This window comes from Streptomyces sp. NPDC030809, assembly GCF_055572195.1.
In genome coordinates this window covers 109130-166800 of sequence record NZ_JBVIDV010000017.1, presented here as the reverse complement: position 1 = coordinate 166800, position 57671 = coordinate 109130, and the positions used below count along the sequence as shown (strand labels likewise).

The 57671-nt window shown below is 74.1% G+C and carries 43 protein-coding genes, 1 pseudogene and 1 riboswitch (1 of these 45 cut by a window edge); of the genes and pseudogenes, 25 read left to right on the top strand and 19 right to left on the bottom strand.

The features are described 5' to 3' along the window. The 7 genes from ACZ407_RS22925 to ACZ407_RS22895 all read left to right on the top strand — a co-directional run. Window positions 1-203 carry the 3' portion of a (2Fe-2S)-binding protein gene (locus tag ACZ407_RS22925; protein ID WP_468131049.1) on the top strand. It extends 397 nt beyond the left edge of the window, so 203 of the gene's 600 nt are visible here — the last part of the coding sequence; the start codon falls outside the window, past its left edge; it ends in the stop codon at window positions 201-203. 2 nt (window positions 204-205) lie between these two features. Beyond that, window positions 206-2605 carry a xanthine dehydrogenase subunit D gene (gene pucD / locus ACZ407_RS22920; RefSeq protein ID WP_468131047.1) on the top strand — a complete coding sequence of 800 codons (2400 nt, stop codon included), beginning with the start codon at window positions 206-208 and terminating at the stop codon, window positions 2603-2605. A gap of 281 nt (window positions 2606-2886) precedes the next feature. Continuing rightward, entirely contained in the window at window positions 2887-4347 is a 1461-nt protein-coding gene (locus tag ACZ407_RS22915; protein ID WP_468131045.1) for an NCS2 family permease, read from the top strand. 91 nt (window positions 4348-4438) lie between these two features. Then, a complete protein-coding gene (locus tag ACZ407_RS22910; RefSeq protein WP_468131043.1) occupies window positions 4439-5590 on the top strand; it encodes an XdhC family protein in 1152 nt (383 codons plus the stop codon). Between the two features lie 164 nt (window positions 5591-5754). Then, window positions 5755-6963: a glycoside hydrolase family 6 protein gene (locus ACZ407_RS22905; RefSeq protein ID WP_468131041.1), complete on the top strand. Its 1209-nt coding sequence runs from the start codon at window positions 5755-5757 to the stop codon at window positions 6961-6963. Between the two features lie 31 nt (window positions 6964-6994). Further along, window positions 6995-8218: a GNAT family N-acetyltransferase gene (locus tag ACZ407_RS22900; protein WP_468131039.1), complete on the top strand. Its 1224-nt coding sequence runs from the start codon at window positions 6995-6997 to the stop codon at window positions 8216-8218. Between the two features lie 50 nt (window positions 8219-8268). Beyond that, complete coding sequence (locus ACZ407_RS22895) at window positions 8269-9177, top strand: oxidoreductase (RefSeq protein ID WP_468131037.1); 909 nt, start codon at window positions 8269-8271, stop codon at window positions 9175-9177. A gap of 52 nt (window positions 9178-9229) precedes the next feature. Here the strand turns inward: ACZ407_RS22895 and ACZ407_RS22890 are convergent, their stop codons facing one another. Continuing rightward, a complete protein-coding gene (locus tag ACZ407_RS22890; RefSeq protein ID WP_468131035.1) occupies window positions 9230-11500 on the bottom strand; it encodes a terpene synthase family protein in 2271 nt (756 codons plus the stop codon). A 222-nt stretch (window positions 11501-11722) separates the two neighbouring features. Between ACZ407_RS22890 and ACZ407_RS22885 the strand changes: the two genes are divergently transcribed. The 3 genes from ACZ407_RS22885 (at window position 11723) to ACZ407_RS22875 (ending at window position 14034) form a co-directional block, all read left to right on the top strand. Next, a complete protein-coding gene (locus ACZ407_RS22885) occupies window positions 11723-12025 on the top strand; it encodes a winged helix-turn-helix transcriptional regulator (RefSeq protein WP_468131033.1) in 303 nt (100 codons plus the stop codon). A 239-nt stretch (window positions 12026-12264) separates the two neighbouring features. Then, window positions 12265-13218, top strand: a complete 954-nt coding sequence (locus ACZ407_RS22880; protein ID WP_468131031.1) for a 2-dehydropantoate 2-reductase — start codon at window positions 12265-12267, stop codon at window positions 13216-13218. 9 nt (window positions 13219-13227) lie between these two features. Continuing rightward, window positions 13228-14034: a hypothetical protein gene (locus tag ACZ407_RS22875; RefSeq protein ID WP_468131029.1), complete on the top strand. Its 807-nt coding sequence runs from the start codon at window positions 13228-13230 to the stop codon at window positions 14032-14034. A 117-nt stretch (window positions 14035-14151) separates the two neighbouring features. Here ACZ407_RS22875 and cobN read toward each other — a convergent pair whose 3' ends face one another. After that, window positions 14152-17775 (bottom strand): cobaltochelatase subunit CobN, encoded by a 3624-nt coding sequence (gene cobN, locus ACZ407_RS22870; protein WP_468131027.1) that lies wholly within the window; start codon window positions 17773-17775, stop codon window positions 14152-14154. Window positions 17776-17828: 53 nt separating this feature from the next. Then, window positions 17829-17913, bottom strand: a riboswitch (cobalamin riboswitch). Window positions 17914-18076: 163 nt separating this feature from the next. Here cobN and ACZ407_RS22865 point away from each other — a divergent pair. The 3 genes from ACZ407_RS22865 (at window position 18077) to ACZ407_RS22855 (ending at window position 21866) form a co-directional block, all read left to right on the top strand. Beyond that, the gene (locus ACZ407_RS22865; protein ID WP_468131025.1) at window positions 18077-19633 is read left to right on the top strand and encodes a cobalamin biosynthesis protein CobG; all 1557 of its coding nucleotides are present in this window, start codon (window positions 18077-18079) and stop codon (window positions 19631-19633) included. An 11-nt stretch (window positions 19634-19644) separates the two neighbouring features. Beyond that, on the top strand, window positions 19645-20277 hold the full coding sequence (locus ACZ407_RS22860) for a precorrin-8X methylmutase (protein ID WP_468131117.1): 633 nt from the start codon (window positions 19645-19647) through the stop codon (window positions 20275-20277). Between the two features lie 116 nt (window positions 20278-20393). Continuing rightward, complete coding sequence (locus tag ACZ407_RS22855) at window positions 20394-21866, top strand: precorrin-2 C(20)-methyltransferase (protein WP_468131115.1); 1473 nt, start codon at window positions 20394-20396, stop codon at window positions 21864-21866. Between the two features lie 59 nt (window positions 21867-21925). On the opposite strand, the gene ACZ407_RS22850 is transcribed toward ACZ407_RS22855, so the two are convergent. The 9 genes from ACZ407_RS22850 to ACZ407_RS22810 form a co-directional block, all read right to left on the bottom strand. Further along, window positions 21926-22573, bottom strand: coding sequence for a YwqG family protein (locus ACZ407_RS22850; protein WP_468131023.1), 648 nt, complete (start codon window positions 22571-22573; stop codon window positions 21926-21928). Window positions 22574-22660: 87 nt separating this feature from the next. Next, entirely contained in the window at window positions 22661-23431 is a 771-nt protein-coding gene (locus ACZ407_RS22845) for a cobalt-precorrin-6A reductase (protein ID WP_468131113.1), read from the bottom strand. Between the two features lie 16 nt (window positions 23432-23447). Then, the gene (gene cobM / locus ACZ407_RS22840) at window positions 23448-24197 is read right to left on the bottom strand and encodes a precorrin-4 C(11)-methyltransferase (protein ID WP_468131022.1); all 750 of its coding nucleotides are present in this window, start codon (window positions 24195-24197) and stop codon (window positions 23448-23450) included. Beyond that, a complete protein-coding gene (gene cbiE, locus ACZ407_RS22835) occupies window positions 24194-25540 on the bottom strand; it encodes a precorrin-6y C5,15-methyltransferase (decarboxylating) subunit CbiE (RefSeq protein WP_468131020.1) in 1347 nt (448 codons plus the stop codon). Before cbiE ends, cobM begins: the two co-directional genes overlap by 4 nt. A gap of 80 nt (window positions 25541-25620) precedes the next feature. Next, window positions 25621-26055: a hypothetical protein gene (locus ACZ407_RS22830; RefSeq protein ID WP_468131018.1), complete on the bottom strand. Its 435-nt coding sequence runs from the start codon at window positions 26053-26055 to the stop codon at window positions 25621-25623. Next, window positions 26052-26516, bottom strand: a complete 465-nt coding sequence (locus tag ACZ407_RS22825; RefSeq protein ID WP_468131016.1) for a MarR family winged helix-turn-helix transcriptional regulator — start codon at window positions 26514-26516, stop codon at window positions 26052-26054. Before ACZ407_RS22825 ends, ACZ407_RS22830 begins: the two co-directional genes overlap by 4 nt. A gap of 51 nt (window positions 26517-26567) precedes the next feature. Continuing rightward, window positions 26568-27878: a M20 metallopeptidase family protein gene (locus ACZ407_RS22820; protein WP_468131014.1), complete on the bottom strand. Its 1311-nt coding sequence runs from the start codon at window positions 27876-27878 to the stop codon at window positions 26568-26570. A 121-nt stretch (window positions 27879-27999) separates the two neighbouring features. Next, on the bottom strand, window positions 28000-28938 hold the full coding sequence (locus ACZ407_RS22815) for an AEC family transporter (RefSeq protein WP_468131012.1): 939 nt from the start codon (window positions 28936-28938) through the stop codon (window positions 28000-28002). Between the two features lie 172 nt (window positions 28939-29110). After that, the gene (locus ACZ407_RS22810) at window positions 29111-29611 is read right to left on the bottom strand and encodes an NUDIX domain-containing protein (RefSeq protein WP_468131010.1); all 501 of its coding nucleotides are present in this window, start codon (window positions 29609-29611) and stop codon (window positions 29111-29113) included. A gap of 234 nt (window positions 29612-29845) precedes the next feature. Here ACZ407_RS22810 and ACZ407_RS22805 point away from each other — a divergent pair, with 234 nt between their 5' ends. Further along, a complete protein-coding gene (locus ACZ407_RS22805) occupies window positions 29846-30436 on the top strand; it encodes a DinB family protein (RefSeq protein WP_468131008.1) in 591 nt (196 codons plus the stop codon). 69 nt (window positions 30437-30505) lie between these two features. Here ACZ407_RS22805 and ACZ407_RS22800 read toward each other — a convergent pair whose 3' ends face one another. Continuing rightward, window positions 30506-31201: a GNAT family N-acetyltransferase gene (locus ACZ407_RS22800; RefSeq protein WP_468131006.1), complete on the bottom strand. Its 696-nt coding sequence runs from the start codon at window positions 31199-31201 to the stop codon at window positions 30506-30508. Window positions 31202-31480: 279 nt separating this feature from the next. On the opposite strand from ACZ407_RS22800, the gene nadE reads away from it, so the two are divergent. Continuing rightward, window positions 31481-32311: an ammonia-dependent NAD(+) synthetase gene (gene nadE, locus ACZ407_RS22795; RefSeq protein ID WP_468131004.1), complete on the top strand. Its 831-nt coding sequence runs from the start codon at window positions 31481-31483 to the stop codon at window positions 32309-32311. 124 nt (window positions 32312-32435) lie between these two features. On the opposite strand, the gene ACZ407_RS22790 is transcribed toward nadE, so the two are convergent. Beyond that, window positions 32436-32894, bottom strand: coding sequence for a universal stress protein (locus tag ACZ407_RS22790; RefSeq protein ID WP_468131002.1), 459 nt, complete (start codon window positions 32892-32894; stop codon window positions 32436-32438). 12 nt (window positions 32895-32906) lie between these two features. After that, window positions 32907-34403, bottom strand: a complete 1497-nt coding sequence (locus ACZ407_RS22785; protein WP_468131000.1) for an APC family permease — start codon at window positions 34401-34403, stop codon at window positions 32907-32909. Between the two features lie 201 nt (window positions 34404-34604). On the opposite strand from ACZ407_RS22785, the gene ACZ407_RS22780 reads away from it, so the two are divergent. Both ACZ407_RS22780 and ACZ407_RS22775 read left to right on the top strand, forming a co-directional pair. Then, window positions 34605-36086, top strand: coding sequence for a DEAD/DEAH box helicase (locus tag ACZ407_RS22780; protein WP_468130998.1), 1482 nt, complete (start codon window positions 34605-34607; stop codon window positions 36084-36086). 191 nt (window positions 36087-36277) lie between these two features. Beyond that, window positions 36278-36994 (top strand): beta-glucanase, encoded by a 717-nt coding sequence (locus tag ACZ407_RS22775; RefSeq protein ID WP_468131111.1) that lies wholly within the window; start codon window positions 36278-36280, stop codon window positions 36992-36994. 201 nt (window positions 36995-37195) lie between these two features. On the opposite strand, the pseudogene ACZ407_RS22770 reads toward ACZ407_RS22775, so the two are convergent. Continuing rightward, window positions 37196-37885: pseudogene (locus ACZ407_RS22770) on the bottom strand (VanW family protein); the annotation flags it as partial. 695 nt (window positions 37886-38580) lie between these two features. Between ACZ407_RS22770 and ACZ407_RS22765 the strand changes: the two are divergent. Beyond that, a complete protein-coding gene (locus tag ACZ407_RS22765; protein WP_468130996.1) occupies window positions 38581-39312 on the top strand; it encodes a DJ-1/PfpI family protein in 732 nt (243 codons plus the stop codon). 36 nt (window positions 39313-39348) lie between these two features. Here the strand turns inward: ACZ407_RS22765 and ACZ407_RS22760 are convergent, their stop codons facing one another. After that, entirely contained in the window at window positions 39349-40743 is a 1395-nt protein-coding gene (locus ACZ407_RS22760; protein WP_468130994.1) for an MFS transporter, read from the bottom strand. Window positions 40744-40873: 130 nt separating this feature from the next. Between ACZ407_RS22760 and ACZ407_RS22755 the strand changes: the two genes are divergently transcribed. Next, window positions 40874-41875, top strand: coding sequence for an ArsR/SmtB family transcription factor (locus ACZ407_RS22755; RefSeq protein WP_468130992.1), 1002 nt, complete (start codon window positions 40874-40876; stop codon window positions 41873-41875). 346 nt (window positions 41876-42221) lie between these two features. Next, window positions 42222-43559, top strand: coding sequence for an NAD(P)/FAD-dependent oxidoreductase (locus ACZ407_RS22750; RefSeq protein ID WP_468130990.1), 1338 nt, complete (start codon window positions 42222-42224; stop codon window positions 43557-43559). Between the two features lie 41 nt (window positions 43560-43600). Here the strand turns inward: ACZ407_RS22750 and ACZ407_RS22745 are convergent, their stop codons facing one another. Continuing rightward, window positions 43601-44671, bottom strand: coding sequence for a LysR family transcriptional regulator (locus ACZ407_RS22745; RefSeq protein WP_468130988.1), 1071 nt, complete (start codon window positions 44669-44671; stop codon window positions 43601-43603). A 233-nt stretch (window positions 44672-44904) separates the two neighbouring features. Then, complete coding sequence (locus ACZ407_RS22740) at window positions 44905-46659, bottom strand: ABC transporter substrate-binding protein (protein WP_468130986.1); 1755 nt, start codon at window positions 46657-46659, stop codon at window positions 44905-44907. A gap of 207 nt (window positions 46660-46866) precedes the next feature. On the opposite strand from ACZ407_RS22740, the gene ACZ407_RS22735 reads away from it, so the two are divergent. Both ACZ407_RS22735 and ACZ407_RS22730 read left to right on the top strand, forming a co-directional pair. Beyond that, the gene (locus tag ACZ407_RS22735) at window positions 46867-48132 is read left to right on the top strand and encodes an alpha/beta fold hydrolase (RefSeq protein WP_468130984.1); all 1266 of its coding nucleotides are present in this window, start codon (window positions 46867-46869) and stop codon (window positions 48130-48132) included. 38 nt (window positions 48133-48170) lie between these two features. Further along, window positions 48171-49349, top strand: a complete 1179-nt coding sequence (locus tag ACZ407_RS22730) for a M6 family metalloprotease domain-containing protein (RefSeq protein WP_468130982.1) — start codon at window positions 48171-48173, stop codon at window positions 49347-49349. A gap of 87 nt (window positions 49350-49436) precedes the next feature. Here ACZ407_RS22730 and ACZ407_RS22725 read toward each other — a convergent pair whose 3' ends face one another. Then, window positions 49437-50612 carry a magnesium and cobalt transport protein CorA gene (locus ACZ407_RS22725; protein WP_468130980.1) on the bottom strand — a complete coding sequence of 392 codons (1176 nt, stop codon included), beginning with the start codon at window positions 50610-50612 and terminating at the stop codon, window positions 49437-49439. 362 nt (window positions 50613-50974) lie between these two features. Here ACZ407_RS22725 and ACZ407_RS22720 point away from each other — a divergent pair, with 362 nt between their 5' ends. From ACZ407_RS22720 to ACZ407_RS22710, 3 genes are all read left to right on the top strand, one after another. Beyond that, on the top strand, window positions 50975-52204 hold the full coding sequence (locus ACZ407_RS22720) for a winged helix DNA-binding domain-containing protein (protein WP_468130978.1): 1230 nt from the start codon (window positions 50975-50977) through the stop codon (window positions 52202-52204). A gap of 248 nt (window positions 52205-52452) precedes the next feature. Further along, entirely contained in the window at window positions 52453-53994 is a 1542-nt protein-coding gene (locus tag ACZ407_RS22715) for an AMP-binding protein (protein WP_468130976.1), read from the top strand. A gap of 146 nt (window positions 53995-54140) precedes the next feature. Then, window positions 54141-57671: SpaA isopeptide-forming pilin-related protein (locus ACZ407_RS22710; RefSeq protein ID WP_468130974.1), on the top strand; the 3531-nt coding region annotated here is incomplete at its 3' end.

Sequence of the window (57671 nt, the reverse complement as noted above, 5' to 3'; positions counted from 1 at the left end):
TCATCGACGCTGGCGCCGTCCAGTGCGGTTTCTGCACCCCGGGTCTGCTGGTCCAGGCCGACGCGCTGCTGGAGAGCAACGCGTCCCCGTCCGACCAGGACATCCGCGAGGCCCTGTCCGGCAACCTCTGCCGCTGCACGGGCTACGAGAAGATCCTCGACGCGGTCCGCCTGGCGGCCGCCCGTCAGTCTGAGGCGGTCTGACCATGGCCAACACCCGTACGACGCCCGCCGGTACGCCGACGAACGTCACCCAGAACCACACCAAGGGCGGCATCGGCGAGTCCACGCTCCGCCCGGACGGCACCCTCAAGGTCACCGGCGAGTTCGCGTACTCCTCGGACATGTGGCACGAGGACATGCTGTGGGGCCAGACCCTGCGCAGCCCCGTCGCCCACGCCGAGATCGAGAGCATCGACATCTCCGAGGCGCTGGCCATGCCCGGCGTCTACTCCGTCCTCACCTACGCGGACCTGCCCGCGGAGATGAAGAACTACGGTCTGGAGATCCAGGACACCCCCGTCCTGGCCAACGGCCGGGTACGCCACCACGGCGAGCCGATCGCCCTCGTGGCGGCCGACCACCCGGAGACCGCCCGCCGCGCCGCCGCGAAGATCAAGATCGACTTCAAGGAGCTCCCGGTCGTCACGGACGAGGCCTCCGCCCTCGCCGAGGACGCGGTGCTGCTCCACCCGGGCCGCGACGACCACCACGCCGGCCACGTCCCGCACCCGAACATCGTGCACCGCCAGCCGATCATCCGCGGCGACGCCGACGAGGCGGCCAAGAAGGCCGACGTCATCGTCACCGGCGAGTACACCTTCGGCATGCAGGACCAGGCCTTCCTCGGCCCGGAGTCCGGCCTCGCGGTACCGGGCGAGGACGGCGGAGTCGACCTCTACGTCGCCACCCAGTGGCTGCACTCGGACCTCAAGCAGATCGCCCCCGTCCTCGGCCTGCCCGAGGAGAAGGTGCGCATGACGCTCTCCGGCGTCGGCGGTGCCTTCGGCGGCCGCGAGGACATCTCGATGCAGATCCACGCCTGCCTGCTGGCCCTCGCGACCAACAAGCCGGTCAAGATGGTCTACAACCGCTTCGAGTCCTTCTTCGGCCACGTGCACCGCCACCCGGCGAAGCTCTGGTACGAGCACGGCGCCACCAAGGACGGCAAGATCACGCACATGAAGTGCCGGATCGTGCTCGACGGCGGCGCCTACGCCTCGGCCTCCCCGGCCGTCGTCGGCAACGCGTCCTCCCTCTCGGTGGGCCCGTACGTCATCGACAACGTGAACATCGAGGCCGTCGCCCTCTACACGAACAACCCGCCCTGCGGCGCGATGCGCGGCTTCGGCGCCGTCCAGGCCTGCTTCGCGTACGAGGCCCAGATGGACAAGCTCGCGGCGAAGCTGGGCATGGACCCGGTCGAGTTCCGCCAGCTGAACGCCATGGAGCAGGGCACGATCATGCCCACCGGCCAGGTCGTGGACTCGCCCGCCCCGGTGGCCGAGCTGCTGCGCCGGGTCAAGGCCCGCCCGCTGCCGCCGGAGCGCCAGTGGGAGACCGCCGGCGAGGGCGCGGACGTCCGCGCGCTGCCCGGCGGCCTGTCCAACACCACCCACGGCGAGGGCGTCGTCCGCGGCGTCGGCTACGCGGTCGGCATCAAGAACGTCGGCTTCTCCGAGGGCTTCGACGACTACTCCACCGCCCGTGTGCGCCTGGAGGTCATCAACGGCGAGCCCGTCGCGATGGTCCACACGGCCATGGCGGAGGTCGGCCAGGGCGGTGTCACCGTGCACGCCCAGATCGCCCGCACGGAGCTCGGCGTCACCCAGGTGACCATCCACCCGGCCGACACCCAGGTCGGCTCCGCCGGTTCCACGTCCGCCTCCCGGCAGACGTACATGACCGGTGGCGCCGTGAAGAACACCTGCGAGGCCGTGCGCGAGAAGCTGCTGGAGATCGGCCGCCGCAAGAACGGCTCCTACCACCCGGCCTGGGCCCACGCCGAGCTCCTCCTGGAGGGCGGCAAGGTCGTCACCGACGGCGGGGAGGTGCTCGCGGACATCGCCGACATCCTGGAGGACGAGGCGATCGACCTGGAGCTGGAGTTCCGCCACCGGCCGACCGTCGCGTTCGACCTGGTCACCGGCCAGGGCGACGGCCACGTCCAGTACACCTTCGCCGCCCACCGCGCGGTGGTCGAGGTGGACACCGAGCTCGGCCTCGTCAAGGTCGTCGAGCTCGCCACCGCCCAGGACGTGGGCAAGGCCCTCAACATGCTCTCCGTCGTCGGCCAGATCCAGGGTGGCACCACCCAGGGTCTCGGTGTCGCGGTGATGGAGGAGATCATCGTGGACCCGAAGACCGCGAAGGTGCGCAACCCCTCCTTCACGGACTACCTGATCCCGACCATCCTCGACACCCCGACCATCCCGGTCGACGTCCTGGAGCTCGCCGACCCGAACGCGCCGTACGGTCTGCGCGGTCTCGGCGAGGCCCCGACCCTGTCGTCCACCCCGGCCGTCCTCGCGGCCATCCGGGCGGCGACGGGCCTGGAGCTCAACAAGACGCCCATCCGTCCCGAGGCCCTGACCGGCACCCTCTAGGACCCAAGGCTCTCCGGGCGGTGCGACAGGGAACGTCACACTTCACCGCCGCACCGCCCGGAGCACGAAGTACCGCACCGCTCGCGGTCCCTTCCCCCCTGCACCACCGCTTCACCCCCGCACCACCCCCGCAGGAAAAGCAGTAAGGCAGTTCGGCACCACCGCAGTACCCGCTTCGTCTCGGGCCGTCACCCCGGGTCGTGCAGCCAACGTTTCATCCCAAATCCCGCGCTCATCAATCCCCATGCGGGTGCCCCTTTGAACCTTGGGAGTTAGGCACCATGACCCAGTCGTCAGTGGAGCCCAAGACCACCGCGGAGGACGCGGGCTCCGGCTCGCCCGCCCCCGCCGGACGGTCCTGGCTCGACCGGTACTTTCACATAACCCACAGAGGATCCAACGTCGGCAACGAAGTGCGTGGCGGTATCACGACCTTCATGGCGATGGCCTACATCCTGCTGCTGAACCCTCTGATCCTCTCGGGCAAGGACGTTGCCGGAGACACCCTGAGCCAGAAGGCTCTCATCACGGCCACCGCGTTCGCCGCGGCCGTGACCACGCTCCTCATGGGCTTCGTCGGCAAGGTGCCGCTGGCCCTGGCCGCCGGCCTCTCCGTGTCCGGCGTGCTCAGCTCGCAGGTCGCCCCCGAGATGACCTGGCCGCAGGCCATGGGCATGTGCGTGATGTACGGCGTCGTGATCTGTCTCCTGGTCGTCACCGGCCTCCGCGAGATGATCATGAACGCGATCCCGCTGGCCCTGAAGCACGCGATCACCATGGGCATCGGCATGTTCGTCGCCCTGATCGGCCTGGTGAAGGCCGGGTTCGTGCACGCTTCGCAGGGTGGCGGCCCCGTCACCCTCGGTCCCGCCGGCGAGCTCGCCGGCTGGCCCGTGCTGATCTTCTGCGTGACCCTGCTGGCCATCTTCATGCTGCAGGCGCGCAAGGTTCCCGGCGCGATCCTCATCGGCATCGTCGGCGGAACCATCCTCGCCACCATCCTCAACGCGGTGGCCGACATCGACCCGAAGGCCTGGCGCAGCGGCCCGCCGGAGCTCTCCGGCTCCGCGGTCTCCATGCCCGACTTCTCGCTCTTCGGACAGGTCGAGTTCGGCGGCTGGGGCGAGGTGGGCGCCATGACGATCGGCATGATCGTCTTCACCCTGGTGCTCGCCGGCTTCTTCGACGCGATGGCCACCATCATCGGCGTCGGCACCGAGGCCAAGCTCGCCGACGACAAGGGCCGCATGCCGGGCCTGTCGAAGGCCCTGTTCATCGACGGTGCCGGCGGGGCCATCGGCGGCCTCGCGGGCGGCTCGGGCCAGACCGTGTTCGTCGAGTCCGCCACCGGCGTCGGCGAGGGCGCCCGCACCGGCCTGGCGTCCGTGGTCACCGGCCTGTTCTTCGCCGCCTGCATCTTCTTCACCCCGATCACCCAGATCGTCCCGGGTGAGGTCGCCTCCGCGGCCCTGGTCGTCATCGGCGCGATGATGATGCAGAACGCCCGCCACGTGGACTGGGCCGACAGCTCGGTCGCGATCCCGGTCTTCCTGACCGTCGTGATCATGCCGTTCACGTACTCGATCACCGCGGGCGTCGCCGCGGGCGTCATCGCGTACGTCGCCATCAAGCTCGCGCAGGGCAAGGCCCGCGAGATCGGTGGCTTCATGTGGGGCCTGACCGCGATCTTCGTGGTGTTCTATGCACTGCACCCGATCGAGGGATGGCTCGGCATCAACTGAGCAGAGGCGCCGTCCGGGCCCCGCGAGGGTCCGGACGGCGCCTTCCCCTTCACGCATCCGATACTGGACACCAAGCGCCGAGGAGGCCGACATGCTGGACATCGCCGAAGAGCTGAACCGGTGGGTCGAGCAGGGACGAGACTTCGCCGTCGCCACCGTCGTGGCGGTCGGCGGCAGCGCGCCCCGGCAGCCCGGCGCCGCCCTCGCCGTGGACGGCGAGGGCACGGCCATCGGCTCGGTCTCCGGCGGATGCGTGGAGGGGGCCGTCTACGAGCTGTGCCGGCAGGCGCTGGAGGACGGGGAGACCGTCCTGGAGCGCTTCGGATACAGCGACGACGACGCCTTCGCGGTCGGTCTGACCTGCGGCGGCATCATCGACATCCTCGTCACCCCGGTCCGTGCCGCCGACCCGCAGCGGGCGGTCTTCGAGGCCGCGCTCGGCGCCGCCGCCGAGGGCGAGCCGGCCGCCGTGGCCCGGGTGGCCGCCGGCCCCGCCGAGCTGATGGGCCGCGTCGTGCTGGTCCGCGGGGACAGCGGCCACGAGGGAGGCCTCGGCGGCCACCCCGAGCTCGACCGCACCGTGGCCGAGGAGGCCCGCGCCATGCTGGACGCCGGGCGCACCGGGCTGCTGGAGATCGGGGCCGACGGCCGGCTCTGCGGGGAGCCCCTCAAGATCCTCGTCGAGTCCAGCGTGCCCGCCCCGCGGATGATCGTCTTCGGGGCCATCGACTTCGCCTCCGCCCTGGTCCGCATCGGCAAGTACCTCGGCTACCACGTCACCCTCTGTGACGCCCGCCCCGTCTTCGCGACCAAGGCGCGCTTCCCCGACGCCGACGAGATCGTCGTCGAGTGGCCGCACCGCTACCTGGAGGCCACCCAGGTCGACGGCCGGACCGTGCTGTGCGTGCTGACCCACGACGCCAAGTTCGACGTGCCGCTGCTGGAGCTCGCCCTGCGGCTGCCGGTCGCGTACGTCGGCGCCATGGGCTCCCGCCGCACCCACGAGGACCGCAACCGCCGGCTGCGCGAGGTCGGCATCACCGAACTCGAACTCGCCCGCCTGCGCTCCCCGATCGGCCTGGACCTCGGCGCCCGCTCCCCGGAGGAGACCGCGCTGTCCATCGCCGCCGAGATCGTCGCCAACCGCCGCGGCGGCAGCGGCGCCGCCCTCACCGGCGCCCACATCCCGATCCACCACGACAGCTCCGAGACCTCCGTCACCCGGATCGGTGTCGTCGCCTGAAGGACGCGGCCGCCGGCCGGCCCGGCCCCCTGACGGGCCGGAGCGGCCGGGGGCCGTACGGGGGCAAGCAGGACGAGGGGCGCAACCCGCACGGGTTGCGCCCTTGCGCCGCCCGGGTAACGCGGCTTGACCCGCCCGCGCGCCCTGCACCAGCGTCGGCTGCCGTGCACCACCGACACCTCGCCCGGGCCCTGCTGCCCGCCGCCGCCCTCGCGGCCGTCCTGCTCCCCGGCGTCCCCTCCGTACCCGCCGTACCGGCGGTGCACCGGGAGGCCGCCGCACTCGAACTGCCCCTCTACGTCCCGCCCGCCAACCCGGCCGCCCTGGCCCAGGCCCGGGAACTGAGCGCCCGGGGCCTGGGCCGGGAGGCCGAAGCGATCACCGCGATGACCGCCACCCCGCACGCGGTCTGGCTGGGCGACCAGAGCCCGGCCGAGGCGGAGGCCGAGGCCCGGGCCACCACCCTGGACGCGGCCCGCCACCAGAGCCTGCCGGTCCTCGTGCTCTACAACGTGCCCGGCCGCGACTGCTCCCAGTACTCGGCCGGCGGGGCCTCCGGCACGGCCGCCTACCGGGACTGGATCGACGCCGTCGCCCGCGGCATCGACGACCACCGCGCGATCGTGGTCCTGGAGCCCGACTCCCTGGCCCTGCTGCCCCGGGAGTGCCCGGCGGGCGCGGCCGGCGGGGACGAACTCGCGCGCACCCGCACCGCCGCCCGCTACACGGAGATCGACTACGCGGTGCGGGCCCTGGAGTCCAAGCCGGCCACCGACGTCTACCTCGACACCGGGCACGCCACCTGGCACACCGTCAACAGCATCGTGCCCCGGCTGCGGCAGGCGGGCATCGCGCGGGCCACCGGCTTCGCCGTCAACGTCTCCAACTACAACACCGACGCCGCCAACGTCTGGTTCGCCTACCTGGTCTCCGTCTGCCTCGCCCACACCGAGGCCGGCGGCAGCGCCGCCGACTGCCCCGACCAGTGGCGGCCCCGCGCGGAGGCCCAGGCCTGGATCGACGGCCGGGCCCGGGTGCCGGATCCGGCCAGGATGAAGCACTTCATCACGGACACGAGCCGCAACGGCCGCGGCCCCTGGAAGGCCCCCGAGGGCAAGTACCGCGAGCCGCAGGACTGGTGCAACCCGCCCGGCCGCGGACTGGGCGCCCGGCCCAGCACCGCCACCGGATACGTCCTCCACGACGCCGTGCTCTGGATCAAGACCCCGGGGGAGTCGGACGGGTCCTGCCTGCGCGGCACCCGGGGCCCGCGCGATCCCGAGCGCGCGATGGTCTCCCCGAAGGCCGGGGAGTGGTTCCCCGAGCAGGCCCTCGAACTGGTGCGACTGGCAAATCCGGCCATTATGAGGTGAGCCGTCCCCAATGAGGGATTAGGGTCCGGTCATGGTGGACATCCGAGACGTACCCGAGGACGGCATCGACCGCGCGCAGGAGCTCGCCTACCTGGTCTTCCACGACCGCCCGGAAGAGGAGGAACGCGCACACCACCGCCAACTCCTCGCGGGCTGCGAGCGGATCGGCGCGTACGAGGACGGCACCCTGGTCGGCTTCATGGCGGCCCACCCGTTCACCGTCTCGGTTCCCGGCACCGATCTGCCCTGCCCCTGCCTGACGTTCGTGGCGGTGGCGCCCACCCACCGCCGCCGCGGGGTGCTGACCGCGCTGATGGCGGAGCAGCTGGACCGCGCGGTGCGCGCCGGCCGGCCCGTCGCCGCGCTGTGGGCCTCCGAGGCGGCGATCTACGGCCGCTTCGGGTTCGGCGCCGCCACCCAGGGCGCCACCGTGGAGATCGACTCCACGCGGCCGCTCGCGCTGCGCATCGCCCCCGACGAGCGGCCGCTGCGGCTGGTCGACCCGGCCGAGGCACCCGGCCTGCTCGGCCCGTACTTCGACCGCACCCGCGCGGCCCGTCCCGGACGGACGGCCCGGGACGCCGAGCGCTGGCGCACCGAATGGCTGCGGGAGAAGGACCCCGAGGACGAGGGCATGGGGCCGCCGCGGATCCTGGCCCTCGGCGAACCGCTCGCCGGATACGCGGTGTTCCGCACCAAGGCCGAGGACAACACCGGTCCGGTACGGGTGCCCGGACTGGTCCGCGTGGACGAGCTGGAGGCCGACACCCCGGCGGTGGCCGCCGCCCTGTGGCAGTGCCTGGCGGCCGTGGACCTGACGGGGAAGGTGAGCGCCTGGGGCCGGCCGCTCGACGACCCGCTCCTGCTGTTCGCCGCCGACCGGGACCAGGTCCGGATCACCGAGTGGTTCCCGGCGCTGTGGCTGCGGCTGGCCGACGTCCGGGCGGCGCTGACCGCGCGCAGCTGGGCGGCCCCGGTGGAGCTCGTACTGGAGGTCTCCGACCGATGGCTGCCCGCGAACGCCGGCCGGTTCCGGCTGAAGGCGGGCCCGGACGGCTCCGCGTACGAGCCGGCCCGGGCCCCGGCCGACCTCGGTCTCGACGTCCGCGACCTGGCCGCCTGCTACCTGGGCGGCACCCGGGTCGCGGACCTGGTACGGGCCGGGGTGGCCGCCGAGCACACCCCGGGCGCGGCGGCCGCCCTGGACGCGGCCCTGGCCGTGCCCCTGCTCCCGCACACGCTCGACGAGTTCTAGGCCGTTCCGGGCACCGGCACGGCGGCCCCGCATTGTGTGATCATCTCAGGATGCCTTCAGAGATGATCCACGCATCCGCAGCAGGTACCTGGACCCTCGGCGACCTGGTCGTCCACCGCATCGGCTTCGGCGCGATGCGCCTCCCGCAGACCGGCGAGGCCTTCGCGCCGGGCGCCGCACCGCGCGACCGCGACCAGGCGGTCGCCGTGCTGCGCCGGGCCGTCGAGCTCGGTGTCAACCACATCGACACCGCCTCCTTCTACTTCTCCTCCCTGCGCTCCGCGAACGAGCTGATCGCCCGGGCCCTGGCCCCGTACCGGGAGGACGTGGTGATCGCCACCAAGGTCGGGCCCTCCCGCGGCCCCTCCGGGGAGTGGCTCGACCACGCGGGGCCCGAGCAGCTGCGCGGGCAGGTCGAGGAGAACCTGCGCCAACTCGGCCGCGACCACCTGGACCTCGTGAACCTCCGGATCCTCGGCACGGCCTCGATCGCCGAGCGCTTCGGGGCTCTCGCCGAGCTGCGCGAGGCCGGCCTCATCCGGCACCTGGGGATCTCCAACGTCCGCCCCGAACACCTGGCCGAGGCGCAGGAGATCGCGCCCGTGGTCTGCGTACAGAACCGCTACGGGCTCGGAGTGCAGCCCGAGGACGACGAGTTCGTGCGGCAGTGCGGCGAACAGGGCGTCGCCTACGTGCCGTTCTACTCGATCGCCGGGGCCGGGCGGGAGGCCGGCGCGACCGGCACCGAACCCGCGGAGGTGCTGGAGGTGGCCCGCGCCCACGGGGCGAGCCCCGCGCAGGTCCGGCTCGCCTGGTCCCTGCACCGGGGCCCGCACGTGCTGGCCATCCCCGGCACCGGGGACCCCCGCCACCTCGTGGAGAACGTGGCGGCGGGAGCGCTGGAACTGACCGCGGAGCAGCTCGCCCTGCTGGAGACCGCGCACCGGCGCGGGGCCTGAGGCCGAGGGGCCCGGCCGCACGTGCGGCCGGGCCCCTCCGCCCGCCGGATCGTCAGCCCGCGGCAGCCGCCGGGGCCGTCGCGGCTGCCGGGGCCGCCGGGGCGCCGGGCGTGCGGAAGGGCAGCCGGGCCGCGGACATGCCGAGGCCCGGGGCCCAGGAGGTGCGGCCCATGCCGGTGGGCTGCTCGTACAGGTCCTCCTCCCGGTAGCGGCGGGTCCGCTCGTGCCAGTGGGCCACGCCCGCGACCCAGTCCTGGAGCTCGCGCACGTACGCGTCCATCGCCGCGCGGGCTGCGGGGTCCAGCTGCCGGTCCTCGTACAGCACCGGCAGCCGGGTGGCGACGATGTGCTCGAACTCCTGCAGGCGCTGGTTCATCAGCTGGTGGCAGATGTGCACCGCCTCCGGATAGCCGATGCCGAAGAAGGTCCGGGTGACGAGCACGTGGTTGTGCACCTCGCCGTCCACCTCGACCTCCTTCTGGTACGACCACAGGTCGTTGAGCAGGCACGCGGCGTCCGCCACCGCGTTCTCCAGGGAGCGCACCGGACCCGAGTCGAAGACCTCGTCCGGGATGCCGCGCCCCTGGTGGCCGAGCCGGCAGAGGTACATCGTGAGCCGGGAGCCGAAGGTGCGCCGGCGCATCTCGGCGTAGTCCACGGGATCCGGGACCCGGTGCAGGGCGTCGTTCTCCAGCTCCCACTCCCAGCTCTCCAGCATGTCGGCGAGCAGGGCCCGCAGCTCCGCACGGGCCGCGGGGGCCATGCCGGGAGCCGTGCGCGCCCACAGGTCGGCCAGGCTGCGTTCCAGCGCGGTCGCCGGCGGGGGTGCCGGGGACAGGTCCACGGGCATCATCGTGACCAGCCGCGCGGTGGCGGCCCGCGCCCCGGCGAGGTCGTTCGTACGCCCGAAGGCCTGCGGGTAGTAGTCGTCGGCGTACGTGCCCCAGGTCAGCCAGGCCGCGCTGAGGAAGAGATCCTCCGCGGTGGCGTCCGGGTCGATACCGGCCGCGCAGAGGGCGAAGTCGTAGCCGCGGAGCTTGCGTTCGGTCCAGATGGCGGAGGCCGGATCGCCCGGCTGCGGGTCGAGCAGGCCCACCTCGCGGGCCCAGGCCACGCTCTCCTCGCGGGCCCGCCCGAGGTGCGGGCTCAGGGACAGCGGGAACGGCTTGTACACCTCGGGGACCAGTGAGGGGCCGGTGCGCTCGTGGGGGACGTGGCCGAAGGACCGCAGGCGCAGGGCCGCGGAGCGCGGGGTCACCAGGGAGCGGATGTCGAGGGCGCTGCTGCCCAGGCCCTTGGGCATGAACGGCAGGGTGTGCGGGCTGGTGCGCCGGGCCTCCTCGTTCATGTAGCGGCTGGAGACCATGTGCCACTCGTGGCCGCCGGACTGCCAGTCCTGGAGCCCCTTGACGTACGCGAAGACGGCGGCGGTCTCGGCCGGGTCGAGGGCCTCCTCGGCGCACAGCCGGGGGAGTTCGGTCAGCGCGGTGTGCTCGAACTGGTGCAGCCGCGAGGTCAGCAGGTCGTTGGAGACCTCCGCGGCCTCCTGCGTGGAGCAGTCCAGGAAGGTCTCCAACACCAGGACGGCATTGGACAGTTCACCCTCCTCGGCCACCTCGCGTCGGTAGGAGAACAGGTCGTTCCTGATGTGCACGGCGTCCGAGAAGGCGTCCCGCAGCACCATGAGCGGCCGGGAGCGGGCCACCCGGGCGGGCAGTTCGGCGGACGCGTACTCCACGAGCCCGGCCGACCAGGGGGCGCCGCCCACCTTGCGGCGCATCTCGATGTACTCCAGCGGGTTCGCGATCCGGCCGATGCCGATGTTCGCGAGCTCCCACATGGACTCCTCCAGCAGGTGGCGGGTGCTCTCGGAGAACCGTTCCCGCCAGTCCGCCGTCATCGCCGGCACGGTGCGCGCCCACAGGTCGGCCAGACCCGCCTCGACCGGGTTGGTCGCCTCCGGGAAGCCGCCCGCCGGGTCCATCGGCATGAAGGCGGCCAGCCGGTCCAGGTGGGCCCGGGCACCCGCCCGGTCCGCGGTGCGCTTGAACGCCTCCAGGAAGTGGTCGTCGAAGAAGAAGACCCACACGTACCAGTCGGTGACCAGCGACAGGGCCTCCTCGTCGCAGTCCGGGTGGGTGTGGGCGCACAGCAGGGCGTAGTCGTGGGACTCGAGGTCCTCGGAGGTCCACACCCCCGAGCCCTCCAGCATCCCCATCCCGCGGGCCCACTCCCGGGTGTGCGCTCTCGCCTCCTCCACGTGGGGGTTCAGGCGGGCCGGATGGGGCACGTAGAAATCCGGCAGTCGGAACGGCTGCGTCACTTCGGGCTCGGCCTTTCGTCCAGGGGCGCGGGGAGCCGTGGCGCGCCCCCGCGCGGGAGCCGTGCCGCGGCCCCCCGCACGAGAATCAGCGGGGCCCTACCCCGGAGCGGTCCCGGATATGGACGAGTTCACTGCATCGGGTGAGAACTCGGCCCAGGTTGATGATCGTTGACTTCGGAAAAACGGTTCACTCACCGAACCGTCCCGCCTAGGCTGCGCGGTGTGACACTGCCGCGCGACTACAAGGGCCAGAGCTGCGCCCTCGCCCGCACGATGGAAATCGTGGGCGAGCGATGGACGCTGCTGATCGTGCGCGACGCGTTCTACGGGGTGCGGCGCTTCGGTGACTTCGCCCACCACCTGGGCATCCCCCGGGCCGTCCTCACCGACCGGCTCGGCCGGCTCGTCGGAGCGGGAGTACTGGCCCGGGTACCCGCCGAGGGCAAGCGCGAGCGGTACGAGCTCACCGCCAAGGGCCGGACCCTGTGGCCCGCCGTGCGGGCCCTGACCGCCTGGGGCGAGTAGCACTGCGCCCCGCCCGGCGGCGGACCGCGGCGGATCTTCCGGCACACCGCCGACGACGGGCCGCTCGGCCCCGACGACCGCTGCACCCGCTGCGGGGAGCCGGTCCCCCTCGCCGACATCCTCGTCACCCCCGGCCCCGGCCTCCCGCCGCCCGCCCCCGCCGACGACCCGGTGACGGAGGCCCTGCACCGCCCGCACCGGCTCCTGACCACGCTCCCTCCCGCGAAAGGCACCCCCTCATGAGGATCCTCACGGTCGGCGCCGGCGCCGTCGGCGGCTTCTTCGGCGCCCGCCTGCTCCAGTCCGGGCAGGACGTCACCTTCCTCGTCCGCCCGGCCCGCGCCCGGGCCCTCGCCAGGCGCGGACTGCGCGTCGAAGGACTCGGCGAGAGCCTGCGCCTCACCCCCGACGCGGCCACCGCCGACGGCCTGCGCGGTCCCTTCGACCTGGTCCTGCTGGCGGTCAAGGCCACTGCACTGGAGCCGGCCCTCAAGGACCTCGCCCCCGCCGTGGGCCCCGGCACCGCCGTGCTGCCGCTCCTCAACGGCATGGCCCACCTCGAACCGCTCGCCGACCGGCTGGGCCCGGCCGCCGTGCTCGGCGGCGTGGCCAAGGTGGTCACCACCCTGAACGAGCACGGGGACATCCTGCGCATGGCCCCGCCCGCCGTGATCCTCACCGGCGAGCTCGACGGCACCTCCTCCGACCGCGTCGCGCAGATCCGCGCCGTGCTCGGCGCCGCCGGCATCGACTCGCCCGAGGTCCCGGACATCACCGCCGCCATGTGGCACAAGTGGGTGTTCATCGCCACCCTCGTCGCCCTCACCTGCCTGATGCGCGGCTCCGTCGGCGAGATCAACGCCGTACCCGGCGGACCGGACCTGGGTCCCGCGATCCTCGCCGAGGCCGCCGCCGTCTCCGCCGCCGCCGGCCACCCCGTCCCCGAGCAGGAACTCGCCTTCACCGCCGCGACGGTGACCACCCCCGGCTCCCCCCTGACCCCCTCCCTCTACCGCGACCTGGCGGCCGGCGCCCCGACCGAGGCCGAACACGTCATCGCCGACCTGACCCGACGGGCCCGCGCCCTGTCCGTGCCCACCCCGCTCCTCGACCTGGCCGCCCTCCACCTGCGCGTCCACGAACACCGCCTGGCCGCCGGCAATCCGTTCGACTCCGCGACGTCCCGGACCTAGCCTCGTGGAGTGCAGCAGGATCAACTCGCCCTCGTCAGGCTGGCCCTGGGCGCCGTCGCCCTCCCGTACGCGGCGCTCGCAGTGCGCTGGGGGCTGCGTCGGCTGCGCGACCGGCGGGTCCGCGAGCGGTTCGCCGCCTACGAACCCGACCCGTACTACGCCCACATGGCCGCGGGCAGCGCGGAGCCGCCCGAACTCGTCGCGGTGGCCGACCTGGTGGGGGCGGGCCTGGTCCGCGTGGACGACTACGGGGAGGTGCACCTCACCGCGGCCGGACGCGACCCGGCGCGCCTCCCCGCTCACCCCGTGCCGGCCGCCGTCCTGGCCTGCGTACGCTCCCGGGCGTACGCTCCGACGCTCCGTCAGATACGTGCCGACGAAGCCCAGTCGAGGGCGGTACAGGACTGGCGCTGGGCGCACCACGACGCCCTGCCCCGCTGGATCCGCGCTCCGGACGGCGGCAGCTGCTGCCTGTACGTGCTCTTCCTCCTGTTCGCCTGCTGCGCCTTCGGGGCCCTGCTCGGCCTCACCTGCGACCTCGCCCCCTTCGGGCGCGCCGACGCCCTGACCGCCCTCGCCACCCTGGCCTGCCTGGGCCTGCTGGCGGCCCTGCCCGCGTTCTGGAAGCGGGTCCGCCCGCACCCGGGCCGCGCCGAACACGTGGCGCGGCACCTGGCCGCCCGCCCGCACCCGGCCCTGCGCTCCCTCGGCGAGGACGCGTACCTGCGGCTGGCGGCCGGCCTGAAGGACCGCGAGTGCCCGCAGTGCGCGGACGTCCCCGCCTGGGTGCTCCACGACGGGCCCGGCGACTGGTGACCGCAGTGACGCAGTGACGCGGTGACGCGGTGACGCAGTGACGCGGTGGAACGCCGGAGGGCGGGGCCGCACCGGCCCCGCCCTCCGTCCCCGGCCGCCCGGCAGGCGGCCGGACTGCTACTCCGCCTCGCCCTCCAGGCTGCCCTCCGTGTCGAGGAACACCTGCCGCAGCGCCTCCAGCGTCTGCGCGTCCGGCTTCTCCCACATGCCGCGGGACTCGGCCTCCAGCAGCCGCTCCGCGATCCCGTGCAGGGCCCAGGGGTTGGCCTCCTCCAGGAACGCCCGGTTCTCCGGGTCCAGGACGTACGTCTGCGTCAGCTTGTCGTACATCCAGTCCGCGACCACGCCCGTCGTCGCGTCGTAGCCGAAGAGGTAGTCCACCGTGGCGGCCAGCTCGAAGGCACCCTTGTAGCCGTGGCGGCGCATCGCCTCGATCCACTTCGGGTTCACCACCCGGGCCCGGAAGACCCGCGAGGTCTCCTCCACCAGGGTGCGCGTGCGCACCGTCTCCGGCCGGGTCGAGTCGCCGATGTACGCCTCCGGGGCCGTGCCCCGCAGCGCCCGCACCGTCGCCACCATGCCGCCGTGGTACTGGAAGTAGTCGTCCGAGTCCGCGATGTCGTGCTCACGGGTGTCCGTGTTCTTCGCGGCCACCGTGATCCGCTTGTACGCGGTCTCCATCTCCTCGCGCGCCGGGCGCCCGTTCAGCTCCCGGCCGTACGCGTAACCGCCCCACACCGTGTACACCTCGGCCAGGTCGGCGTCCGTGCGCCAGTCCCGGCTGTCGATCAGCTGGAGGATGCCCGCGCCGTACGTGCCGGGCCGCGAGCCGAAGATGCGGGTCGTGGCCCGCCGCTCGTCCCCGTGCTGCGCCAGGTCCGCCTGCGCGTGCGCCCGCACGAAGTTGGCCTCCGCCGGTTCGTCCAGCGAGGCCGCCAGCCGTACCGCGTCGTCCAGCAGGCCGATCACGTGCGGGAACGCGTCCCGGAAGAAGCCCGAGATGCGCAGCGTCACGTCGATGCGCGGCCGGCCCAGCTCCTCGTACGGGATCGCCTCCAGGCCGGTGACCCGCCGCGAGGCCTCGTCCCACACCGGGCGCACGCCCAGCAGGGCCAGGGCCTCAGCCACGTCGTCGCCCGCCGTGCGCATCGCGCTCGTGCCCCACAGGGACAGACCCACCGAGGCCGGCCACTCGCCGTTGTCGGTGCGGTAGCGCTCCAGCAGCGAGTCGGCCAGCGCCTGGCCGGTCTCCCAGGCCAGGCGCGAGGGCACCGCCTTGGGGTCGACCGAGTAGAAGTTCCGGCCGGTCGGCAGCACGTTGACCAGACCGCGCAGCGGCGAGCCCGAGGGGCCGGCCGGCACGAAACCGCCGTTCAGCGCGTGCACCGCGTGGTCGAGCTCGTCGGTCGTCGCGGCCAGCCGCGGCACCACCTCGCGGGCCGCGAACGCCAGCACGTCCGCCACCCCCTGCGGGTGCCCCGCCGCCACCGAGGAGACCGCGGCCGGGTCCCAGTCCGCCGCCTCCATCGCCTCGACCAGCGCCCGCGCCGTCTCCTCCGCCGCATCGGCCGAGGTCCGGGTGGCCGCCGACTCGTCCAGGCCCAGCGCCTCGCGCAGGCCCGGCAGCGCCGTCGTGCCGCCCCAGATCTGGCGGGCCCGCAGGATCGCCAGGACCAGGTTCACCCGCTCCGGGCCGGCGGGCGCGCCGCCCAGCACGTGCAGGCCGTCGCGGATCTGCGCGTCCTTGACCTCGCACAGCCAGCCGTCGACGTGCAGCAGGAAGTCGTCGAAGCCGTCGTCGTCCGGACGCTCCTCCAGACCCAGGTCGTGGTCCAGCTTCGCGGCCTGGATCAGCGTCCAGATCTGCGCCCGGATCGCCGGCAGCTTCGCCGGGTCCATCGAGGAGATCTGCGCGTACTCGTCGAGGTGCTGCTCCAGCCGGGCGATGTCCCCGTACGAGTCGGCGCGCGCCATCGGCGGCACCAGGTGGTCGACCAGCGTGGCGTGCACCCGGCGCTTGGCCTGGGTGCCCTCGCCCGGGTCGTTCACGAGGAACGGGTAGACCAGGGGCAGGTCACCCAGCGCCGCGTCCGGCGCGCACGCCGCCGACAGGCCCGCGTTCTTGCCCGGCAGCCACTCCAGGTTGCCGTGCTTGCCCAGGTGGATCATCGCGTCGGCGCCGAAGCCGCCGTCCGCCGCCGCGGCCTGGATCCAGCGGTACGCGGCCAGGTAGTGGTGCGAGGGCGGCAGGTCCGGGTCGTGGTAGATCGCGATCGGGTTCTCGCCGAAACCGCGCGGCGGCTGGATCAGGATCAGCAGGTTGCCGCGGCGCAGTGCCGCCAGCACGATGTCCCCGTCCGGGTCGCCGCCCCGGCCCACGCGCGAGCGGTCGAGGAACATCTCGCCCGGCGCCGGGCCCCAGTGCTCCTCCACCGACTCGCGCAGCTCCGCCGGCAGCTGGGCGTACCAGCGGCGGTAGTCGGCGGCCGGGATGCGCACCGGGTTGCGGGCCAGCTGCTCCTCCGTCAGCCAGTCCTGGTCGTGGCCGCCCGCCTCGATGAGCGCGCGGATCAGCTCGTCGCCGTCGCCGGAGACCAGGCCGGGGATCTCCTCCTCCGGGCCGAAGTCGTAGCCCTCGGCGCGCAGCCGGCGCAGCAGGGCCACCGCGCTCGCCGGGGTGTCCAGGCCGACCGCGTTGCCGATGCGGGAGTGCTTCGTCGGGTACGCCGACAGCACCAGCGCGATCCGCTTGTCCGCGTTCGGCGTGTGCCGCAGCTTCGCGTGCCGCAGGGCGATGCCCGCCACCCGGGCGGCCCGCTCGGGGTCCGCCACGTACGCCGGCAGGCCGTCCGCGTCGATCTCCTTGAAGGAGAACGGCACGGTGATCAGGCGGCCGTCGAACTCCGGCACCGCGACCTGGCTGGCGGCGTCGAGCGGCGACAGCCCCTCGTCGTTCTCCTCCCAGGAACTGCGCGAGCCCGTCAGGCACAGCGCCTGCAGGATCGGCACGTCGAGCGCGGCCAGCGCGCCCGCGTCCCAGGCCTCCTCGTCTCCGCCCGCGGAGGCGTCGGCCGGGCGGGTGCCGCCCGCGGCGAGCACCGTCGTCACGATGGCGTCGGCGTGCGCCAGCTCCGCGAGCAGCTCCGGCTCCGGGGCCCGCAGCGAGGACACGTACAGCGGGGCGGGCGTGCCGCCGGCCTCGACGATCGCATCGCACAGGGCGTGCACGAAGGCGGTGTTCCCGCTCATCTGGTGGGCGCGGTAGTACAGCACCGCGATGCGCGGACCGTACGGGCGCACGGGGGTGCGCTCCAGCGGGCCCCAGGTCGGGGCGGCGGCCGGGGCCTCGAAGCCGTGGCCGGTCAGCAGCACCGTGTCGGAGAGGAACCGGGCCAGCTGGCCGAGGTTCTCCGGGCCGCCGTGCGCGAGGTAGGCGTGCGCCTCCGCGGCGATGCCGATCGGCACGGTGGAAGCGGCCATCAGCTGGGCGTCGGGGGCCTGTTCACCGGTGAGCACCACCACCGGCCGGTCCTGGCCGGGCGCCAGCAGCACGTCCAGCCCCTCCTGCCAGGCGCGCAGACCGCCCAGCAGGCGTACGACGACCAGGTCGGCGCCTTCGAGCAGCCCGGGCAGGTCGTCGAGCGGCAGCCGGGAGGGGTTCGCGAAACGGTACGGAACCGGCCCCTCCGCAGCGCGGGCGCTGAGCAGATCGGTGTCGGACGTCGACAGCAGCAGGATCATGCGGCGGCAGGCCTTCCTCGGGGTTTCCGCGCCCCGGGCAGTGAGGACGACGGGAGTTCCTGACTCACCCGGCTGCCGAAGGGGCAGCCACCGGGCTCACAGTGGCGGGACCGCGCCGGAGTCTCACCGGGCTTCCTCCCATGTCGCCGTCCTCGGCGGTGACGGGCCAGTCGGCCCGCCGAGGAGCCATCCTATGCGCCGGGCGCACTGTGCGGGAGAGGGGGTTCTCCCAGGTCCCGGGGTGCGGGAGGTGGTGACGGCCACAGGCCGGGGGCCCGGAATCGTGGGTATGCTCGCCGCCATGCCACCGCCCCCCTCCGCCGCATCCCGTGACGAACCCGTCATACGGGAGCGCGGCGACGCCTGCCCCGGTGCGCTGCGGCTGCACGCGGCGGACGACGGGTTCCTGGCCCGTGTCCGGATCCCCGCCGGGCTGCTCGGAGTCCGGCAGGCCGGGCTGCTCGCCGACGCCGCCGACCGCTTCGGCGACGGGCAGCTGGAACTGACCTCGCGCGGCAACCTGCAACTGCGGGGGCTCGCCGAGGGCTGCGGAGGCGGCCTCGCGGACCTGCTGGACGCGGCCGGGCTGCTGCCCGCGCCCTCCCACGAGCGGGTCCGCAACATCGTGGCGAGCCCGCTGTCGGCCCCCGGTGGCCCGGAGCGGCCCCATGTCCGGCCCTGGGCCCTGGAACTCGACCGGCTGCTGTGCGCGGACGCGCGGGTGACCGCCCTGTCCGGCCGCTTCCTCTTCGCCTTCGACGACGGCCGCGGGGACGTGGCCGCGCTCGGCCCCGACATCACCGTGCTCGGACGGCCCGGGGGGCGCGCCCTGGTGCGGCTCGGCGCCGCCGCCGACGCGGTCGAGGTGGCTGCGGCGGACGCGGCCCGCGCGGCCCTGACGGCCGCCGGGTACTTCCTGGACGCCGCCGGAGCAGCGGGCACCCGGGCCTGGCGGGTCCGCGAACTGCCGGAGGAACACGCCCTGGACGCGGGTGAGTTGGCGGTACGGCTGCATTCCGGGGGGATCCCCGCGGAGCGGGCCGGTGCGGTCGCCTGGCCGAGGTCCGGCCCGCCGCGGCCGGGAGGACGGCCGGAGGGTGCGGCGGCCGGCGCCGGTGTGCACGCGGGCGCCGATGCCGGTGTGCACGATGGTGCCGGTGCCGGTGCCGGTGCCGGTGCCGGTGCCGGTGCCGGTGCCGGTGCCGGTGCAGGCGCAGGCGCCCCCACCCCCGCCCGGGGCCCGTTGTGCGCGCTCGTACCGCTCGGCCGCCTGACCTCCGGGCAGTTGCGCCTGCTCGCCCGCACGGCCGCCGGCCGCAGCGGAGAGCTGCTGGTCACCCCCTGGCGCAGCGTGGTCCTGCCGGCGGCGCCGGGCGCACCGGCCGACGGCGCCGCGGCCCTGGACGCGCTCGCGCGCGGCGGGCTGGTGGTGGCCGACGGCAGTCCCTGGCAGGGCGTCACCTCCTGTACGGGGCGCCCGGGTTGCGCCAAGGCCCTGGCCGACGTCCGGGCCGATGCCGCGGCGGTCGCCGAGCGGGCCCGCGGTCCGCTGCCCGTCCACTGGTCCGGCTGCGAGCGGCGCTGCGGGCATCCGCAGGGCACCGCCTGGGTGGACCTGGTGGCCACCGGCGGGGGTTACCGACTCGCCGTGCACGGGCAGGAGTCGAGCGCCGGACCGGACCTCGCGTCGGCCCTCGCCGCCGCCCGCAACAGCACCCGGGACAGTGCCCGGGACGCCGACCGCACCCCGCAGCCGGCACGCACGGAAGACCACGCGCCTCCCGCACGTCCCGCCGCCCCCGCACCTTCCGCTTCCGCAAGTTCCGCAAGTTCCGAATCCGACGCAGTGCAGAGATGAGCGAGTACACAGTGTTCGAGTACGAGAAGGACGGCGCGGCGATCTACCGCCAGTCCTTTGCCACGATCCGCGCCGAGGCGGACCTCGCCGGGCTGCCCGCCTCGGTGGCCCAGGTCGCCGTGCGCATGATCCACGCCTGCGGAATGACGGACCTCACCCGCGACCTCGGCTACACCCCCGGCGTCGTCCTCGACGCGCGCGCCGCCCTGCACGCGGGCGCCCCGATCCTGTGCGACGTGCAGATGGTGGCCAGCGGGGTCACCCGCAAGCGGCTGCCCGCCGACAACGAGGTGCTGTGCACCCTCTCCGACCCCGAAGTACCCGCGCTCGCCGCGAAGATGGGGACCACGCGCAGCGCCGCCGCCCTCGAACTCTGGCGCGACCGCGGCCTCCTGGAGGGATCCGTGGTCGCCGTCGGCAACGCACCGACCGCCCTGTTCCGCCTGCTGGAGATGATCGAGGAGGGCGCCCCGCGCCCCGCGGCCGTCATCGGCGTCCCGGTCGGCTTCATAGGCGCCGCCGAGTCCAAGGACGCGCTGGCCGCCCACCCCTCCGGGCTGGAGCACCTGATCGTGCGCGGCCGCCGCGGCGGCAGCGCCATCGCCGCCGCCGCGATCAACGCGATTGCGAGCGAGGAAGAGTGAGCGTGCCCCAGACGAGCGTGCCCCAGACGAGCGTGCCCCGGACGAACGGCGGCGCCGCTGCCCCCACCGCCGGCCGCCTCTACGGCGTGGGCCTCGGCCCCGGCGACCCCTCGCTGATGACCCTGCGCGCCGTGGAGGTCATCGCCGAGGCCGACGTGATCGCCTACCACAGCGCCCGGCACGGGCGCTCCATCGCCCGCTCCATCGCCGAGAAGCACCTGCGCGCCGACCACATCGAAGAGCCGCTGGTCTACCCGGTGACCACCGAGACCACCGACCACCCCGGCGGCTACCAGGGCGCCATGGACGAGTTCTACGCCGAGTCGGCCGCCCGCCTCGCGGCCCACCTGGACGCCGGCCGCACGGTCGCCGTGCTCGCCGAGGGGGACCCGCTCTTCTACGGCTCGTACATGCACATGCACAAGCGGCTGGCCGACCGCTACGAGACCGAGGTGGTCCCCGGGGTCACCTCCGTCAGCGCGGCCGCCGCCCGCCTGCAGACCCCGCTGGTCGAGGGCGAGGAGGTCCTGACCATCCTGCCCGGCACCCTCCCCGAGGAGGAGCTGACCGCGCGCCTGGCCGCCACCGACTCCGCCGTCGTGATGAAGCTCGGCCGCACCTTCCCCGCCGTCCGGCGGGCGATGGAGCAGTCCGGCCGGCTCGACGAGGCCCGGTACGTGGAGCGCGCCACCATGGCGGGCGAGCGCACCGGCCGGCTCGCGGACACCGACCCCGGCACCGTCCCGTACTTCTCGGTCGCCGTCGTGCCCAGCCGCGTCGGCAACCCGGGACCCGCCCCGGCCGCCCACGGGAGCGCGCCCCGGGATCCCGCCACCGGGGGCGGCGAGGTCGTGGTCGTCGGCACCGGTCCGGCCGGACCGCTGTGGCTGACCCCGGAGACCCGCCGGGCCCTGGCCGACGCCGAGGTGCTCGTCGGCTACACCACCTACCTCGACCGGGTGCCCCGCCGCCCCGGCCAGATCCGGCACGGCTCCGACAACAAGGTGGAGTCAGAGCGCGCCGAGTTCGCCCTCGACCTCGCCCGCCGCGGCCGGCGGGTCGCCGTGGTCTCCGGCGGCGACCCGGGCGTGTTCGCGATGGCCACGGCCGTCCTGGAAGTGGCCGCGCAGGACCCGTACCGCGAGGTGCCGGTACGGGTGCTCCCCGGCGTGACGGCGGCGAACGCGGCGGCCGCCGCAGCCGGCGCCCCGCTCGGCCACGACTACGCGACCATCTCGCTCTCGGACCGCCTCAAGCCCTGGGAGGTCATCGCCGAGCGGCTGACCGCCGCGGCCCGCGCCGACCTGGTGCTGGCCCTCTACAACCCGGGCTCGCGCAGCCGCACCTGGCAGGTGGAGAAGGCCCGCGACCTCCTGATGGAACTGCGCTCCCCGCAGACCCCCGTGGTCGTCGCCCGCGACGTCGGCGGCCCGGAGCAGTCGGTGCGCATCCTCACCCTCGCCACCCTGGAACCGTCCGAGGTGGACATGCGCACGCTGCTGCTCATCGGCTCCTCGCAGACGCAGGTCACCGAGCGGGCCGACGGCACCCGCGTGGCCTGGACCCCCCGCCGCTACCCGGAGGCGTGAACGGCGGCGGCGCCGGCCGGCACCCGCGTGCCGTCCGGCGCCGCCCGCGCGCAGCGCCCTCAGCACTGCCAGAGGAAGGCCGCCCGCCCGCAGGGCCCGCAGGCGTGCAGGTAGGCCGAGCCGGAGCCGAAGTTCGGCGCGGTGAGGTGGTCCGGGCCCTCCTCCAGCTGCGCCACGAAGCCCATCGGCTCCCCACACCCGGCACAGTCGGGGGTCTCCTCGTACTGGAGCCAGCCCGGGACCCCGCCGAGCTGCCCGAGCACCTCGCGCCCGGGCCCTCCGGTCCGCGCCGACCAGGCCTCGCACGCCCGGTCGTAGCCGTCCTCGCCGCCGAAGCCCTCCATCACCACGGTCTCGGCGACGCGCACCGCGCCGAGCACCCGGGTGTCCTCGTCGGTCTCGCCGGCCGGCAGCTCGGGCAGCTCCATCGGCACCAGCCCGCCGGCCGGGAACACGAAGGCCCGGTTCCCTCCGGCCGACGCGTCCCACTCCTCGCACATCCCGGGGTCGTTGGCGCACATGAAGACGGAGAGCACCCCCTGCTCCCCGTCCCGCACGAGCTGCGCGATGAACTGCAGCGGCCCCTCACAGGTCGCGCAGACCGGCCACCCGGTCCCGGCCGGCGCCAACGGCACCCCGCCCACCCGGGTCGTGAAGGAGTCGTCGGCGGCGGAACCGGCGTGGATCAGCAGACAGGCAGCACTCATGGCCGAAAGCCTAGACACGCCCACTGACATCCCCGCGGCCCCGGCACCCCCGGCCCCGCGGCCCGCGGCGACCCGCGTCCCCGGCCGCTATCCGAGGGTGGCCGCCACCCAGGCCGAGGCCGCGGCCGGGGACTGCGCCACCTCCACCCCGGCCGGGACCGGGGGGCGGTCCACGACGAGGACCGGGACGCCCGCCTCGCGGGCGGCGGTCAGTTTGGGGGCGGTGGCCGAGCCGCCGCTGTCCTTGGTGACCAGGACGTCGATGCGGTGCGCGCGCAGCAGCTCGCGCTCCTCGTCCAAGGTGAACGGGCCCCGGGCGAGCAGGACTTCGGTGTGCGCCGGCATCGGCGGCTCCGGCGCGTCCACCGAACGCACCAGGAACCGCAGCCCGTCCAGCCCCGCGAAGGCCGCCAGCCCCATCCGGCCGGTGGTCAGGAAGACCCGGCGGCCCAGCCCCGGCAGCGCGGCCGCGGCCGCGGCCAGGTCGGGGACCCGGTGCCACACGTCGCCCGGTCCCGCCGTCCACGCCGGGCGCCGCAGCGCGAGCAGCGGCACCCCGGTGGCGGCCGCGGCGGCCGCCGCGTGGAAGCTCATCCGCTCGGCGAAGGGATGCGTGGCGTCGACCAGCGCCGCCACCCGGTGCGCGCGCACCCAGGCGGCCAGCCCGTCCGGCCCGCCGAACCCGCCGATCCGCACCCCGCCGGGCGGCAGTACCGGCCGGGCCACCCGCCCGGCCAGCGAGGTGGTCACCCGGTACGGGCCCCTGGCCAGCGCCTCCGCCAGCCGCCGGGCCTCCGTGGTGCCCCCCAGCACCAGGACGTGCGCCGGCCCGCCGGCCCCGGCCGCCTCGGCAGACATGCCGGCCCCCGCCGCCTCAGCAGACATGCCGGTCGCGCTCCGGCGAGTACAGGTGGCTGTCGCGGAACTGCTCGGCGCCCAGGGTCCGGCCCACGATGATCACCGCGGTGCGGACCAGGCCGTGCGCCTTCACCTGCCCGGCGATGTCCGCCAGGGTGCCGCGCAGCACGAGCTCGTCGGGCCGGCTGGCCATCGCGACCACCGCCGCGGGGCAGTCGGCCCCGTAGTGCGGCAGCAGCTCCTCGACCACGCGCTCGGCGTAACGGGTCGCCAGGTGCAGCACCAGCAGCGCCCCGCTGCGGCCCAGCGTGGCCAGGTCCTCGCCCGGGGGCATCGGGGTGGCCTGCTGCGCGATGCGGGTGAGGATCACCGTCTGGCCCACCGTCGGGACCGTGAGCTCCCGCTTGAGGGCGGCCGCCGCCGCCGCGAACGCCGGTACGCCCGGCACCACTTCGTAGGGCACCCCGGCCGCGTCCAGGCGGCGCATCTGCTCGGCCACCGCGCTGAACACCGACGGGTCGCCCGAGTGCAGCCGTGCCACGTCGAGCCCCGCCTCGTGCGCCTGCACCAACTCCCCGACGATCTCGTCCAGGTTGAGCTGCGACGTGTCCACCAGCCGGGCGTCCGGCGGGCATTCGGCCAGCAGCTCCTGCGGCACCAGGCTGCCGGCGTACAGGCAGACCCGGCAGGCGGCGAGGGTGCGGGCACCGCGCACCGTGATCAGGTCGGCGGCGCCGGGGCCCGCCCCGATGAAGTACACGGTCATGCTTGCTCTCCAGGGATGAGGGGCTCGGACGGGGAGGAGGGACGCGGGGAAGGGGAGGGCGGGGGCGGAACCGGGGGACGGCCGGCCGGCTCCGGACCCGCCCCGGGCTGCGCGGACTTGGTCACCGACCACTGGGTGATGGGCATCGCCTGGCGCCAGCCGGTGAAGCCGCCCACCGGCACCGCGTGCGAGACGGCCAGCTTGGCCAGTTCCCCGCCGTGCCGCCGGTACCAGGAGGCCAGCAGGGCCTCGGACTCCAGCGTGACCGTGTTCGCCACCAGCCGCCCGCCCGCGGGCAGCGCCTCCCAGCAGGCCTCCAGCAATCCCGGCGCGGTCAGTCCGCCGCCGATGAACACCGCGTCGGGCACCGGGAGTCCGTCGAGCGCGGCGGGCGCCGCCCCGCCCACGATCCGCAGCCCGGGCACGCCCAGCCGCTCCGCGTTGCGGCCGATCCGCTCGGCGCGCACGGGGTCCCGCTCCACGGTCACCGCCCGGCAGGAGGGGTGCGTACGCATCCACTCGATCGCGATCGAGCCGGAGCCGCCGCCCACGTCCCACAGCAGCTCCCCGGGGGCCGGGGCGAGCGCGCTGAGCGTCACCGCCCGGACGTGGTGCTTCGTCAGCTGCCCGTCGTGCTCGTACGCGGCGTCCGGCAGGCCCGGCACCGCTGCCAGCCGCAGCGCCCCCTCCGCCCGGCGGCACTCCACCGCGACCACGTTGAGCGGGTCGCCCGCCGGGTGCGCCCAGTCCGCGGCCGTTCCGGTACGGGAGTCCTCCCGCTCGGAGCCCAGTTGTTCGAGCACGGTCATCCGGCTGGGGCCGAAACCGCGGTCGCGCAGCAGCTCCGCCACCACCCGGGGGGTGGCGGCGTTCGCGCTCAGCACCAGAAGCCGGCGGCCGTGGTGCAGGGCGGCCGCGAGCCGGGACGCCGGGCGGCCGACCAGCGTGACCACCTCGGTGTCCTCGGCGGGCCAGCCCAGCCGGGCGCACGCGTACGACACCGACGAGGGGTGCGGCAGCACCCGCAGCCGCCCGGGCCCCAGCTCCTCGCTGAGCGCCCGTCCGATCCCGTAGAACATCGGGTCCCCGCTGGCCAGTACGGCGATCCGGCGGCCGGCGTGCTCGGCGAGCAGCCGCGGCACGGCCGGACGCAGCGGCGAGGGCCAGCCGACCCGCTCGCCGGGGCAGTCCCCGGCGGGCAGCAGGTCGAGCTGGCGGGGCCCGCCGATCAGCACCTCGGCCTCGCCGAGTGCCTGCCGGGCGGTGGGGGACAGGCCCGCCCATCCGTCTGCGCCGATCCCGACGACGAAGGCCGGGGAGGGCGGGGGGACCTTGGAGCTCACTGCCGGGTACCTCGGGATCGGGAGGGGGGATGGATCCGCACTCTACTGGCCCCCTCCGCGGCCCCTCGCGGTGGCCCGTACTAGACGGCGGGCAGCGGTTCCAGGTCCGGCCGGACCCAGCCGGTGCGGGCCGCCTCGCCGGCCAGGGTGTCCGCACGGTAGTGGCGGGCCAGCAGGGCCCGGTCCAGGAGGTCCGGGTGGCGTTCGGCGAACTCCGCGGAGTCCGCGAGGCCCGCGTAGTCGGAGAACCCGGCCTCCCGGTCCAGCAGGACGCGGTGGGCCACCAGCTGCACCCAGGCCCGCGTCATCGTGACGTGGTACTTGCCCGGCGCCCCGGCCGCGGCGGCCGTACGCCGGATGCCCTCGCCCACGAAGTCCACCGCGGCGGGCATGCCCACCCGGCGCACGGCGAGCCAGGTCAGCCGGACGTGCTCGCGGTGGCCGAAGCGCCCGGCCTCCGCGGTGACCGCGTCCAGCAGCTCCTCGAAGGCGCCCGCCTCCGTCGTCCCGCTCATCCGCGCACCTCCGCGAGGGCCTGGAGGGCCGTCCGGAAACCGGCGACCGTCTCGGCGGGGAGCGTGCCGAGCGCCCGCTCCTCGATCCCGGCGACGGCCCGGCGCACGGCACCCGCCGCGTCCCGTCCCGGGCCGGTCAGCTCGACGACCACCACCCGGCGGTCGCCGGGCCGGGCGCCGCGGGCGATGTGCCCGCGCTTCTCCAGCCGGTCGAGCACGCTCGTCAGGGTGGTCGGCCGGGTCCCCGCGGCGGTGCCGAGCTCCGAGACCGTACGGGGCCGCCCGTCGGCCAGGATCGCGAGTGCGTTGGTCTCCGAGGCGGTCAGCCCCAGGTCCGACAGCTCGGCGGCGAGCAGCCGGAGGGTCACGTGGGTGGCGCGCTGGAGCGCGAGCAGCGGCGAGGCGGCGGGGTCCGGGTCCGGAGCCGCTGCCGAAGGCGGGGGAGCGGGAAGAGGAGTCACGAGATCGGAATATACGAGATCGTAGTATCGGCTGTCACCCCCCGCCCGCCCTCAGGGCTCCAGCCGCCCGCCCAAGTGGTCCCACGCCACGTGGGCGTGCAGCCGCACCCCCGTCTCCAGCGTGTCGTCGTCCGCGTAGAACTGCGGGTTGTGGTTCGGGGCCAGCCCCCGTCCGCCCGGCACCGGAACCGGCGCGCCCGCCGCATCCAGCTCCGTGTCCTGCACGCCCAGCACCACGTACAGCCCCCCGAACTCCGCCAGGAAGACCGAGACGTCGTCGTACCCGAGCGTCGGCACCGTCTCCACCACCCGGTCCGCCCCGGCCACCCGCCGCAGCGTGGGCAGCGCGGCCCCCACCCACTCCGGGCTGTTGTGCACCGGCGGCACCGGCTGGAGGAAGCTCACCACCGCGGTGCAGCCGTACGACTCGGCCTGGTGCTCGGCCAGCCGCCGCAGCGCGTTCTGCAGCGTGGCCATGTCCTCCTCCGCCTCGCAGCGGATGGTGCCCCAGAGGGTGACGGACTCGCCGATGATGTTGAACCGGCCCACGTCCTCCACGTGCCCGATGGACACCGTCACCGGCCGGTACGCCGGGACCTGCCGGTAGAGCTGGCCCACGCCCACCGCGATCCCCCCGGCCGCGGGCATCGGGTCCACCCCCTGCCACGGACTGGACCCGTGCACCTGGCGCCCCGTGACCACGATCTTCGCCAGGCAGGAGGCCGCGTACTGGTTGCCCGTCCGGTACGCCACCACCCCCTTCGGATAGGGCGCCACGTGCATCCCGAACACCATCGTCGGCCGCGGCTGGTCCAGCGCCCCCGACTCCAGCATCACCCGCGCCCCGCCCGGCTCGTCCACCGGCGGCCCCTCCTCGGCCGGCTGGAACACGAACACCACCGTCCCCGGCAGCCGTTCGCGTACGCCGGCCAGCACCGTGGCCGCGCCCAGCAGCATCGCCGTGTGGCAGTCGTGCCCGCAGGCGTGCGAGACGGGGAACGGGCCACCGGGGTACGCGGAGTCCACCACCTGCGAGGCGAAGGGGGTCCCGCAGCGGTCCGGCACCGGCAGCGCGTCGATGTCCGCCCGCAGGGCCACCACCCGCGGCCGCAGCCGCCCCGCGACGTCGCCCCCGCCGTGCAGGACGCCGACCACCCCGTGCCCGGCCACCCCCGTGCGGACCTCGTCCAGGCCCAGGCCGGTCAGCACCTCGGCGATCAGCGCCGCGGTGCCCTCCTCGCGGTTCGGCAGCTCCGGACGGGCGTGCAGATGGCGCCGCCACTGCACGACCCGGCCGGCGACCTCCGCCGCGCGCCGGTCCAGTTCCCCGTACGGCTCGTCCAAGGGGTCCGCATCCGTCATGGGCCCCATCCTGCCGCCGGACCGGGGTCCGCGCGTGCCGAACGCCCGTCGTCCGTCAGGTCGCCGCCGCCCTCCCGGCGGACCGGCGGACCTGCCGACCGGCGGACCGGTCCGCCCCCGCTCAGGCGGCGAGCAGCCAGGTGATCACGGACAGGGACACCATCGAGCCGACGGTGGACATGAGCACGGCGTCCCGGGCCAGCCCCTCGTCGAGCCGGTACTCGGAGGCGAAGAGGAAGGCGTTCTGCGCGGTGGGCAGCCCGGCCACCAGCACCACCGACAGCAGGGCGTGCCCGTCGAGCCCGAAGACCCAGTGCCCGACCGCGTACGCCAGCGCCGGCTGTGCGGCCAGCTTGAGCGCCACCAGCACCCGCCGCTCCGCCCGCCCCTCGGCATCCGGCCGGGTGCGGGCGTTCAGGGACATGCCGAGCGCGAACAGGGCGGCGGGCACGGCCGCCCCGCTCAGCATCCGGAGCGGATCGGTGAGGGCCGCGGGCAGCGGCAGGCCCAGCGCGGCCACCGCCAGCCCGGCCGCCGAGGCCGCCACGATCGGGTTGCGCAGCGGCAGCGAGAGCAGCCGCCGGATCCGGTCCCGCGCCCCGCGGCGCACGTCCAGGTCGATCAGCACCAGGATCAGCGGGGTGACCAGCAGGGTCTGGAAGAGGGCCACCGCCACCACGAACGAGGTGTCCTTGAGCACGTGGATGGCCACCGGGATGCCGAGGTTCGCCGAGTTCACGTGCGCCGCCGCCATGGAGGCGATGGCCCGGTCTCCCTGGCTGCGCCGGAACACCCGCAGGCCCAGCAGCTGGGCCGCCCCGAACACGGCCGCCAGGCTCAGCGCGAAGACGAGGACACCGGGACGCACCAGATCCGCCGGCCGCGACCGCGAGAGCGTGAGGAACAGCAGCGCGGGCATCGCGAAGCTGAAGGCGAACCGGCCGAGCACCGACTGCGCGTGCGGGCCGAGCACCTCGTACCGGCCGGCCGCCCACCCCGCTCCGGTGATCGCCCAGATGGGAAGGAAGGCCAGGAATCCTGCGAGTACCCCGCTCGTCACGGTCGCCAGCATGCCGGACCGGACGTTCGGTCGAACGGGCGGGGTCTGCCCCGGCCGGCCCCTCCGCACCTCCGTGCCGCCCCCGCCCCCAACCGGAATCCGGCCGGAGGGCCCGGGACGGGGGGCGGGCGGAGGGCCCGGGACGGGGGGCGGGCGGCCGGGGGCGGGCCGGTCAGCCGAAGGAGCCGGTCTCCATGTACGCGACCGTGCCGGTGCGCCGGGCCCGGTCGATCCTGGCCAGCCGGTCGAAGTGCTCGGGGTCCATCTCCCGCTCCCACTCCGCCATCGTCGCCACCCGGAACGCGCTGTGCTCGTCCGGGTCCAAGGTGATGCCCGCGATCTGCGCGTCCGTGAGGATCCCGCCGTCGAAGATCACCCCCATGTGGTTGGAGGGCCACTCCTCCCCGCGCGGGGCGAGGAAGTGGAACCCGAGCAGGCGCGGCTCCCCGCGGAAGTCGATGCCGGTCTCCTCCCGGCACTCGCGGACGGCGGTCTGCCAGGGGGTCTCGCCCGGGTCCATGTTCCCGCCCGGCCACTGCCAGGGCTCCGTCCGGTACGCGGCCCGCAGCTGGAGCGGCCGACCCTCCCGGTCGGTGAAGTAGAGGCAGGCGTACGCGGTGTTCTGCGGCAGGGTGGCGATGTACTCGCGGGGCGGCAGCCAGGTGGCGGTCATGTCATCGGCTCGCTTTCTGCGCGTCGGCGGGCAGGTGCACGGGCGGCCGCGCCGGGTCCGGCCGGCCGCCCGGGCCCCACCCTGTCAGCCGGGAGCGGCCGGACGGGGGACCCCGGCGGCGCGTCGGCCCGCTCCCGCGGACGCGCGGGGTCCGGACCGGACGCCGGCGGTTCCGGAGCCGAACGCGGCGGCGGCCCGGGGCGGTTGTCGGTGCCGCGTGCCACCATGCGCCTCATGAGCGACACCGAGGCGAAGGCCGATCTCCTGACCTACCTGAAGACCGCGCGCGAGGCCCTGCTGTGGAAGCTGGAGGGGCTGTCGGAGTACGACGTGCGCCGTCCGCTGACCCCCACCGGCACCAATCTGCTCGGGCTGGTCAAGCATGCCGCCGGGGTGGAAGCCGGGTACTTCGGCGACACGTTCGGGAGGCCCTTCGGCACGCCGCTCCCCTGGTTCGACGAGGACGCCGAGCCGAACGCCGACATGTGGGCCACCCCGGAGGAGTCGCGCGAGGAGATCCTCGGGCTCTGCCGGGAGGTCTGGCGGCACGCCGACGCCACCATCGCGGAACTGCCCCTGGACGCCCGCGGCCGGGTGCCGTGGTGGCCCCCGGAGAAGTGCGAGGTCACCCTGCACCGGATCCTGGTGCACGTGATCGCCGACCTCCAGCGGCACGCCGGCCACGCCGACATCGTCCGGGAGCTGATCGACGGCGCCGTCGGCCTGCGCGCCGACAACGGCAACATGGTCCCGGGCGACGCCTCCTGGTGGGAGGAGTACCGGGACCGGCTGGAGCGCGCGGCGCGCCGAGCCGCCGCGAGTTGACCGGCACGTGCCCCGGCCCGGACCGCAGGGAGCGGTCCGGGCCGGGGCACGGCAGCGTGTGCGGAGCCGCTAGGCGAGGATCATCCGCTTCAGGTTCACGGCCGGGACGGGCGGCACCGCCGAGGGGGCGGTCCGGAGTTGCAGGATGGCCCGGACCGCGGGCCACTCCTCGTCCAGGATCGAATAGAAGGCGGTGCTGCGGACGGCCCCGTCCAGCCCGCGGGAATGGGCCCGGCGGACCCCCTCGCACGTGGCTCCCAGCCGCTCGATCGCCGCGCGCGAGCGGATGTTCCGCGCGTCCGCCCGCAGCGAGATCCGGCGCACCCCCCAGGTCTCGAAGGCATGCGTCAGCATGAGCAGCTTGGCCTCGGCGTTGATCCCGGTGCCCTGGGCCCGCGGGGCCAGCCAGGTATTGCCGATCTCCGCGGCGTCGGGCACGGCCGTGACGGGATCCCCGTACGGCACCCCCGGCACCGCCGGCCACACCAGCGGACCCTGCCAGTAGTCGAGTTCCAGGAACCGGGTCGAGCCGACGACCCGGCCGTCCGTGGTGCTCACCACGGCGAAGGGCAGGGACCGCCCGGCCGCCTGATCGGCGAGCGCGCGGTCGATGTACTCGTGAGCCGCCTCCGGGCCGTGGGGCACCGGAGTGTAGGCATAGGTCGTTCGATCCTCGGCGCCGGCTTCGGCGAGTGCCTCTGCGTGATGCGCTGCGAGGGGCTCCAGCCGCGTGAAGCGGCCGGTGAGGACAACGGGTACGGGCACGGAGCCTTCGGTCCTTCGAGGAGTTGGAATGCCGGTCGCCGGATCGCGGCTTTGGCTGGTGGGACAGTGTGCGCCAGCGCTCTGCCCGAGTGGGAAAAGAGAAAGTAAAGGGCGGCGGTCAACCAGGTGAATCCGGTCGATCGTCCACGTGTGCGAAACCAGTGCCGGGCCGGTCCCGGGAGGGGGCCGCGGAACCGGCCTCCGCCGCAGGCCCCGCCGGGGGCTCCCGTAAAGTCGACGGGCACGCTTCGTACCGCCACCGCACCCCGAGGAGCAGCCGTGACCGACCCGGCGTCCACCGCCCTGCAGCAGGAGATCGCCCGGGATCTCCAGGTGTCCGAGACCTTCGACGCGGACGCGGAGATCGAGCGCCGGGTGGCCTTCCTCACCGAGCGGCTGACCTCGTCCGGCCTGCGCTCCCTCGTGCTGGGCATCAGCGGCGGGGTGGACTCCACCACCACCGGCCGGCTCTGCCAGCTCGCCGTGGAGCGGGCACGCGCCGCCGGCCACGAGGCCGTCTTCTACGCGATGCGGCTGCCGTACGGGGTCCAGGCCGACGAGAAGGACGCCCAGCTCGCCCTCGGCTTCATCCGGGCCGACCAGGTCCTGACCGTGGACGTGAAGCCCGCCAGCGACGCCGCGCTCGACGCCGCCCGCGCCGCCGGGGTGGCCTTCCGCGACGCCCACCACGAGGACTTCGTCCACGGCAACATCAAGGCCCGCCAGCGCATGATCGCCCAGTACGCGGTGGCCGGCGCCCACGACGGCCTGGTGGTGGGCACCGACCACGCCGCCGAGGCGGTCTCCGGCTTCTTCACCAAGTTCGGGGACGGCGCGGCCGACCTCGTGCCGCTGACCGGGCTGACCAAGCGCCGGGTGCGCGCCCTCGCGGAGCGCCTCGGCGCCCCCGTGGAGCTCGTGTGGAAGACGCCCACGGCCGACCTGGAGACCCTCGACCCGGGCAAGCCCGACGAGGACGCGCTCGGCGTGACGTACGACGACATCGACGACTTCCTGGAGGGCAAGCCGGTCGCGGAGGCGGCGTACGCCTCCATCGTGCGCCGCTACCGCCTGACCGAGCACAAGCGGCAGCTGCCGGTCGCCCCGTAGCACGGCGGCACCGGGCCGGCCCTCCGCGGCGGAGGGCCGGCTCACCACCGGCGGCCCCGGTGCCCGGGAACACCACCGGCCCGCACCGCAGCCCGCTCACCACGACCCGTTCCCCGCAGCCCGCTCACCACGGCCCGTCCGCCGCGGCCCGGTCCGCCTCCGGCGCCCGCTCCTCCGTCGGCACGCACAGCACCGGCAGCGGGGACAGGTGCAGCAGCTTGTGCGGGGTCGAGCCGAGCAGCGCCCCGCGGATCGGGCTCTCGCCCCAGCTGCCGACCACGATCACCCGCCCGCCGTGCCGCTCCGCCGCCTCCAGCAGCGCCTGCGCCGGCTTGGCGTCGACGATCTCCACCGCGGTCGGCACCCCCGCCTCGTCCGCGGCCTCCACCGCGTGCGCGAGCGCACTGCGCCCCGCCTCCCGTACGGCCTCCCGGTGCGCGCGGTACTCCTCGCCCAGCGCCCCCGGGGCGGCCGCCCCGTACACGAGCACCAGCGGCTCGCCGAACGCGGCCGCCACCTCGATCGCCACCCGCAGGGCGCGCTCCGCGCCGGGCGATTCGTCGTACCCCAGGACCACAGCCATCCTCGTGTCCTCTCACGCCTTGCGCCGGTGGACGAGGGCCGGGTCGGCGACCCCCCGCCGCTCCTGCCAGAACACTCCCGAGCGCACCCGCCAGAACAGCATGACCAGCACCCCGGTCAGTGCGATCCCGATCCCGATCACCAGCGGCGGGCCCAGGCCGAACCACGAGACCCCGCTGTACGAGTTCTCCGGATCGGCCATGTCCGTCACCGACTCGAACAGCAGCCAGCCGAGCAGCAGTGCGCCGACCACCGGCCCGATCCCGATGAACACCAGGTTGTGCAGGCTTTCGGTGAGGTGCCGGCGGTAGTAGATCGCGCAGGCCAGGCCGGTGAGCGCGTAGTAGAACGCGATCAGCAGCGACAGGGCGGTGAGGGAGTCGAAGAGCGCGTTCTCGCTGATCTGGTTGACGACCAGGTACCAGGCGATGGCGATGCCGGCGACCCACCAGGTGCTCACGTCCGGAGTGCGGAACCGCGGGTGGATGTGCGCCAGCCGCTGCGGCAGCGCATGCCGCCGGGCCATGGACAGGGCGGTGCGGGAGGCCGGGATGATCGTGGTCTGCGTGGACGCGAGCGCCGAGGTGCACACCGCGAGCAGCACCATCCAGTCCCAGCCGCCCATCACCTCGTGCGCGAGCACCGCGAACACGGCCTCCTCCTCGCCCGCGTTCTCGGCGAGGAAGGCCGGGCCCGCATAGCCGACCACCGCGAAGCCCACCGCGAGGTAGGTCACCAGGAGCACCACGGTCGACCAGATGCCCGCCCGGCCGGGGGCGGTCGCGGAGTCCTTGACCTCCTCGGTCAGGTTCACGGCCGACTCCCAGCCCCAGTAGATGAACACGCCCAGCAGCAGCCCCCCGGTGAGCGCGGCCCCGCCCGCCCCGAACGGGTTCAGCCAGCGGAACTCCGGCAGTACGGCGTCCAGCGTGCTCGTGCCCGCGTACACCCGGTGGATCGCCACGACGGCGAAGACCAGCAGGAAGAAGACCTGCGCGAGGATCAGCACGTCCTGGAGGTGCGCCGACAGCTCGGTGCCGATCACGCAGACCGCGGTCATCGCGATGATCACGACCACGGTCAGCGACTGCCGCACCGGCTCGCTGTTGGCGGCCCCGTCGAGCCCCGCCGCCAGCAGGCCGAAGCGCACGGCCACGTCCGCCAGCGAGCCGATCACCAGGACCCCGGTCATGGTGATCGCCCAGCCGCCGAGCCAGCCCGCCCACGGGCCCATCGCCCGGGTCACCCAGGAGAACGTGGTCCCGCAGTCCTGGTCCACCTTGTTCAGGTAGTAGAAGGCCGCGGCGATCAGCAGCATCGGCACGAACGAGGCCAGCATGACCCCGGGGGCGTAGATCCCGACCAGGGCCACGATCGGACCGATCGCGGCGGCCAGCGAATAGGCGGGCGAGGTGGAGTTCAGCCCGATCACAAGGGCGTCGAGGAAGCCGATCGCATCGGCCTTCAGCCCCTCGTCCGGGTGCGCGTCGCCGACGGTGTCCTGGCCCATGTACGCATGCTCGGCCAGCGGCGGTCCGCGCGCACGGCGGGCTGCTGCACCCGGGGGCCCGGGCCCGGTCCGCTCCGCGGCTCCGGGGCGGACCGGTCGGCTAAAATGAGGGTTTCACGGCCGCACGGGAACCCGCTCGCTGCGCGCGACACCGCGAACACCGCGACGGCACTCACACCGCGACTCCGAGGATGGTTCTCCGTGGACGGCTCCGCCCGCACGCACTCCGGCACGCCCGAGACCGGGACGACCGAGACCGGGAAGGCCGCCGCCGACGTGGCCGGGGCCGCAGCGCCCGGGACCGGGACGCCCGGCACGGCTGCGCCCGAGTCCGGGACGGCCGCCGGGAGGGCCGCGGCCGGGACCCCCGCGCTGCCGCCCGTCGCCGCGTTCGCCGACCTCGGCCTGCCGGACCCGCTGGCCCGCCGGCTCGCGGAGCTCGGGGTGACCGAGCCCTTCCCGATCCAGGCGGCCGCCCTGCCGAACGCCCTGGCGGGCCGTGACGTGCTCGGCCGGGCCCGGACCGGCTCCGGCAAGACCCTCGCCTTCGGCCTGCCGCTGCTGGCCCGTACCGCCGGGCAGCGCGCCGAGGCCAAGCGGCCCCTCGCGCTGGTCCTCGTGCCGACCCGCGAGCTGGCGCAGCAGGTGACCGCGGCGCTCACCCCGTACGCCGAAGCCCTGCGGCTGCGGATGGCCACCGCCGTCGGCGGGCTGGCGATCCAGCGGCAGGTCGTCGCACTGCGCGAGGGCGCCGAGGTGCTCGTCGCCACCCCCGGCCGGCTGCGGGACCTGGTCGAGCGCAAGGACTGCAAGCTGGACCGGGTCGCGGTCACCGTGCTCGACGAGGCCGACCAGATGTGCGACCTCGGCTTCCTGCCGCAGGTCACCGAAGTGCTGGAGCTCGTACGCCCCGAGGGCCAGCGGATGCTGTTCTCGGCCACCCTGGACCGGGACGTGGACACGCTGGTCCGCCGGTTCCTCAAGGACCCGGCCACCCTGTCGGTGGACCCCGCGGCGGGCGCGGCCCACACGGCCATGGAGCACCACGTGCTGCACGTGCACGGCGCGGACAAGTTCGCCGCCGCCACCGAGATCGCCGCCCGCGACGGCCGGGTGATCATGTTCCTGGACACCAAGCACTCCGTCGACCGCTTCACCCGGCACCTGCGCGACAGCGGGGTGCGGGCCGCGGCGCTGCACGGCGGGAAGTCCCAGCCGCAGCGCAGCCACACCCTCGACCAGTTCCGCAAGGGCGAGATCACCACCCTGGTGGCCACCAACGTCGCCGCCCGCGGCCTGCACATCGACGACCTCGACCTCGTGGTCAACGTGGACCCGCCCGCCGACCACAAGGACTACCTGCACCGCGCCGGGCGCACCGCCCGGGCCGGCGGCTCCGGCCGCGTGGTCACCCTCGTCACCTCCGACCAGCGCAAGGACGTGGCCCGGCTGATGCAGGAGGCGGGCATCCGCCCGCAGACCACCCAGGTCCGCTCCGGCGAGGCCGAGCTGACCCGCATCACCGGGGCCCGGGCCGTGGCCGGCGCCGCCGCCCGCAAGAACGAGCCGCAGCTCGCCTTCAAGGGCCTGGGCAACCGCCCTGCAAAGGAGTCCCGCAAGTCGGCGGAGGCCCGCAAGCTCGCCGAGGCCCGCCGTGCCGCGAAGGTCCGCCGGGGCCGCTGAGCGGCGGCCGGCCGCGAAAGGTCCGGATACCGGCCCTGACGTGCAGGAACGTCACTTCGATCGCTCTCGGTAACGATTTGGTTGCCAAGGGTGAAGCAAGGGGTATGGTCCGCTCCGGACCCGGGCAGAACCCGCCGGGGAACCCCCACCTGCACCGGGAGGAGCGGCCGTTGCCCACTTTCCTCATCGACATCAAACGCCGCCTGAGGCTCGGCGCCGCCGCCCAGGACGGGCCGCCGGACTTCGAGGCCGACTTCCGCTCGGCGGCCCAGTGGGTCGCCGGGCGCTCCTGGGCGTATCCGGACGGCGGCCCGGTCAACCCGGGCGACAACAAGCTCGACCACCTCGTCGCCGACCCCGCGTACAGCCGCAGCGGGGTCTTCCGCGCCACGCCCCGGCCCGACGGCAACTGGGACACCGGCCTGCTCACCACCGAGGGCAGTGACGAGGGGTTCATGGTGCGCTCCGGGGACACCCTGGAGGCGCGGGTCCGGCTGCCCGAGCAGGTCGGCGCCTGGCCGGCGATCTGGACCTGGCGCGACGGCGGCAACGAGATCGACGTCTTCGAGTACCACCCCGACAATCCCGACCTGCTGGAGCTCTCCAACCACGTACGCGAGGCCCACCGGTACCACCGGGACCCGGTCGTGCGGCCCGGCGGCTGGGTGGACCTCAGGGTGGAGTTCGGCGCCCGCTCGGTGGTGTGGTGGCTCGACGGCGCCCGCGTCTTCGCCGACCGCCGCGGGGTCGGCCGCCGCTGGTCCGCGTACCTGATCGTCAACCTGTCGGTCTGCGCGGGCCGCTACCATCCCGCGCCCGGCCCGGACGTCACCGAGATGAGCTTCGAGGTGGCCTGGCTGCGGGTCTGGCGCGGGCGGTCGGGCGGCGGCTGGTGGCCCCTGCCGTAGGGGCGGGCGGGGCCCCCGGGATCAGGCTCAGGCTCAGGCGGTGCGGCCGGAGGAGGCGCCGGGGCCCGGGGACTGCGGGGCGGGGGCGCCGCCCGGGGTCCCGGTTCCGGGGGCCGCCGGGGTGCCGTGCGTACCGCTGGCGCCGGGGGTGCCGTTCGTACGGCCGGTGCCGGGGGTGTCGTTCGTGCCGGGCGTGGCCGACGGGGACGGCTTCTCCGGTACGCAGACCACCTCGTCGCGCGGGGTGTAGTGGGTGCGGAAGGATTCCCGGCCCACCTCGCGGCCCCCGCGTTCGAGTACGCGGTCCACGGTCACGTCGAAGCCCTCGTACGGGGTCTGGGCCTCGCACCCGGTGGCGGGCAGCTCCCGGGTGACCGGCTGCGTGACGTTCGTACGCGGCCCCTTGACCGCGCGGACCGCGTCGTACTGCCGGGTGCCGTACAGGGAGACGGTCACCGAGTGGTCGGTGGACTTCGCCCGGACGTAGACGGGGTGGCCGGAGTCGTTCAGCCAGCGCAGGTCCAGGGTGCCCCAGGCGACGGTGGCCTCGCGGCCCTCGGGGTAGCGCTCGATGTAGAAGGAGTGCGCCCCGTGCTCCAGGGGCTTGAGCCCGGCGAAGAAGACCGCGTTGTACATGGTCGTGGCCACGGCGGAGACCCCGCCGCCGGGGGACTTCACGTACCGGCCGTCGTTGATCATGATCCCGTCGACGAACCCGTTCTCCGGGGTCCGCTCGCCCACGGTGCCGTTGAAGCTCCAGGTCGCGCCCGGGGCGACGGTGGAGCCGTTGATCAGCTCCACCGCCCGCCGGACGTTCGCGGTGCGGTAGGGCGCGGGCGGGAACTTCACGGTGAAGGAGGAGAGCCGCTCCTCGGCCCCGCTCCGCACCGCCTCGGCGGGGGCCTTCCCTCCGGCGTCGGGCGACACGGCCCCGGCGGCGAACGCGGCCGTACCGGGCACGGCCCCCAGACACAACACGGCGGTCACGCCTGCGGCAGGCAGAACGGTGCGGGTCCAGCGGGGCAGTCGCATGTCTCTCCCGATCACGGTTGTCGACGGAGGCGGCCGGACGCGGATCGCCCGAACGGATCAATCATTCCCTCTTTTCGCCTAAAACGGACAAACATGTGTCATTTCCCACGCGCCACAGGCGGCCCCGCCAGGCCCGCCCGCAACCCGGCCCAGAGCGCCGAAGCCGGGCGCACACCTTCAGCCCGCCCGGGCAAAACCCCGCGAGGCCCGCGACGGGCTGCACGTCCGGGCTGGCGGGGCAGTATCCAGCCCCGCCGGCGTTTGAGGCGCGGGGTCCGGGGCGGAGCCCCGAAACCGGGGACGGGTCGCACCTTTCAGGACGGCGGGGGCAAATCCCGGCCGGTGGCGCGCTGCACGTCCGGGCTGGCGGGGGCGAACCCAGGCCCGTGACGGGCTGCGCGTCCGGGCTGGCGGGGCAGTATCCAGCCCCGCTGGCGTTTGAGGCGCGGGGTCCGGGGCGGAGCCCCGAAAACACGGGCGCCGGGAACCCGCGGAGCGCACCGCCCGACCGCCTGTGCGAACGGCAACCGACCCGCCGACCACACGGGGACACCATGAACCGCAGGGCCCTCCTCCGCACGACCACCGCCTTCGGCGCAGCCGCCACCCTCGCCGCCACGGCGAGCACCCCCGCGGCCGCGGCCGCACCGCCCCCGCCCGCCGACACCCCCTTCCGCGTCCACATCGCGCTCTTCGACGGCGTCGAGGAACTCGACTTCGCCGCCCCGTACGAGGTCTTCGGCGCAGCCGGCCTCTTCACCCCCCGCCCCGTCGAGGTCCGCTACGTCTCGGCCTCCGGCGCCCGCTCCGTCACCGCCGCGTACGGGACCTCCGTACGCGGTGTCCGCCCCTGGGCCCCCGCCGAGGCCGACCTGCTCGTGGTGCCCGGCGGCGGCTACGCCCGGCGCGACAGCCCCGGCGTCCGGGCCGAGATCGACCGCGGCACCCTGCCGCGGGCCCTGGCCGCGGCCGTCCGGCCGGGGCTCACCATCAGCGCCGTGTGCACCGGGACCATGCTCCTGTCCGCCGCGGGCCTCACCCGGGGCCGCCCCTGCACCACGCACCACAAGGCCCGGCCCGACCTGGAACAGCAGGGCGGGGTCCTGAAGAACGCGCGGGTCGTGGACGACGGCGACCTCGTGACCGCCGGCGGCATCACCTCCGGCCTGGACCTGGCCCTGTGGCTCACCCGCCGCGAACTCGGCCCGGACGTCACCGGCAACCTGGAGGCCATGCTCGAATACGAGACCCGCGGCACCCCCTGGACCTCCCGGCCCCTCACCTGACCGAAGCCCCCGGGCCCCGGACCCAAGCCCTTCCCCCTACCCCCGGCCGCGGGTCCGCTCGGCCCACCGCGCGGCCGGGGGCAGGGCGCAGGCGGCGGTCGCCAGCACCGCCGCCAGCAGGCACCAGCCCACCGTGCCGTACGGCAGGACCAGGGCGGTCAGCAGTACAGGACCGGCGGCGGCAGCGGCCGAGATCCCGAGCTGGAAGACACCCTGGTAAGCACCCATCGCGGCGCCCGGCGCGAGGTCGTACCCGAGGGTCCAGCTCCCCGCCTGGGACAGGACCTCGCCCAGGGTCAGCAGGGTGACGGCCGCCGTCATCGCCAGCGCCGCCGCCCACGGTCCGCCGTACGCGGCGAGCGCCGCCGCGGGGGCGCAGGCCGCCACCAGCAGCCCGCCGCTGCGGAACGCCCGCGCGGCACCGGCGAGTTCGTCCGTACGCCGGGTGGCGCGGACCTGCAAGGCGACCACCAGCACGGTGTTGAGCATGAGCAACGGGCCCACCAGCGCGGGCGGCGCCTGCGTGTGCTCCACCAGCCAGAGCGGGAAGGCCACTTCGATGATCACGTACAGCATGTTCACGACGGCGTTGAGCCCGGTGACCACGAGGTAGGGGACATCACGCAGCGCCGCACCGAACGGCACCGGGGCCCGCCCCGGCTCTCCCCCCGGCGCCGCCGCCCCCGCCGCGCCCGCCGCCTCCGGGCGTACGGACACCCCGCGCAGCGACACCGCCGCGGCCAGGTACACCAGCGCCGTGCCCGCCATGGCCCCGGCGTACGCCCCCGGGGTGTCCCACAGGAGCACGAGCGCGCCCAGCCCGGCCCCGGCGCCGATCCCGCAGTTCAGCACCACGCGCAGCAGCCCGAGTCCGGCCCCGCGCCCCTCGGTGGGCAGGACCTGGACGTACAGGGTGGCGCGCACGGCGCCCGAGCCCCGCTCGGCGGCCACGTAGGCGCAGGTCAGGAGGAGGAACGCCGGGTACGAGGAGACCCCGGTGTACAGGGCCAGGCAGGCGCCCTGGGCCAGCAGCAGGCCCGCCATCACCGGTCGGCTGCCGTACAGATCGGCCAGCCGTCCGGCGGGCAGCGAGGACAGCACCCCGCAGATGCCCGCGGCGGTGAGCGCCAGGCCCGCCGAAGAGGCGGAGAAGCCCAGGCCCCGGGTGAACCAGAGGAGGGCCACGGTCAGGTACAGGCCCTTGCCGAGGGAGGCGAGGGCGGTCATGAGGGCCAGCCGACGCACAGCGGGTCCGGCCGGTCCGGCGGGTGCTGCGGGTGCGGCCGGTCCGGCGGGTGCGGCCGGTCCGGCCGGTCCGGCCGGTCGGGCCGGTCCGCGCGGGGTGCCGGCGGGCGGGGCGCCGGCGGCGGCCGACGGGCTCGTGGCAGGGGTGGCCGACGCGGCGGTGGTCGAGGGGTTCGTGGAGGTCATGGGCCGACCTCACCGCCTGTCCGGATCCCGCAGAATTCTTTTAGCCTGGGACTGAAACCATCCGGCGGCCGCCGGCGCAGCCCGGCCGGCCCGCACGGCCCCTCCCCGGCACCCCGACCCGTGAAGCCGAATGATCCGCTTCCGCCTGGCCCTGGCCGACCTGGCCACCACCTCCTTCGCGTACTCCCCGCTCCAGGAGGCGGTCCTCAGCCTGCGCATGTGGACCGGCCACGCCGCCCGGTTCCCCGCCCTGGTCCCCGTGTTCCGGGAACTGCGCCCGGCGTACGAGGGACTCGGCCGCCCCGTCACCGAGCTGCTCGGCGCACTCGTCGCCCGCCGCCGCTACTGGGTCCCCGACGTGCTCACCCCCCGCCCGGCCGGCCCCGCCCCGGACATCCGCGAGGAACTCTCCGTCCTGCGCGCCCTCGACCCGGCCCTCCTCGGCCCCGACCTGGACCGCACCTTCCGGCCCCTGGGCGAGCCCGTGCCCGCCCTCCTCGCCCGCGGACTGGACCGGCCCGAGCGGCTGCTGGCCGAGATCGCCGACGCGATCGAGGCGTACTGGGACGACTGCCTGGCCCCGGCCTTCTGGCCGCGGGCCCGCTCGGTCCTGCACGCGGACCTCGTCCACCGCTCCCGGGTCCTGTCGGAACGCGGAGCCGGCGCGCTCTTCGGCGGGCTGAGCCCCCAGCTCTCCTGGGCGGACGGCGTGGTCTCGCTGGTGTCCCACGGCCCCGGGTACGCCGACCCCGACGTGATCCCCGTCGACGGACGCGGCCTCCTGCTCACCCCGAGCTGCTTCACGGACGGGGTGGCCACCACCCTCGCCCTCGACGCCCCGCCCCAGATCGTCTATGCCGCCCGGGGCGCGGCCACCCTCGCCGAGAGCACGCCGCCCGCCGCGTCCACCGCACTCGAACGGCTGGTCGGCACCCCCCGCGCCCGCCTGCTGACCCTGCTGGCGGCCCCGGCCTCGACCACCGAGCTGGCCCGCCGCCTCGGCGTGACCCCCGGCGCCGTGAGCCAGCACCTCTCGGTCCTCACCGACGCCGGCCTCACCGCCCGGGCCCGCCACGGCCGCCTGGTCCTGTACCGCCTGACCCCGCTGGGCGAGGCCCTCGTACAGGGCTGATCCGCCTTCTTGATCCGCGACAGCTTCCGCGGGGCGGTGGAGAGCGAGTCCGCCGGTGCTGGTGCCGGTGCTGGTGCCAGTGCCGGTGCCGGTGCTGGTGCCGGTGCGAGCGTCCGCGTCGGTGACGACAGGCTGGGGGCCGGCTGGCGGCAGGGCACCATCCTCATCGGCGCCTTCGCCGTCCGCCTGGCGGCGACCGACCGAGCGCCGGGCGGCTTCGGCCGGTACGGGGCGGGTGCCGCGCGTGTCCGCCGGGCCCTTGACAACCGGCCAGTAACTGCACTGCAGTTGGTGTGCGCCACCCCCACCCCGACCGGCACCCACACCCGAAGGCGGCGATCAGCGCATGACCAGCCCCGAGCGCGACGCGGGACACGAGCGCCAGGACGGCCCGCGCGCCGCCGAGCGCGGCAGCCCGTACGACGTGGTCGTGTGCGGGGCCAGCCTCGCGGGGAGCGCCGCGGCGATCCTGCTCGCCCGCCGAGGACTTCGCGTCGCCCTCCTGGAACGCCACGCGGACCCCGACGCGTACAAGGCGCTCTGCACCCACGCGATCCAGCCCGGTGCGCACCCCGTGCTGGCCGAGCTCGGCCTCGTGCCCGCCCTCGAAGAGGCCGGAGCCGTCCTCAAAGGGGCGCGCTGGTACACCCGTTGGGGATGGATCGAACCGCGGCCCGGACCTGCGGGCGCCGAGCTGCAGTACGCGTACAACATCCGGCGCAGCGTCCTCGACCCGATGATCAGGTCCCGTGCGGCGCAGACCCCGGGAGTGGACCTGCTCCTCGGCCACCGGGTGACCGGACTGCTGCGGGAGGGCGGCCGGACGGCCGGGGTGCGTGCGTCCGCGCCCGGGGGCGAGCGCGAGTTCCGGGCCCGCCTGGTGGTCGGCGCCGACGGCAAGGACTCGGCCGTGGCCAAGCACGCGGGAGTGACCGGGCGGGTGCACGAGAACGCGCGGTTCGCCTACCTCGCGCAGTTCCGCAACCTCCCGCTGCACCAGGGCGTCACCCACACCTGGTTCCTCGAACCCGACATGGCGTACGCGTTCCCGAACGACGGCGGGGTGACGGTCGTCGCGGTGGTCCCGGACAAGGCACGGCTGCCGGCCTTCCGCAAGGACCTGGAGGGCAGCTTCCGCGCGTTCGTCCGGGCCCTGCCGCAGGCGCCGCCCATCGACGCCGCCGAGCGCATCACGAAGATCACCGGCTTCGTCGACTACCCCCTCCACAGCCGCAGGCCGGTCGCCCCGGGCCTCGCTCTCATCGGGGACGCCGCCCTGACCGGGGACCCGCTGTGGGGAGTCGGGTGCGGGTGGGCCCTGGAGTCCGCGCACTGGTTGACCGAGGCGGTCGCCGAGGCCGCCGCCGGGCGGGGCGACCTCTACCGGTCGCTCGCCGCGTACGCCCGCAGACACCGGCGCCGACTGCTCGGCCACCAGCACCTGGCCGCCGACTTCGCCAAGGCCCGCCCGTTCAACCGTCTGGAACGGCTCATGTTCTCGGCGGCGGCGCGCGACGCGTCGGTCGCCCGGCACATGCACCGCTTCGCCTCCCGGCTGATCAGCCCGGTGCAGTTCCTGAACCCGGTGGTGGTGGCCAGGGCCACGGCCGTCAACCTCCGACACCGCGGGAGGAAGGGCGGGGGCGCGGGCGGCGCCGGGGTGGGGGCCGGTCGCGCGGGCTGATCTCGGCCGGCCGGTCGGCGGAGGCCCCCTGGGACCGGGACCTACCGCCGGCCTTGTCGGAACTGGGCGTCCGGGTCGAGGAGAAGACCGTCCCCGAAGCCTTGCTGTCCGGCCGCGCGGGACGACCCGCGTGTTTCGAGGGCCGTCCCTACCGGTAGCCGGGCCGCATCCGGGTGGCGTTGCCGCCAGCGCGCGTAGACCGGGCTGGCGGCGCAGGTGTCCAGGTATCCGGCCGCCACCGTGCGCAGGATGTCGTTGCCATGGGCGGCGAGGGGGCCGTCACGGTGCCAGGCGAGGACGTGGCGGTACCAGAGCGGGTTGCTCGTGAGGGGGCGGACGGTGACGCCGGGGGCTTCCGAGAAGGTGGCCTGGCAGAGGCTGACGGCCAGGCCGGCCCGGACCAGCTCCACCAGCTGGCGCCCCTCGGCCTCGTACGGGGCGGAGGGGCGGCGGCCGGACAGCGCGCACACGGAGGACCAGTACTCGCGGGTGCGGTCGCCGTCGGGCCGGGGCATCGCCCAGTCGTGATCGGCGAGTTCGGTCAGGGAGACGGCCTCCCGGCCGACCAGGGGGTGGGTCGCGGGCAGCAGGGCGAAGACGGGTTCGGTGACCAGCGGAGTGAGGATCACGCCGTCGCGCGGCGGCAGGACCTGCTCCGGGTGGTCGCCGAGGACCGCCGCCTCCAGGCGGCAGGCGGCGAGGTCGTCCAGGAGCGTGACGGGGGAGTAGTGGCACCGTGATGTCACCTCGGCCCCGGGCAGGAACTTCCGTACGGCCAGGACGAGATGGCCGAGCAGGGGAGCGCCGACCGATCCGACACGGACCCGGTCGGGGGATGCCACGTGGCGGGCCGCGCGGGCGGTGTCGGCAAGGAGCGCGTCGATGCCCGGCAGGACGGCGCGGGCCCGGGCCAGCACCAGTTCACCGAAGGCCGTGGGGGTGGCTCCGGCCCGCCGCCGGTCGAAGAGGGCGCCGCCCAACATCGTCTCGATGCGCCGCAATTGCGTGCTGAGGCCCGGCTGGGTCATGGACAGCGCGGCGGCGGCCCGGGTGAGGCTGCCGGCCTCGGCGATCGCGCACACCACCCGCAGGTGCCGTACCTCCAGTTCCATGCCGCGCATGGTAGGGAGCGGCGACGGCTTTCGGACAGGAGGCGGCTCCCGTTAATCTTATGTGAAATGTCACACATCACTTGGGGGGATGTGCGTCCACGAGACCCTCCACCGGCTGGAAGCGTCGCACGGGCTGGGGGCTGGGGGCTGGGGGCTGGGGGCTGGGGGCTGGGGGCTGGGGGCTGCCAGCTGCAGGCCGCGGGCGGCCCTGGGCGCCGCGGCGCGAGGCGAGGTCAACTGCCGCTCTTCGCAGGGTCCTTGAGCCCGATCGTGGCGTAGTCGAGCTGGCCTCCGAAGGACGTGTGGCCGAAGGCTCCGGCGATGTTGTTGCCGAGCAGCAAGGGCATGCGTTCGATGACGGTGGGCGCCGTCGGGGCCTTGGCGAGGATCTCTCCGTCCAGCTGCCGCCAGGCCTGGTCGGCCTGCGCCGTGTCCGTCATGGCGGCGATCTCGTCCATCCGCTTCATCGTCGCGTCGTCGCGGAAGAGCGAGTGATTGCCGGAGTTCCCCTTCTCCTTGATGTAGCGGCCGTCGAAGACGAAGGGGAGGAACGTGGAGCCGGAGGGGTAGTCGGGGCACCAGCCGGTGTAGACGAGGTCGGTGCGGGTCTTGGTGTCACCGATGGTGTCGTAGAAGGCCGACGGGTCGACGGAGTCGATGGTGACCTTGATCCCCGCCCGGCCCAGGGACTGCTGTATCGCCTCGGCAACACCCTTGTCGCCGCTGGAGACGGTGACCCGGGTGGTGATCCCGTCCGGCCTGCCGGCCTCCTTCAGGAGCTGTTTCGCCTTCTCCACGTCACCGGAGGCCGGAATCCCCAGCGTGTCGGGCTGCTTGCCGCCGTGAAGCGAGCCGGGCATGAGCGCGGTGGCGAGGTCGTTGAGTGCCGGGCCGCCGGAGGCGGTCAGCACCGCTTCGCGATCCAGGGCGTACTGCACGGCCTGCCGGACCTTGACGTCGTCGAAGGGGGCGCGGCCGGTGTGCATCTGCACCATCTCGGTGCAGTTGGTGGACTCGGCCAGCAGCCGCGCCCTGACGTCGGCCTTGGTGAGCACCTTGGGGGTGCTCTCCGGGCGCAGCCTGCCCCAGGAGACGGCGGAGGCGTCCCCGCCCTCCGAGGCGATGAGCCGGTCGTCGATCTGGTTGGCCCTCAGTCCCATCACCACGACCAGCTTGTCCGGGTACGCCTTGCGCACCCCGTCCGTCGCCCGGTCCCAGTGGGGGTTGCGCACCAGCACGAGCCGCTTGTCCCGGTCGTACGACTCGATTCTGTACGGTCCGGAGGAGAACGGGCGGCTGTCGTACCGGGGGCCCTCGTCCCGGGTCCTGGGCACCGGGGCGAAGGTGGGCAGGACGGTGATGTGGGGGAACTCCGCGAAGGGCGTGCGGAGTTCGAAGACGATCGTGTGGTCGTCGGGGGTCTTCACGGAGTCGAGGTGCTTGCCCTCGGCCGGGCCCCGGTAGCCTTCGGCCCCGGCCAGGTAGCGGGCCGCGTAATCCGGTCCGCCGGGCAGTTCGGGGGAGAAGGACCGCTCCACGTTGTACTTGATGTCCTGGGCGGTGATCGGGGTGCCGTCCTCGTACTTGAGACCCTTCTTGAGCCTGAAGGTCCAGGTCTTGGCGCCGTTGGAGGAGACGCCGAGGTCCTCGGCGAGGTCGGCGGTCAACTCCCCGCCCTTCACGCCGGGTTCCGCCGTGTACGTCACCAGGGTGCGGTAGAGCAGCCGCGTGCCGAAGTCCATGTCGCCGATCACCCAGTTGCGTGCCGGGTCGAGGTGGGCGAAGTCCTGGCCGGACAGGACGGTCAGGGTGCCGCCCCGCTGCGGGGTGCCGCCGACCGCGGCCCCTTTGTTGGCGAGTGCGGGGTTCTGCCTGCCCTCGCCCTGCCGACTGCCGCCGGAGTGGCTGCCGTTGGAGCAGCCGGCCATGGTGAGTGTGACGGTCGCCGCCAGGGCGGCGGCGACGGCGTGGAGAGTGCGCTTGTTCATCGGGTCGCTCCGTGAGCAGTGGGGCAGCCTGGGGCAGGCTGGAATGTGACACGTAACATAGTTATGTGAAATGGCACTCACAATTGTCGTGTTCCCATAGCGCGGAGTTATGGGCAAGTGAGGGCTCCACGGTGACCGGTCGGCCGGGCCATGCTGCCGTGCAATGTCACACCCGACTGTGCGGCCGTGCGGCCGTGAAAGGGACCCATGAACCCCGCGTACGCGACCGTCGACCATGTCTTCACCGTCCCCCTGGACCACGCGGCCCCGCACGGCCCGACCCTTCAGGTCTTCGCCCGGGAGGTCGCCGATCCGGGCCGGGCGGGCGAGCAACTGCCCTGGCTGCTCTACCTCCAGGGCGGACCCGGCGGCAAATCGCCGCGCCCGTCCGCCGGCTTGCCCGGCTGGCTGCCCGAGGCGCTCAAGACCCACCGGGTGCTCCTCCTCGATCAGCGCGGCACAGGCCGCTCCGCCCCCGTCAACGCCCGGGTGGCCTCCCGCTTCTCCTCGCCTGCCCGACTGGCCGACCATCTCGGCCACTTCCGGGCCGACTCGATCGTCGCGGACGCCGAACTGATCCGCCGGCGGCTGTGCGGCGACGAGCAATGGGAGACCCTCGGCCAGAGCTACGGCGGCTTCATCACCCTCACGTATCTCTCCCGGGCCCCCGAAGGCCTGCGGGCGTGCTACGTGACCGGCGGCCTCCCCGGCCTCTCGGCCACCGCCGACGACGTGTACGCCCGCACCTACCCCCGGGTGCGGGACCGCGTCCTCGACTTCTACGCCCGCTACCCCGACGACGCCGACCGGCTGCGGAAGATCGCCCGACTCCTGTACGTCACCGATGTCCGCCTGCCCGACGGGGACCGGCTCACCTCCCGCCGCCTGCGCACGCTCGGCCTCGCCCTCGGCATGGGCGACGGCTTCGAGCGGATCCACTGGCTGCTCGACGAAGCCCTCGACGAGGAGGGCGAGTTGACCGACACCTTCCTGTACCAGGTGATGACGCTGACCGGCTTCACCGACAACCCGCTCTTCGCCGTCATGCAGGAGACCCTGTACGGCCAGGGCGTGGGCCCGACCCGCTGGGCGGCGTCCAGGGCCATGGCGGCCTTCCCCGGGTTCGCGGAGGACGCCGACCCCTTCCTGCTCACCGGGGAGATGATCTACCCCTGGATGTTCCGCGAGATCAGAGGGCTGCGCCCCTTCGCCGCCGCCGCCGATCTGCTCGCCGAGCGCCCCGACTGGCCCCCGCTGTACGACCCTCGCCGCCTCGCCGCCAACAGGGTCCCGCTGGCCGCGCTCGTCTACCACGACGACATGTACGTGGACGCCGGGCTCTCCCTGCGCACGGCGCGCGAGGTCGGCGCCACCCGGGTGTGGATCACCAACGAATGGGAACACGACGGCGTCACCGCCTCCGGCGGCCGCGTGCTGTCCCGCCTGATGGCCCTGGCCGCGGGCCGCGCGTAGTACCTCGTACCCCTCAACCTGCCTCCGATGGGAGAGACATGGCCACCCCGCCCCGCCGCCTGCGAGCCCTCGCCGCAGCGGTCACCCTCATCCCCTGCCTGTCCGCCCCCGCCGCGGCCGCCACCCCCGGCCCGCCGGCCCCCACCACCCAGTGCGCACTCCCCGGCCGGACCGGCTGGACCGACGAGGGGCACGACACCGACCGGGCCCAGTTCCAGCCCGCCACCGGAACCCGCCGCGTCCTGACGCTGTACGTGGACTTCCCCGACGCCCCGGCCACCGACTCGACCGACCCGTACGCGGCTCAACTCGCCCCGGCCGCCGCCTGGATGAGCCGCGCGAGCTACGGCCGTCTGCGACTGGAGAACACGCCACTGCCCCGATGGATCCGGATGCCCGCCGAATCCACCTCCTACGGCTTCACCCGCGGCCTCACCTTCGAAGCTCACGAGAAGTACCTCCGCGACGCGATCGCGGCCGCCGACCCGTACGCGGACCTCTCCCGCTACGACATGGTGTACGTCGTCCCCACCAGGACGGCGACGGCCATCCCCTTCTCCCCGACCTACCTCTACGACCCGGCGACGCCCGGCATCACCGCCGACGGGACCCGCCTGAAGTGGGCCGTCACCTTCGGACAGGACATGTGGCGCTGGGGCCACAAGGTCGCGGCCCACGAGACCGCCCACACCTTCGGCCTGCCCGACCTGTACTCCTTCACCGGCCCCACCCACCAGTACGTGGGCGGCTGGGACCTCATGGGCAACATCGCCGGCCACGCCCCCCAGTACCTGGGCTGGCACTCCTGGAAGCTCGGCTGGACCCGCGACGCCCAGGTCGCCTGCCTGCCCGCGTCCGGTCGCCGCACGGTACGGCTCACCCCGGTGGAAGTGCCGGGCGGAACCAAGATCGCCGTGCTGCGGACCGGGGAGACGACGGCGTACGTGGCGGAGTCCCGCCGCCCCGCGGGCAACGACGCGTCGGCCTGCTCCACCGGCGTCCTCATCTACAAGGTCGACTCCGCCGTCCCGACCGGCGAGGGCCCGGTGCGGATCATGCCCCCGCACCCGACCGCCACCCCGCCCACCGGCTGCACCCCCCTGGACCTGGCCGCACACGCACCCGGACAGAGCTTCACCGACCCCACGACCGGCGTCCGCATCGACGTCCTCGCGGGCGACCGGACGGGAGACACGGTGCGGCTGAGCAAGGAGTGACCCGGTCCGGGCCCGGTCGGCGTTCGGAGGCCACTTCCTCTGACGCGCCGCAGCGTCGGCGGGCCGGCCGAGCGGGATACGAGAAGTTCAGAGCCAGTCCCGCTTCTTGAAGATGACGTACAGGCTCGTGCAGACCACTGCCATCAGCAGGATCGCGAAGGGGTAGCCGCCCGCCCACTTGAGTTCCGGCATGTCCTCGAAGTTCATGCCGTAGATGGTGCCGACCAGGGTGGGGGCGAAGAGGATGGCGGCCCACGAGGAGATCTTCTTGATTTCCTCGTTCTGTTCGAAGCCGGCTTCGGCGAGGGCTCGCATTTCGGCGTTTTGCTGTTGGGTGACCAGGGTGGCGTTGACGGTGAGGATTTCGGTGAGGGCCTGGCGGAAGCCGTCTACGCGTTCGCTGGTGTGGGTGACGTGGTCGGCCACGTCGCGCAGGTAGCGCTGGAGTTCCTCGTCGGTGCCGTACTTGGCGAAGCCGGCCATGAGGCCGTGGAGCATGCCGACCAGGGGACGGGTGGCGCGCTGGAACTCGACCATTTCGCGGGAGAGTTCGTAGATGCGGCGGGAGACCTCAGGGTCGCCGCGGAAGACCTCGGTCTCGATCTCGTCGATGTCGATCTGGACGCCCTCGACCACGGGTGCGTAGCCGTCGACCACCGCGTCGAGGATGGCGTACAGGACGGCCTCGGGGCCCAGGGCGAGGAGTTCCGGGCTCTCCTCCATGCGGCTGCGGACCGCCGAGAGGTCGGGGGCCGCGGCGTGCCGGACGGTGATCAGGAAGTCCGGGCCGACGAAGACGTGGAGTTCGCCGAAGTCGACCTCTTCCGGGGCGTCCAGGTAGCGGGCCGCGCGCAGGACCACGAAGAGGGTGTCTCCGTAGCGTTCCAGCTTCGGCCGCTGGTGGGCTTCCAGCGCGTCTTCGATGGCGAGCGGGTGCAGGTTGAACTCGGCGGCCAGGGAGTGGAGTTCGGACTCGGTCGGGCGGTGCAGCCCGATCCAGGCCATGCCGTCCTCCTGCTCGCGCAGCCGGCGGAACGTCTCGGCGAGGGTGGCGGGGGAGGCCACCCGCCGGCCGTCCCGGTAGAGGGCGGCCTCCACCACGCTGCGGTGCTCGGCTTCCGGTGCCGTGGGCCGGTGTACGGGGCCCGCCGGGGGTGCGGGGGCAGGGGGCGGGGCGGGGGAGCCGGACGCGGGGGTGCCGGGGCGGCGCCATGCGTGCTTCCTGGGCATGGGCGCGGGGCGGCGGCCTCGGCTTTCCGGCATCGCGGGTTCAGCTCCGAACGGTGTCGTGCGGGCGCCGAACGGCGCCTTGCGGACTCCGAGCAGGATATACGGGCGAATGGGGCTTCTGTGTGGTGTGCATGCTGCGGCCGGTCGGTGTGGGGCTCCCCGGGGGCCTTGGGGCCTTGGGGGGCTGGGGGCGGGCCTCTGTGACCGTGCGGGGGTGCCGGTGGATTCCGGGGGTGCGCGGTCGAGGGGCGGGCTGTGCCCGGGCGGGGCTGGGGCGATGGCCGGGCGGGGGTGGGAGCTTGGCCGGGGCCGGTCCGGGCCGGGGAGTGGGGCCGGGGAATCGGGTGGTGGATTGCGGACGGAAATTGTCCGCAAGTGGGGTTAGCGTGGCCGTCATGGACACCCGGACGAATACCGTGCTCAGCCGCCGCGCGCTGGGGCGCGCGACCCTCTCCCGGCAGCTGCTCCTGGAGCGTGCCGCGCTGTCCGCCGAGGACGTGGTGACCCACCTGCTGGGGCTCCAGGCGCAGAACGTGAAACCGCCGTACTTCCAGCTGTGGTCCCGGATCGAGGGGTTCCGGCCGGAGGAGCTGTCGGGGCTGATGGAGTCGCGCCGGGTGGTGCGCATGGTGACCATGCGCTCCACCATCCACACCCACACCGTCGAGGACGCCGCCCGGCTGCGCCCGCTGGTGCAGCCGGCGCGCGACCGGGAGATCCAGTACTTCAGGAAGGGGCTGGACGGGGTCGATCTGGAGCGGCTGGCGCGGATCGGCCGGGAGCTGGTCGAGGCGGAGCCCCGGACGATGGGCCAGCTGCGGGAAGAGCTGGCCAAGGAGTGGCCGGCCGCCGATCCGCAGTCGCTGGCGGTGGCCGCGCGGTGCAGCCTTCCGCTGGTGCAGGTCACCCCGCGGGGGCTGTGGGGCCGGTCGGGGCAGGTCAGGCTGACGACCCTGGAGAGCTGGACGCCCGGGATGGGGGAGCGGGCGGGTGCGGGTGCGGGGGCCGGGGCGAAGGCGGGTGCGGGGGGATCGGGCGGGGAGGCCGCCCCGCCCGACGAGGCCGCCCGGCTCGACGAGACCGTGTTGCGGTACCTGGGGGCCTTCGGGCCCGCTTCCGTCAAGGACATGCAGACCTGGGCCGGGCTCACCCGCCTGCGGGCGGCCTTCGAACGGCTGCGGCCGCAGCTGCTGGTCTTCCGCGACGAGGAGGGCGTAGAGCTCTTCGACCTGCCCGGCGCGCCGCGCCCCGATGCGGACACGCCCGCGCCGGCCCGCTTCCTGCCCGAGTTCGACAACCTGCTCCTGTCCCACGCCGACCGCACCCGCGTGATCCCTCCCGAGACCAAGGCGCGGATCTGGCGCGGCAACCAGGCCCACTGCACCTTCCTCCTCGACGGACAGCTGGCCGGGATCTGGCGTCTGGACCGGGAGAAGGCCGGGAACGGCGGGGCGGCCGGGGCGCGAGGGCAGGCCGGGGACGGAGGGCGGGCCGAGCTCGTCGTCGAGGCGTTCGGGACCCTTTCGCGGGTGCAGCGCGAGGAGCTGGTGGAGGAGGGGGAGCGGATGCTGCGGGAGATGACCGACGCCGAGCAGCACTCCGTACGCTTCGGTCCCCTCGCCTGAGCGTCAGCGGCCCCGGGCTGAACGCCCGGGGTCGGGGCCGGGGGCCGGGGCCGGCGGCCGGGGGCCGGGGGCCAGCGGCCGGCGGCCGGGGAGCTGCCCACCCCCAGATCCCACCCACCCACCCCCCCGTCAATCAACGGCTGACGCACCCCTGGTGACGAACCGTTCGGAAGCGGCACGATGCTCACGATCAGCACCGCGCCCCGGGCACGGTCGGGGTGGGTGGCGTAGGCGAAGAGGAGTGAGCAATGCGGGTTCCCATGACCGTCACGGATTTCCTCGACCGGGCGGAGCTGGGGTTCTCTACGAGCCCGGGCGTGGTCGACGAACCCGACCAGCCCGCCGTGCCGGTGCCGGTCTCGACGTACGGGCGGCTCGGTGAGCGGGTCCGGGCCTGGCAGGCGGGCCTGGACGCGCTCGGGGTCGGCGAGGGCGAGCGGGTGGCAGTGGTCAGCCACAACTCGGCCCGGATGCTGGAGCTGCTGTTCGCCGTGCCGATGAGCGGCCGGATCTGCGTGCCCGTGAACTTCCGGCTCAAGCCGGAGGAGGTGGAGTACGTGGTCCGGCAGAGCGGGGCATCCGTACTCCTCGTCGATCCGGAGCTCGACGCCGCGCTGTCCGGGGTGACCGCCCGCCACCGCTTCGTGCTCGGTGCGCAGACCGAGGCCGAGGTGATGCGCTTCGGGGTGGAGCCGCGGCCCTGGTCGCGGCCGGACGAGGACGCGACGGCGACGATCAACTACACCTCGGGTACGACGGCCCGCCCCAAGGGGGTCCGGCTCACGCACCGCAACATCTGGGTGAACGGCCTCACCTTCGGGCTCCACACCCGGGTGTGGGAGCAGGACGTGTACATGCACACCCTGCCGATGTTCCACTGCAACGGCTGGGGCATGCCGTACGTCATGGCCGGCCTGGGCGTGAAGCAGGTCGTGCTGCGCAAGGTGGACGGGGCGGAGATCCTGCGCCGGGTGGAGGAGCACGGGGTCACCCTGATGTGCGGGGCGCCGGCGGTGTGGAACACGGTGCTGGACGCGGCGGCCTCATGGGAGGGCGAGATCCCGGGCCGCGACCGGGTGCGGATCGTCTGCGCGGGCGCCCCGCCGCCGAGCCGGACCATCCAGCGGGTGGGCGAGGAGCTCGGCTGGGAGTTCACGCAGATCTACGGCCTGACGGAGACCTCCCCGCTGCTCACCTTCAACCGGACCCGGCCCGAGGACGCGGAGCTGCCGGCGGAGGAGCGGGCGCGGAAGCTGTCGCGCGCCGGGCTGCCCGCCCTCGGCGTGAAGCTGCGGGTCTCCCGCTCGGGCGAGGTCCTGGCCCGGTCGAACGTGGTCCTCGACGGCTACTGGGAGAAGCCGGAGGAGACGGCGGCGGTGCTGGAGGACGGCTGGTTCCACACGGGCGACGGCGGCACGCTCGACCCGGCGGACGGTCACCTCACGATCTCGGACCGGAAGAAGGACGTGATCATCACGGGCGGGGAGAACGTGTCGTCCATCGAGGTCGAGGACACGATCTTCAGCCACCCGGCGGTCGCCGAGGTCGCGGTGATCGGCGTACCCGACGAGAAGTGGGGGGAGACGATCAAGGCTCTGGTGGTCCTCGTGGAGGGGGCGACCGCCCAGGAGGCGGACATCATCGCCCACTGCAAGGAGCGGATGGCCGGCTACAAGGCGCCGACGACGGTCGAGTTCCGCGCGGCGATCCCGCGCACGGCCACCGGCAAGATCCAGAAGTTCAAGCTGCGGGAACCGTACTGGACGGGGCTGAACCGGCAGGTCAACTGAGGCCGGGTCGAGCAGAGCCGCCCCCCCCGGCATCCGGGTTGTTCCGTTAGCGCGTGTGGGTGGGTCCTTCCGCACGTCTGGCCGAGGGGGCGGCACCCTCGCCGTGATGCTGAGCGCACCTATCAGCTGATCATGGAACGAGGGTCATGCGTGCTGCTCTGAGGGCTCCCGGGCGCGGGAGCCCACGATGGCTCGGAGGCGGCCTCGCGGCGCTGCTCGCGCTGCCGTCCCTGGCAGGATTGCCGGCCGTCCTCACCCTCCCGGCCGCCGCCGCGGCGCGGGCCGAGGGCTCCGTCACCGTCACCGTCGTACGCGACGTCGACTCGGACGGCAGTTGGACACCGGCCCTGGAGGTCGGCGAGGAAGGCATTCCGGTGTCGCTCACCGACGCCTCGGGCCGCACCGGTGAGGGGGTCACCGGCGCCGACGGCCGGGTGGTGCTCTCCCCGGCGGCCCTCGGGCTGACCGGCGGCCGCTACCGGGTCGAGGCGCGGATCCCCGCGGCCAAGTCCTTCCTGCGGCCCGCGCAGGCGGGCGGACCCGCGCCCGCACTCTCCTCGCTGGTCGAGTTCGTCGACGTGACGAGCGCGGACGCCGAGGTGCTCACCGCCGTCCACAACCCCGCCGACTACTGCCAGGCCAATCCCGAACTCGCCACGCCCTGCTACCACCAGAGCGCGCCCGGCCAGGTGGGGACGAAGGCGCTGGTCTCCTGGCCGTACGACCGTACGGGCGACACGCCGCCGCCGAACGACGAGAGCACCTTCGAGGCGATCGGGGCCACGTACGGCCTCGCGCACCGGCGGGACACCGACCAGCTCTTCGTCGGCGCGCTGACCAAGCGCCTGATGCCGTACGGTCCGGCCGGCTCCGGCGGCATCTACGTCGTGGACCGCGCGACCCACACGACCTCGGTGTTCGCCACCCTGCCCGACGCCGGGAGCGCCGCGCACGCGGCGGACCTCACCCGCGACTCGATGGAGATCAACAACGCCGTCGGCAAGGAGGCCCTCGGCGACCTCGACCTCGGCGACGACGGGCGGACCCTGTACGCGGTGGGCCTGAAGGCCAAGAGCCTGTACGTGTACGACACCCAGAACGCCGGCAACGGGCGGCCCCCCGCCACCCCGAAGGCCGTCGTCCCGATCGCCGACCCCGGCTGCCCCAGCGGGGCGGACGACTGGCGGCCCTTCGGCCTCGGGGTGCACGACGGGGCGGTGTATGCGGGCGGTACGTGCAGCGCCGAGTCCTCGCAGAAGGACGAGGACCTGCGCGCGTACGTGCTCAAGCTGAACGCCGCCGGCACCGGCTTCGACACCGTCCTCAGCCACGACCTCGCCTTCGAACGCGGCATGGGCTACGCGTCGGTGAACGGCGACACGCACTGGCGGCACTGGCTGCGCACCTGGGACCCGTTCGCCTGGTTCAGCCAGGCCAACTTCCCGCAGCCGCTGCTCAGCGACATCGTCTTCGACCGCGACGGCTCCATGATGCTCGGCTTCCGGGACCGCCTGGGCGACCAGGCCGGATACGAGGCGCTGGCGCCCGAGGGCAGCACGGACACCGCGCAGCGCTCGCTGTTCCCCGCGATGGGCGACCTGATCCGGGTCTGCAAGACGGCCGGCGGGTGGGTGTGGGACAGCGAGTCCGCCGACTGCCCGAACCACTTCGTGCCGGGCAGCGCCCCGCCGCAGCAGGACACCGTCAAGGAGTACTACTACGCCGACTCCACGCTGGGGCAGCTGGCGGAGTCGCTCCAGGGCGGCCTGGCCTTCGCGCCGCGCTTCACCAAGACCGTGTCCACGATCGTGGACCCGCTGACGATCTTCTCGGGCGGTGTCCGCAAGTTCGACAACGCGACGGGCGCGGGCTCGGACGACTACCAGGTGGACGGCGGCACCGGTTCCTTCGGGAAGGCCAACGGCCTCGGCGACCTGGAACTCCTGTGTGACGAGGCGCCGGTGCAGATCGGCAACCGGGTCTGGTTCGACCGCAACCGCGACGGCATCCAGGGGGCGGACGAGGAGCCGCTGCCGGGGGTGACGGTCACGCTGAAGGACCGCAGCGGCGCAGTCCTCCAGACCACGCGCACCGACGAGCGCGGCGAGTACTACTTCCAGGTCGATCCGCGTACGGCGTACCAGATCACCTTCAACGCGGCCACGGCCGACACCTCGGGCCTCCCCGAGACCCCCGCGGCGGCCGACCTCCTGCCGACGGCGAAGGAGCAGGGCACCAACCGCTCGATCGACTCCAACCCGGACCCCGCGACCCAGACCGAAACCCTGACCACGGGCGGCGCGGGCGAGAACGACCACACCCACGACGCGGGCTACTACATCCGCCCCGCGACGGGCACGGTCTCGATCCTCAAACTGATCGCGGGCACGGAACGCCCCCTGTCCGGGGCGGTCTTCCAGTTGTGGCGTGAGTCGAACGGGCAGCGGGGCCTCCAGCCGACGGACACGAAGGTCGGCGACCCCTGCACGACGGGTGCGGACGGTACGTGTTCCACGGCCGACCTGCCGCTGGGCACGTACTACTGGGAGGAGACGGCTGCTCCGCCCGGGTACCAACTTCCGTCTCCGGCGGTGTTCGGCCCGTTGGAGCTGACCGCGGAGAACGCCGAGCGGGGTGTGTCCACGCAGGCGGAGAACGATCCGGTCGTGGGCCGGGTCTCGGTGGTGAAGCGCATCGCGGGCACGGAACGCCCCCTGTCCGGGGCGGTCTTCCAGCTGTGGCTCGAGTCGAACGGGCAACGGGGTCTTCAGCCGACGGACACCAAGATCGGCGACCCTTGCACGACGGGCGCGGACGGTACGTGCGCGGCCCTGGGCGTGCTCCCGGGTACGTACTACTGGGAGGAGACGGCTGCTCCTCCCGGGTACCGGTTGCCGTCTCCGGCGGTGTTCGGGCCGTTGGAGCTGACTGCGGAGAACGCCGAGCGGGGTGTGTCGGTCGATGCCGACAACGAGCCGATCCTCGGGCGGGTGTCCGTGGTGAAGCGCATCGCGGGCACGGAGCGGGTGCTGTCCGGTGCCGTGTTCCAGTTGTGGCGTGAGTCGAACGGCCAGCGGGGTCTTCAGCCGACGGACACGAAGGTCGGCGATCCCTGCACGACGGGTGCGGACGGCACGTGTGCCACGGCCGACCTGCCGCTGGGTACGTACTACTGGGAGGAGACGGCTGCTCCTGCCGGGTACCGGTTGCCGTCTCCGGCGGTGTTCGGGCCGTTGGAGCTGACCGCGGAGAACGCCGAGCGGGGTGTGTCGGTCGATGCCGACAACGAGCCGATCCTCGGACGGGTCTCGGTGGTGAAGCGGATTGCGGGCACGGAGCGGGTGCTGTCCGGTGCCGTGTTCCAGTTGTGGCGTGAGTCGAATGGTCAGCGGGGTCTTCAGCCGACGGACACGAAGGTCGGCGACCCTTGCACGACGGGTGTGGACGGTACGTGTTCCACGGCCGGGCTGGCGCTGGGTACGTACTACTGGGAGGAGACGGCTGCTCCGCCCGGCTACCGGCTGCCGTCTCCGGCGGTGTTCGGGCCGTTGGAGCTGACTGCGGAGAACGCCGAGCGGGGTGTGGGGGTCGTGGCGGAGAACGCGCCGGTCCTCGGCCGGGTCTCGGTGGTGAAGCGGATTGCGGGCACGGAGCGCCCGCTGTCCGGTGCCGTGTTC

Coding starts and splice junctions, on each gene's coding strand:
- pucD (WP_468131047.1), top strand. CDS start 206: ATGGCCAACACCCGTACGACGCCCGCCGGTACGCCGACGAACGTCACC.
- ACZ407_RS22915 (WP_468131045.1), top strand. CDS start 2,887: ATGACCCAGTCGTCAGTGGAGCCCAAGACCACCGCGGAGGACGCGGGC.
- ACZ407_RS22910 (WP_468131043.1), top strand. CDS start 4,439: ATGCTGGACATCGCCGAAGAGCTGAACCGGTGGGTCGAGCAGGGACGA.
- ACZ407_RS22900 (WP_468131039.1), top strand. CDS start 6,995: ATGGTGGACATCCGAGACGTACCCGAGGACGGCATCGACCGCGCGCAG.
- ACZ407_RS22895 (WP_468131037.1), top strand. CDS start 8,269: ATGCCTTCAGAGATGATCCACGCATCCGCAGCAGGTACCTGGACCCTC.
- ACZ407_RS22880 (WP_468131031.1), top strand. CDS start 12,265: ATGAGGATCCTCACGGTCGGCGCCGGCGCCGTCGGCGGCTTCTTCGGC.
- cobN (WP_468131027.1), bottom strand. CDS start 17,775: ATGATCCTGCTGCTGTCGACGTCCGACACCGATCTGCTCAGCGCCCGC.
- ACZ407_RS22865 (WP_468131025.1), top strand. CDS start 18,077: ATGCCACCGCCCCCCTCCGCCGCATCCCGTGACGAACCCGTCATACGG.
- ACZ407_RS22855 (WP_468131115.1), top strand. CDS start 20,394: ATGACCCTGCGCGCCGTGGAGGTCATCGCCGAGGCCGACGTGATCGCC.
- ACZ407_RS22850 (WP_468131023.1), bottom strand. CDS start 22,573: ATGAGTGCTGCCTGTCTGCTGATCCACGCCGGTTCCGCCGCCGACGAC.
- ACZ407_RS22845 (WP_468131113.1), bottom strand. CDS start 23,431: ATGTCTGCCGAGGCGGCCGGGGCCGGCGGGCCGGCGCACGTCCTGGTG.
- cobM (WP_468131022.1), bottom strand. CDS start 24,197: ATGACCGTGTACTTCATCGGGGCGGGCCCCGGCGCCGCCGACCTGATC.
- ACZ407_RS22830 (WP_468131018.1), bottom strand. CDS start 26,055: ATGAGCGGGACGACGGAGGCGGGCGCCTTCGAGGAGCTGCTGGACGCG.
- ACZ407_RS22820 (WP_468131014.1), bottom strand. CDS start 27,878: ATGACGGATGCGGACCCCTTGGACGAGCCGTACGGGGAACTGGACCGG.
- ACZ407_RS22810 (WP_468131010.1), bottom strand. CDS start 29,611: ATGACCGCCACCTGGCTGCCGCCCCGCGAGTACATCGCCACCCTGCCG.
- ACZ407_RS22805 (WP_468131008.1), top strand. CDS start 29,846: ATGAGCGACACCGAGGCGAAGGCCGATCTCCTGACCTACCTGAAGACC.
- ACZ407_RS22790 (WP_468131002.1), bottom strand. CDS start 32,894: ATGGCTGTGGTCCTGGGGTACGACGAATCGCCCGGCGCGGAGCGCGCC.
- ACZ407_RS22785 (WP_468131000.1), bottom strand. CDS start 34,403: ATGGGCCAGGACACCGTCGGCGACGCGCACCCGGACGAGGGGCTGAAG.
- ACZ407_RS22765 (WP_468130996.1), top strand. CDS start 38,581: ATGAACCGCAGGGCCCTCCTCCGCACGACCACCGCCTTCGGCGCAGCC.
- ACZ407_RS22760 (WP_468130994.1), bottom strand. CDS start 40,743: ATGACCTCCACGAACCCCTCGACCACCGCCGCGTCGGCCACCCCTGCC.
- ACZ407_RS22755 (WP_468130992.1), top strand. CDS start 40,874: ATGATCCGCTTCCGCCTGGCCCTGGCCGACCTGGCCACCACCTCCTTC.
- ACZ407_RS22750 (WP_468130990.1), top strand. CDS start 42,222: ATGACCAGCCCCGAGCGCGACGCGGGACACGAGCGCCAGGACGGCCCG.
- ACZ407_RS22745 (WP_468130988.1), bottom strand. CDS start 44,671: ATGGAACTGGAGGTACGGCACCTGCGGGTGGTGTGCGCGATCGCCGAG.
- ACZ407_RS22740 (WP_468130986.1), bottom strand. CDS start 46,659: ATGAACAAGCGCACTCTCCACGCCGTCGCCGCCGCCCTGGCGGCGACC.
- ACZ407_RS22735 (WP_468130984.1), top strand. CDS start 46,867: ATGAACCCCGCGTACGCGACCGTCGACCATGTCTTCACCGTCCCCCTG.
- ACZ407_RS22730 (WP_468130982.1), top strand. CDS start 48,171: ATGGCCACCCCGCCCCGCCGCCTGCGAGCCCTCGCCGCAGCGGTCACC.
- ACZ407_RS22725 (WP_468130980.1), bottom strand. CDS start 50,612: ATGCCGGAAAGCCGAGGCCGCCGCCCCGCGCCCATGCCCAGGAAGCAC.
- ACZ407_RS22720 (WP_468130978.1), top strand. CDS start 50,975: ATGGACACCCGGACGAATACCGTGCTCAGCCGCCGCGCGCTGGGGCGC.
- ACZ407_RS22715 (WP_468130976.1), top strand. CDS start 52,453: ATGCGGGTTCCCATGACCGTCACGGATTTCCTCGACCGGGCGGAGCTG.